Below are 57671 nucleotides of genomic sequence, written 5' to 3' on the forward strand. Positions count from 1 at the left end.
GATGAGGGCGAGAATTTCCGACTGGCGAGGGGTCAGCTTGATCATGGTGGTCTCTGTTCTTTTATACAGTGACTGGGATTATATACAGTGCCTGATGCTTGGCAATCTTTGTTTGGTTGAGAGCTGCGCTGGCTTGGTGCAAGCTCTGGTTGCCTGCGGTTAGGCGCTCGGACACTTTCGTGGTTGACTTGGTGGTGAGTGAAACGTAAGTTTCAAACAAGTGTTTGTCAGTGGGAGGGGGCATGGCGCAGTCGGAAACAGTGGAGCGTATTCTTGATGCAGCGGAACAGCTGTTTGCTGAAAAAGGCTTCGCCGAGACTTCGCTTCGCCTGATCACCAGTAAAGCTGGGGTCAATCTGGCGGCAGTGAATTACCACTTCGGTTCGAAAAAGGCGCTTATCCAAGCAGTTTTCTCTCGTTTCCTTGGGCCATTCTGCGTGAGCCTTGAACGAGAACTGGACAAACGTGAAGCTAAACCCGACAGGAAAGACAGTCTCGAAGAGTTGCTGGAGATTCTGGTCGAGCAGGCGCTTGCAGTGAAGCCGCGCAGTGGCGATGATCTGTCGATTTTCATGCGCCTGCTGGGCCTGTCATTCAGTCAGAGTCAAGGTCACCTGCGCCGCTATCTTGAGGACATGTACGGCAAGGTGTTTCGTCGGTACATGCACCGAGTGCACGAGGCGGCGCCTTCGATTCCGCCCATCGAGCTGTTCTGGCGCGTGCATTTCATGCTCGGTGCCGCGGCGTTCAGCATGTCGGGCATCAAGGCGTTGCGAGCAATCGCTGAGAACGATTTTGGCGCCAGGACATCCATCGAGCAGGTCATGCGCATGATGGTTCCGTTTCTAGCTGCCGGCATGCGTGCCGATTCCGGTGTGGTGGACTCGAGCTTGGCTCAAGCCCATCCCATCGGTCGACGCAACGCTTTGGCGATGCCCGCCAAGGGTTGAGGTACACGGTCAGGGATCGATCAGCTAAGCTAGCCGCCCATGTCTGATCTCGATTTCCTTCATATCTCGATTGCCGACCAGATGCTCTACGGGTTTTCCGATGGCAGGCTGCGCGTCCGGCTGCCCGTGTCTACCGCTCGTAACGGTGTCGGCGAACTCAATGGTTCCGGTTGCACGCCACGTGGTCGCCACCAGGTACGTGCGCGTATCGGTGAAGGGCTACCGTCCGGGGCCGTTTTGCGTGGCCGGCGCTGGACCGGTGAAGTCTGGAATTCGGACCTGGGCGAGCGGTTTCCCGGGCGCGACTGGATTCTCACCCGAATCCTCTGGCTCAGCGGATGCGAGCCCGGACACAACCGGATGGGTGAGGTCGACACCTTTCGTCGTTATATCTATTTGCATGGCACGCCTGACTCAGAACCCATGGGCGTACCGCTTTCTCACGGCTGCATCAGGCTGCGCAATGCCGATTTGCTCGATCTTTTTCCTCTGGTGCCGGCCGGTTGTGCCGTCCATATAGGCGAAACGGCGTGTCCGGATTGGTCGAGCGCAGCGCTGAATTAAGGATCTGCTCATCATGCAAGGCTCATTGATGCTGGACATCGCCGGTACTTGGCTGACCGCCGAGGATCGCCAGTTGCTGCGCCAACCGGAGGTTGGCGGGCTGATTCTGTTCGCTCGCAATATCGAAAATCCTCGCCAGGTACAGGAGCTGTGTTGCGCTATTCGCGCCGTGCGGCCCGATGTTCTGTTGGCTGTCGATCAGGAAGGCGGGCGCGTCCAACGGCTGCGGCGCGATTTTGTTCGCTTGCCGGCGATGCGCGACTTCGCCTCGCGCGCCGATGCGTTGGAGTTGGCAGAAACCTGCGCCTGGGTGATGGCGACCGAAGTGCTGGCGGTTGGGCTGGATTTCAGCTTCGCGCCGGTGCTCGACCTGGATCACCAACGCAGCGCAGTGGTCGGGACCCGCGCGTTCGAGGCTGACCCGCAGCGTGCCACCGAACTTGCCGGAGCGTTCATCAAAGGCATGCGTAGCGCAGGGATGGCAGCCACCGGCAAGCACTTCCCTGGTCACGGCTGGGCCGAGGCTGATTCCCACGTGGCGATTCCGGTCGACGAGCGTAGTCTGGACGCGCTTCGTGTGCATGACCTGATTCCGTTTCAGCAGTTGGCTGGCGAGCTCGATGCGGTGATGCCTGCACATGTGATCTATCCGCAGGTCGACGACAAGCCGGCCGGCTTTTCACGGCATTGGCTGCAGGACATCTTGCGCAAGGAGCTGGGCTTCCGTGGGGTGATCTTCAGTGACGATCTGTCGATGGCTGGTGCGCATGTGGTAGGTGATGCCGCGAGCCGCATCGAAGCGGCACTAACGGCTGGCTGCGACATGGGCTTAGTGTGCAACGACCGTGGCGCTGCCGAGCTAGCCCTGTCGGCGCTGCAGCGTCTCGGTGTGCAGCCATCGCTCGCACTGGCGAAGATGCGCAGCCGTGCGGCGGGTTCGCTGGAGTACAAACAGGATCCTCGTTGGCGCGCATCGATCGCCACCCTCAAAGCAGCCGAACTGATCGCTTGACCAAGGAAACATGATGACTGTCCACGCCATTATTGGCGGCACCGGCCTGACCGAGTTGCCCGGTTTCACCCTACGTGAAGCTATATATATGGAAACCCCCTACGGTCCGCCGTCGGCCGATATTCTGCGCGGCGAGTATGCCGGCAAAGATGTGTTGTTTTTGGCCCGTCACGGACATCCGCACCGCATCCCGCCGCATCAGGTGAACTACCGCGCTAATCTATGGGCGCTAAAAAAAGCTGGGGCGCAGGCGGTGATCGCGGTGAACGCGGTCGGCGGCATTCATTCGGCGATGGGCTCTGGCCATCTGTGCGTACCGCATCAGCTCATCGACTATACCTATGGGCGCGAGCACACCTTCTTCGAGGGCGACATCGAGCATGTCACCCATGTCGATTTCAGCTACCCCTACGACGAAACGCTGCGCCAGCGCCTTATCGCTGGTTTGTCTGCCGAGGGTTATCTGTTCAGCAGCCATGGTGTCTATGGCTGTACTCAAGGGCCGAGGTTGGAGTCGGTTGCCGAAATCGCCAGGATGGAGCGCGATGGCTGCGATATCGTGGGTATGACGGGTATGCCCGAAGCGGTCCTCGCTCGGGAGCTGGAGCTGCCTTATGCCTGCCTGGCCCTAGTCGTCAATCCCGCCGCCGGAAAAACCACCGGCATCATTACCATGGCTGAAATCGAGGCGGCACTGGCGGAGGGGATTTTCAAGACGCGGGCAGTGTTGGCTCGCGCCCTCGCTGGTTAGCCGGGTGGTCCGCAGCTGGCCTAGGGGAGGGCAGCTGCGCCGGTAAGTGCCGCAATGGCTCCGTATGCCGCAACGGTGGTAGCAAAGACGTAGCGGCGGCGTGCTAGCTTCGCCAAAACAACCCATTGCAGCCAATCCGCCGCTTGCTACACTTGGCCGTCCTATGGAGTACCGGAATGCTTTGCCACGCACCTATAAGAAGAATATCGAGAGCAGTGGTTTTGCTGGGTCTGCTATCCAGTCTTGCCGGTTGCTCGACCTGGTTCAGCAGCGATTTCCAAGATCCTAGCGTCCAGCTCACCAAGGTCGAAATCATCAAGGCCAGGTTGCTCGAGCAGCAATTTATGCTGCGCTTTCGCATCGACAATCCCAATGAGCAAAGCCTGCCGGTTCGCGGGCTTATTTACACCGTCCACCTCAATGACATCGAACTGGCCAGCGGCGAATCCAGCGGCTGGGCGACTATTCCCGGTCATGGCTTCGAATACTATGAAGTGCCGGTACATACCAACCTCTGGCGGCACATGAAATACATCGTGCGATTGCTGGAGAAGCCTGACCGGCCTATTGCCTATCGTCTGGATGGTGAGCTGAAAACAGGCTTGTTGCTCGGTCGGGGCGTGCACATCTCCACCAATGGCGAGATAATCCCCGGCAACTTTATCCCAGAGTAGTAACGTCGATGAACCATGAAACCCATGTACACGGTCCCGATTGCAATCACGACCATGACCACGACCATCACGTCCATGGCCCGCATTGCAACCATAGCCATGACCCGGTTCGCAATCCGCTGAAAGATGTCGGCCGCAACGACCCTTGTCCGTGCGGCAGTCAAAAAAAATACAAGAAGTGCCACGGAGCCTGACCCGTCCATGACGCCGCTTGCCATGGCGCTGCTTATCATTGGCTTGCTGCTGATTGCAGCGTTGGCCGCATACGCCGTGCACCTATGGCGCAAGGTTTGGCGCAGGGAGCAACAACTTGCAGAGATGCAAGCGCAGCAGCACGTGGCGCTTGCGGCGGACTTGCGGGTGCTCGCCGGTAGCCTGCTCGACGAGCAGGTGCCGCTGATCGAAGGTGCGATCCGGATCAAGGTGCTGCTGGACAACTACGACGCCAACCTTGGGCAAGATCCTCGCTGCCAAGTGTTCCAAGTGCTTTTCGAGGCGACCGAGCAAGTGCCGACGCATGCCGCCTGGAAGGCTTTGGACAAGACCGAGCGTCGCCGCCACGAAGCCAACTTCAGTGCGCTCGAGTTGCAACACAAAGCGGAGGCGCGGCGGTCTGCTCGCTGGCTGCTCGACGAGGCCTTGCCAAAAAACCGCGAAGCCGCCTGAGCGCGGCGCCGTACCGCAGCACACCATCTATCCTGTCTATTTCCGCATTGCCCGCCCGCGAAGGAGCCGTTGATGTTTCTGCGTCTGCCGTTTGTTCTGGTTCGTCTGACCTTGGGCGCTACATTGGCGGCCGGGGGACTCAGCGGCTGTCAGGCCTATCTGGACAGTCGCTATAGCGACAGCCTGCCCCCTGCGCAAGGTGTCCAGGCGATCACCGGTTTGGACAAGAGCGTGAGCATCCGGCGCAATCCGTTGGGAATGCCATTGATCGAGACGGCCACTTTTCACGACGCGTTGTTCGGCTTGGGTTACGTGCATGCTACCGACCGTCTGAGCCAGATGGTCGGCTTGCGTCTCATGGCCGAAGGCCGTCTGGCGGAGATGGTCGGACCCGGTGTACTAGAGATTGATCGCTTCATGCGCGCTGTAAATCTTCGGCAGAGCGCGGCGGTGCTGTACCAGGACAGCTCGCCGCGGATGAAGAAGTTCTTCGAAGTCTACGCACGGGGTGTCAACGCCTATCTGTTCAGGCATCGCGACAAGCTGCCGATGGATCTGGCCGCCGCGGGTTACACCCCCGAATACTGGAAAGCAGAAGATTCGGTGCTGGTGTTCTGCCTGTTGAACTTCGGTCTGGCGGTCAATCTGCAGGAGGAGATCGCATCGCTGGTCCTGGCGCAAAAGGTCGGCAGCGATAACCTCGCCTGGCTGCTGCCTACCTATCCCGACGAGCCGCTGCCCTTCGATGAAGCCGACAAGCTCAAGGGCCTGAAGCTGAGCGGCGAGATATCAGGACTTGCCGCGCTCGACCGCGCCGCGTCCGAGATCGCTTCGCTGAATATGCTGGGCGTCGCGGCTTCGAACAACTGGGCTATATCGGGCAGCAACACCCGTAGCGGCAAACCGCTGATGGCCAACGACACGCACCTGCCGCTGTCGATGCCCTCGTATTGGAACTTCGTGCAGATCCGCTCGCCGAAATTTCAGGCCGCCGGTGTGACGATCGCAGGGGTACCCGCTGTGGTCGCTGGCTTCAACGGCAAACTGGGCTGGGGTATGACAATGGTCATGGGTGATACCCAAGACCTGTTTCTGGAACAGGTGCGGCGTGAAGGCGGACGCTTGATGTACCTCGCCGATGGCAAGTGGGTGCCGGCGCGTGAGCGTCACGAGACGTTTTTCATCAAGGGCGAGCGCCCAATTCGCGAGACGGTCTACGAGACCCGCAACGGCCCGCTGCTGAACAGCGCGCTGGGCGAGCGCAAGCATCCTTTGCAGCCGCTACAGATGAGCAGCGGTTATGGGCTCGCGCTGAAGACGACGCAGTTCGAGGGCGACCGGTCGTTGGACGCGTTTTTCGACCTGACCCGCGCGCAGTCGCTGGATCAAGCCTTCGAGGCGGCTCGTGAGATCCGCGCTGCAGCACTCAACATTGTTTTCGCCGACGCTCAGGGTACCGGCTGGCAGGTGACCGGGCGCTATCCCAATCGTCGCGAAGGGCTCGGCCTGATGCCATCGCCTGGCTGGGATGGTCGTTACGACTGGGATGGTTTCGCCGATCCCATGCTGCATCCCTATGACCAGGATCCGCAGCAAGGCTGGCTCGCCACTGCCAATCATCGCACCGTGCCCAAAGGCTACGGCATGCAACTGTCCAACTCCTGGTATTACCCTGAGCGCGCCGAGCGTATTGCCGAGCTGCTCGGGCAGGGCAAACAGGACAGCCGCAGCGTGATCGCTATGCAATACGATCAGACGACTACCTTCGCGGCCAAGCTGCAACACATGTTCCAGGCACCTGGGATGGCGGCGCCGCTCAAGACCGCCATCGATGCGCTCGCCGAGCCTGCGCGAGGCAAGGCGCGCGAGGCGTTGTCTCGTCTGCTCCGCTTCGACGGTAAACTCGCCGCAGATTCCGCCGATGCCGCATTGTACGAAGCCTTCCTGATGGAATCGGCACGGCAAACCTTCCTCGACGAGCTGGGACCGGAAACCAGCTCCGCGTGGAGAGCGCTGGTAGAAGCAGCGAACGCGTCCTACTCGGCGCAGGCGGATCACTTGCTCGGGCGCGAGGACAGTCCTTATTGGGATGACTTGTCTACGCCCCAGCAGGAAGACAAACCAGTCATCCTGGCGCGCTCCCTCGCGGCGGCGGTCAGCCGCTTGGAGACGTTGCAGGGCGCGGATCGCAACGCCTGGCGCTGGGGCGATCTGCACACCTACACCTGGCGGACGGGTACTACCCAATTGGCCCCGTACATGCCTGCCAGCCAGCGTAGCGGAATCAATGCCATCAGCGGCTATCTCGACCGCGGTCCATATGCGGCGGGTGGCGATCACAGCACGCTGAACGTCTCTGCCTACCGTTGGGGTGACAATTTCGATACGTGGCTGATTCCGGCGATGCGGATCATCGTCGACTTCGGGCGTGACGAGCCGATGATCGGGCTCAACAGCTCGGGTCAGTCCGGCAACCCGGCCAGCCCGCACTACGCCGATGGCATCGACGCCTGGCTGAACGGGCAATACATGAGCTTCCCGTTCAAGTCCGAAAATCTGGACAAGGTCTACGGCACCCAGCGGTTACTGCTTACTCCGTCGCGCCAGTAGGTTCTGTGCAGCAAGCCGGCCAACGCCAGCTTGCTGTCAATCATTCTCGCGCCGATCGAAATCCAGTTGTCGGGCAGTGGCCTCGGCCAGTTCGTGGCCGATTCGTTCGGCCAGATGCGGGCTCAGGTCGATGCTTACAGAGGTCACGTAGCGGCCTGTTCTACCCAGCGGTAATTCTCGACCACCTTCAGCAGCGGAAACATCGACTTCAGCTCGACGATGTCTTCCCAGCGGGTGGTGGCTTTATGCGGAAAAGGGCGGCGGCATATTCTCACGCAGCGCAACCCGCATGGCGGTGGTAGATATCTCGTAGGGGCCGGCATGTTTAGCGAGCCAGCGGGCTCGCGCCGCTGGGCTGAAAGAATCGCTCGATAACCAGTCCAGGTAGGCTAGCTTGCCGCTCGCAGCACTTCCAGCACAGTGATGGACTGTGGGTCGGGGTAATGCCAGCGAACCTCGACATCCCATAGTCGCGTGCCGTAACGGCGTTCCGGGGCCGGTAATTGATAGGCCGGACGTGGATCCTGCGCCAGACACTGTTCGATCAGCTCAACCAGTGGCTCGCCAAGTCGCAGCGCTTCGCTAGAGGCCTGCTCCAGGCTTGCCTTGGTCCAGTGCACATCTATCGGTGCCGGTGCGGCGTTGGCCAGATCATTACGCGCTCCTGCAATGGCGTCGGCATAGGGAACGTAAGGCTTGATATCCAGCACAGGCGTGCCGTCCAGCAGATCGATCCCCGACAGATGCAGGCGGCCGGGCTCGATCCGCTCAAGTCTGACCACTGACTGCCCGATGCCGTTGGGTCGGTGGGTCGCGCGCGTTGCGAATACGCCAACCATGCGGTTGCCACCCAGGCGCGGCGGGCGTACCCGCAAACGTGGCTCGGCTTCCAACGCCTGATGAAAGAGAAACAGCAGCCAGACATGGCTGACCTGCTCAAGACCGTCCAACGCATGGGACTGATCGAAGGGCGGGACCAGTTCGAGCACACCACGTGCTGCAGGCGCTAGTTGGGGTTGTCGCGGAATCGCGAATTTTTCCTTGAAACAGGAGTGGACAAAGCCAATGGGTGATACGGAATAAGACATGCTATCGGCTGTTACGAAGAGCTGGGGTGGCCATCTTACCTGCTGCGGTGGGGGGCCTTCTGGTCCCATCGCAACGCCCGTCAGTGGATGCAGCGGATTGACGTGTGCGGTCAGCAAAAAGCCCTGCCAGATGGCAGGGCTTCGATGGTTTCAGACAGCTTTGATCAGATCGTCTCGGCCCAGAGATCGTACTCGTCGGCATTGGTTACCCGAACGCGGACCTTGTCACCCGGCTGTAGTGAACGGTCGCTGTCGACGTAGACCATGCCATCGATTTCCGGCGCATCGGCGTAGGAGCGGCCAATCGCGCCGTCTTCATCGACCTCGTCGATCAGCACTTCGATTTCCTGGCCGATCTTGCGCTCCAGGCGAGCAGCGCTGATAGCTTGCTGGTGCGCCATGAAGCGGTCCCAGCGGTCCTGCTTCACTTCATCCGGTACCGGTTCCAGGTCCAGCGTTTCGGCTGGTGCACCCTCGACGGGGGAGTATTGGAAGCAGCCGACACGGTCCAGCTGCGCTTCGGTCAGCCAGTCCAGCAAGTACTGGAAGTCTTCTTCCGTCTCGCCGGGGAACCCTACGATAAAGGTCGAACGGATAGTCAGCTGCGGACAGATCTCGCGCCACTTTTTAATGCGCGCTAGCGTCTTGTCCTCGAAGGCAGGACGCTTCATCGCTTTGAGCACCTTCGGGCTGGCATGCTGGAACGGAATATCCAGGTAGGGCAGCAGCTTGCCTTCGGCCATCAGCGGGATGATGTCGTCGACGTTCGGGTACGGATAGACGTAATGCAGACGCACCCACACGCCCATGCTCGACAGCGCCTGGCAGAGCTCCAGCATGCGCGTCTTGACCGGCTGGCCGTTCCAGAAATCGGTTTTGTACTTTACGTCGACGCCATAAGCGCTGGTGTCCTGGGAAATCACCAGGATTTCCTTCACACCGGCCTTGACCAGGCGCTCGGCTTCACTGAGCACGTCGCCCACCGGACGGCTGACCAGCTTGCCTCGCATGGACGGGATGATGCAGAAGCTGCAAGTGTGGTTGCAGCCCTCGGAAATCTTCAAATAGGCGTAGTGGCGCGGCGTCAGCTTGATGCCCTGCGGCGGAACCAGATCGACGAAGGGATCGTGATCGATGTTCGGCGGCACCACTTCATGCACCGCATTGACCACCTGCTCGTACTGCTGCGGACCGGTGACCGCCAGCACGCTGGGGTGCACATTGCGGATGTTGTCTTCGGCCACACCCATGCAGCCGGTGACGATCACCTTGCCGTTCTCGGCAATGGCTTCGCCGATGGCATCCAGCGACTCGGCTTTGGCGCTGTCGATGAAGCCACAGGTGTTGACCACCACCACGTCGGCGTCCTGATAGGTGGGCACGATCTGATAGCCCTCCATGCGCAGCTGAGTCAGGATGCGCTCGGAGTCCACCGTTGCCTTGGGGCAGCCAAGTGAAACAAATCCGACGGTAGGTGCTTTGCTCATCGCGTAACCTCAGGACACCAGATAAAAAGGCGCGCGAGTATACAGCTATTTATGCTTCTCCGGATTTTCGGATGCCAGGCGGTTTACAGCTTGGATAATGGCAAAACGGTTAGCCGCTGTGCGAGAAATCCTCCGGCGTGCTCTGATCCGTCTCAGCGATTTGCGAGCGATTGCGGCCCTGCTGCTTGGCCTTGTACAGCGCACTATCGGCAAGCTTGAGGACGCCCTCGATGCTGTCGGCGTGCAGCGGCCAGAGCGCGATACCCAGAGAAATAGTGAGGTGGCCCACCTGCGAAATTTCATCTTGTTCGACGCACTGACGCAGCCGCTCGGCAACCAGCACTGCCGATTCGAGATTGGTGTCCGGCAATAGCATCAGAAACTCTTCGCCGCCACTTCGGCATAGCGTGTCGGCGCCCCGCGAGCAGGCAGTCATTATCTGTGCCAAATGCCGAATGACCTGATCCCCCGCGTCGTGGCCGTAACTGTCGTTGATGCGTTTGAAGTGATCGATATCCAGGGCGACGGCGGCGAATGGGCGGCCTTCGGCGCGCAGGACATCCAGGGCAAGCGTGAGGCCGCGCCGGTTATGCAGACCGGTCAACGGATCGGTCTGGGCATCGAGATTGAGTTTGCCGATGCGTTGGTGCAACAAGCGGATGCCCAACTGCATGGCACGTTTGAGTTGTGCGGCCTCGAAATACCAGGAACGGATGTGTTGGATTCGTTCGGCACTGTTTGCTGCGTCCATCTCGCTTGCGCTTTTTGCCAGTTGCCAGAGCGGGTGGGAGATCCATCCTGAAAGCCACCACACGCCAAGAAACGTCAGCAGGGCGAGGGGTGCGGTCTGGCGCAGAACTTTCAACATCAAACCGTCGAGGGGGTGCAGGGTCGCTGCCGTGGGACGTTGTGCAATGATGCCCCAACCGGCTGTTGGCAGAGCCGCGTAGCCGGCCAACATGTCGCTGCCCTGGCTGTTGATCACGCGTTGGCTGCCCGACTCTCCAGCGATTACACGATCAATGACCTCGTTGTCGCCCACTACGGTGCCGAGCCGCTTGGGGTCCGGGTGATAGAGCAGCCGCCGGTTCTGATCCACCGCGTATAGGTAAGAACCATCTTGGTAGTAGTGCGCGCCGAGCAGGCTGTTGAGGATGCTTTCTTCCGTCAGGTAAATGGTGCCGCCCACGTAACCCAGATAACTGCCGTTCTCGCTGAAGATCGGCTGCGATATCACCACTACCAACTTGCCGGTCGCTGCAATGTAGGGCTTGCTGATCACGGGCCGTCGTTCGCGAAGTGCTTCGAATGCTCCCGGCGAAGCGAGTTGCTGACCTAGCAATTGGCTTGCATTGGACGAGGTTGCCCGCACGACGCCTTGTGCGCCGGTTATTACGATCGAGTTGAAGCTGTCCGTCTGTAATCGCAGGCGCCTGGTCTCGTCGCGCAACGCGCCATCGTTGCCGAATCGCTCGGCGATAACCTCTGCGCTGAAGGCCAGCTGTTGTTGAGCCGACCGGAAGAACCGATCGGTACTGTCCGCAAGCTTCGCCGCGTAGGCTCGATTGGCCTCGAGCGTGCTGCTGATCAGCGACTCGCGCTGAACCTGATAGCTTGCATAAAAGCTGATGCCCAGCGTGATCAACCCGCTGAGTATCGCCAGCAGCACAATTAGCCGCCGCAGGTCCACGCGAAACAGAGGGGCAAATGGCATAAATTTGGTTGTTATTAGGCATGAATTCGCCGCGCATGGTAGGTCGTTTAGTCGCCTGGCTCCAGTTCAAGCGATGATGGGCGCAACGGGGCGCTCTAGTTAGGGCAGTCTCGGTCTGGCCGCGGCGAAAGGGGGGCAGATAAAGGCCTGAAAATGGTGATCTGAACGCCTTCGCTGGATGTGCTCTGAACGCACATCCGCGGACGGTGACCAACGTATAGGCAAAGCAACGAATGGTTCAGACCCTTTGCTAGTATGCGCGCACTGACTTGAATGGATAGTTGCTGTGACTGATACCTATACCTCCTCGCAAGCGGGACCGGACCATGTTCCCACCGGTGTGCCGGGGCTGGACGCTGTGCTCAAGGGCGGTCTGCTGCCGCGCGCGGTATATATCGTCCAGGGTGGGCCTGGCCAGGGTAAGACGATTCTGGCCAATCAGATCTGCTACAGCTGGGCGGCTCGTGGAGAGCGCTCGCTGTATGTGACGCTGCTGGCCGAGACTCACCATCGCTTGCTGCGCCATTTGCAAAACATGGCGTTCATGGATAACCAGTACGCGGGCACGTCGGTGGTGTATGAGAGCGCCTTCGATATTCTTCGCATGGACGGACTGGAAGGCATCCTCCGCTACCTGACGCGCAACGGGAAGCGACAGCAGGCGTCGCTTATCGTCATCGACGGTCTGTTCGCGCTGGAAGAAAACGCCGAATCGGAACGGGCGTTCCGAGAGTTCATTAACGACCTATCGATCTATGCTGATGTTGTTGGCTGTACGATATTGCTGTTGACCAACAGCAAGCGCGATTCCGGTAGCCCGGAATTCACCATGGTCGACGGCTGGTTGCATCTGGGCAGCGACGAGGACCAGTTTCGGACCTTCCGCTATCTGCAGGTGTGCAAGTTCCGGGGGAGCGATTTCATTTCCGGCCGGCACATGACGTCTATTACTGGCGCAGGCTTCCGTGTGTTTCCGCGGCTCGAGGCGGTCACCGGAGAGCTGACATCCGCGCCGATGCGTGATCAGCGGCTCAGCACTGGTGCCAGTGGCCTGGATCACATCATTCAAGGCGGTATCCCTTTCTCGTCGACGACACTGCTGGTCGGCCCCACGGGCGTAGGTAAAACGACGTTGGGTCTTAGCTTCATCTGCCAGAGCAGTGAAGCGGAGCCAGGCTTGATTTTTGGTTTCTATGAAGATGCGCATCGCCTGCGACGTCGCGCCACTGCGTTGGGCCTGAACTTGGGCGCGATGATCGACAGCGGTGTTGTCGAGGTTATCCATCACGCGCCGACCGAATTGTTGCAGGACCAGCTAGCAGAAGAAATTCTGAATGCGGTCCGGAGCCGTGGCGTCAGGCGTTTGTTCGTCGACGGCGTCGATGCGTTCAAGCAGGCGGCCATCAATACTCAGCAGCTTGGTCGATTCTTCAGCACGCTGACTGCCATCCTTCGTTGCGAGGGTGTCACCACGGTATTTACCGCCGAATTGGCAGAAATCGTCGGAGGGGAAAATGGCTTGCGGTTCGCCGCGGTGTCGGCGATTGCAGAAAATATCGTGCTGTTGAGATACGCCGAACTCGAATCACGGCTTTATCGGACCCTGGCCATTCTGAAGATGCGTGAGAGTGGCTTCGATCCTTATGTCTTCGAATTCAACTTGGGGGCGGAGGGGTTCATGGTGGGAGAACGCATGGAGCGTACGGAGGGAGTAGTGGCGGGGCACCCGCACCGTCAGCCTTCGTCGGGGCGCGAGGATGTCTGAAGAAGGCCGGGACGGGCTGGCGCCGCTTGTGCTGCTGGTCGAGGATGAGCTCGGGCTTAGCAAACTGATGGTGATGATCCTGGAAGAGGAAGGCTACCGGGTTGCCGAGGCGGCGAACGGGGCGCAGGGTTTGGCCAGGCTCGAGCAGGAGAAGCCGGCCTTGATCATTACCGATTACATGATGCCGGAGCTCAACGGCTTCGAAATGGTTCGAACGATCCGCAGAAATTCGTCTTTCGATGACGTTCCCATTCTGATGATGAGCGCCGCGCTGCCTCAGCAAATTCCTGGGCGCGATCTCGTCGACCAGTTCCTGCCCAAGGGCACAGGACTCGATGTACTGGTGGCAACCATTCGACGCCTTGTTGACGGCGATGCCGAGCCGGGCGCTCAGGATTCATAGGGCAGCCAGCTTGCCGAGCGGTTTGTCAGGGCGCGGGGCTGAGGTCCGTGCGTTGGACACGCTCACGACTGCCGGGTAGATAACGCTTCAGACGCAATGCCGGCGACTCGATCAGATGCCAGGACAGCGCTGCGATGGCGATGCTGGCCGACAAGCTGATCGCCATAAAGGCGGGTAGTGATAGATGCGGGCTGAACCAGTGCATCAACAGCTGTTGAATCGGAAAGCTGAAGATATAGATGCCGTAAGAAAAATCGCCGTATTTGCCGAACCCAGAGAGCCGCGGAATCTTCAGGTGCGCCAGATAGATAGTGAGATAGGGCAGCGTCAGCACATGGAAATACAGCCATAGCTCGGTTTTAGCACTGAGCAGCGACAACACCAGCAACGCCAGCGCGACCTTCCAGTTCCAGGGCAGGCTTTTGCGATACAGGTACAGTGCCGACCCGAAGAAAAAGAACATCCCCAGCCGGGTGGATTTGCGCAGGATGTCGTTTTCCAGTCCCAGGCTCGGCGCTAGATGGAAATGGATCAATATGAGCACTATGGGCACTGCCAATATGGCGATTCGTCCGAACAGCTTGAGCAAGCCCATCAGCATCAACGAGGCGTACATCAGCACTTCATAGGGCAATGTCCAGACCGACCCATTGACCGTGTCCGGAAACGGATTGTCGGCAAATACCCCCGGCAGATGAAACTGGGTCACCAACGCCATGTTCAACAGATATCGCATCGTCTGGCTGCTAAGCAAATATTCCTTCAGCGGCAACCCGGTCGCCAGGGGGCCGACAACCAGTACGGTGAACAATACCGATACGCATAAAGCCGGAAAAATCCGTAGCGCCCGTTTGGCGGCGAAATCCAGCGCGCTGCGGCTGTTGATCCATGAAGCAGCGATCAGAAAGCCGCTCATTACGAAAAACAGATTCACGGCAATATCCGCGGTATCCATCGATCCGGTGAACAGCCGCACCGGCTCCGCATGGCCAATCCCGGACAGCCAGTAGCAGTGTCCGATGACCACGGCCGATGCGGCGAAGAAACGCAAGAAGTCGAAGTTGTTTCCTTCTCGCTGAACCGCTGTGATGCCCATAACAATGTCCTCTGTGCCAACGCTACGGCTGGTCAACGCAACGGAAAGGTCTTGCTCATGCCTAAGGCACCGTTTTCGCCGTCATGGATGGCCTGCTCGATGAGCGTCAGGCGCTCACGGGTATTGCGCAGTCTCGCGACCAGGCGCAGCAGGGTGAGAAATATCGCGCGGTTCAGGCGATGCAGCCGGGGCGACGCGGCCCAGATGTTCTTGTCGAACCAGGCCTGGTTGCGCGCAGCGTAGTAGGCGCGGAAATCCGAATTGCCGAGCAGGAAGGTCTCGTAGATGTTCCGCGTGTGTTCCTTGATATTCCAGGATTGCTCGAGCTCGTCGATCACCGCGTCGGTAAACAAGAACAGCCGACCGCCGCTGGCGGTGATGCGGCGTGTGTATTCGGTGTCATCGACGTACAGCACCAGTTCCTTCAAAGGCACGCCGATGCGTTGATACAGGCTGCGGTGCGCCAGCATGCCGCCATAGGGAGCGAAGGGCAGGCTGATACTCGCCGGTCGCTTGCCGGGCCGCTTGGTCCAGGGCAGGCGGCGCCAGAGTTTGTAAGGCAATTGGGCGATGTGAAAACCGAAGTAGCTGGAGCGTGGCTGAAGGATGTAGCGGGTCGGTACCCCCTGGGCGATATCTGCCTGCTGCGTCGCGCGATAGCCCAGCACCGCTACCCGGTCCGGGCCAAGCAGACCGATGAGACGCGCAAGTTCACGATGCAGGATCGACACCGCTGCTGCAGTGGGAGCGTTGTCATCGTCCATCATCCAGATGTAATCGGCCCCGCCTGCCAGTGCTGCCTCGATCGCCACAGCGTAACCATTCGCCGAGCCGGTATTGTGCTGTAACTGAATCAGCCTGACCTGTCCCGGCCAACGCTCCAGCAGTTGTTCCAGCGGCGCGAGTGCGGCATTGCTCACCACAATCACCTCGCTGATTTCGGTAAAAGCCAGTACACGCTCGACCAGCAGCTGCAAGTAGGCCAGCCGGTCGCCATAGGTCACGGTCACCACGGTGGTTTTGGGAGTCATGAATTGTCTCGGCGTGAATCGTGGGCGTGGTCGCCACGTCAGGGGAAATTCCCTGACGAAACGTTAGCCGGGCTGCAGGAGGAAACGCGGGGTGTGTTGCGTGTTAGGACTAGCTGGGCAGTCAAACGTCCTTGGCGGCCAGCTCGATCGCTTCGGCGGGCGCCGCTTCGGTCTGGCTGGCTTCGAGAATGTCAGTGTCGTGGTCATCGGTGAAAAACGCATGGAAGACCGTGATCAACCGATTGCTGCTCGGCATTCCCGGCGTTTCGGGCGCCTGGAATATTTCGGTGTAGGAATACCCATCGGCGAATACCAGCGACTGCGTGTTTTTGTCTGCATTGTTCATGGTTGCCTCCGAAGGTCGCTGGATTCAAAACGAATAACGGATGCTGTCGCCAGACCTGATGTACTGGCGGCCCGAAAGCGGTCGCGCCAGGCGCACGGGCGGTGTGACCGTCACGGACGTATTGGCATCGGCGCAGGGCGTTGCGGTCTGGCGAGCGCCACCGAAAATGATGACTCGGGGGTCCTGGCTGCTGTCACAGCTAGGGGTGCCCACTGCAAAGCTTTCGTAGCCCTGGCGATACACCTCGCCACCAGGCTGTTCGAACCCTTGGTTGGCGCTCGTGGTCCCGCTGATCAGCAGAGCGATGCTCAGTGCGCAGGTGGTTTGGATACGTTGAGTTGTAGCTGCTGTGTTCATCCTTGAAACCTCGCAATTGATGGGGCCCTGATCAGGCGTGCTTCATCGGAACCGCCGCTGGGTAAACCGGTGCGATGTTCACCGGCGTTACGATTGGCCGATGCAGTAGCGCGTCCTGCCCTTGGAGCGAAGTAACTTCGCGAACCCTAGTATCGACAAAAGACTTAATCTCCTGCCTGAATCGTTCGGTTGAAAAGCGCTCTGCACTTGCACGGCATGTCTCAGACCGGATGTGATGCGCTTCCGATTCAAACTCGCTGACCGCGGCAATCAGCGACTCCGGCGTCTGCTCGAAGTAGAACACGCCCGTCGGTTCGGGGTGATCAAGGCCGCGCACGGTTTCCAGCACGCCACCCCTTCCATAAGCAATGACCGGCGTCCCACAGGCCTGAGCTTCGATGGGCGCAATGCCGAAATCTTCCTCTGCAGCGAACACGAACGCGCGGGCGCGTTGCATGTGATGCAACAGCACCGCGAAGCTCTGATAGCCCATCAGCGTCACGTTCGGCGTTGCGAGTTCCTTCGCCTTTTCCATCTCGGGCCCGGTGCCGATGACGATGAGCTTCTTGTCGGGCATTCGGGAAAATGCTTCGACGATCATCGGGATGCGTTTGTAAGGCACCATGCGCGACGCCGTCAGATAGAAGTCCTCCTTCTCTGTGTGCAACGTGAACTGTCGGGTATCGACCGGCGGATAGATCACGGTTGACTCGCGCCGATAACTTTTGTTGATGCGCCGGCCGATGAAATGCGAGTTGGCGACGAACTCGTCCACACCGCTGGCCGTGCGCTGATCCCACATGCGCATGTAGTGCAAGAGCATGCGCGCCAGCTTGGCCTTGAAACCCCGGTCCAGGCTGGCCTCGTGCAGGTACTGATGTTGCAGATCCCAGGCGTAGCGGATCGGTGAATGCACGTAGCTGATATGCAGCTGGTTGGGCCCGGTGAGTACACCCTTGGCCACGGCGTGGCTGCTGGAGATCACCAGGTCGTAGGCGGACATGTCGAGCTGCTCGATGGCCAGCGGCATCAACGGCAGGTATTTCTGGTAGTGCGTCTTCGCCTTGGGCAGTTGTTGGATGAAGGTCGTGGTGGCACGTTTGCCACCGAGGCTGGCGCGATCTTCGTCGGAGAGGAAATCGATCACTGCATGCAGATCGGCGTCCGGCCAAGTTTCGAGCAGCCCGGCGAGTACCCGCTCGGCTCCGGCGTAGGTCACTAGCCAGTCATGAACAATGGCAATTTTCATACGAAGGCCTTTTATGGATTTGTGGCGTGGCAGCGGAATCAGCCGGCAGGTATGGCGACTGAAAATGGGTACGGCGGCGGCCATCGCGGCGCGTGCTCACGCTCCGCGTAGTTCGGCTGGTGAGTTTGCTATCTGGCGAGCGGCTAGCTTTCTGGCGGGCTGAACGGCAACTGCTGAAGGTCGCTATCACCGATATACGGCACCCCGGTGAAGGCCTGATCGATCAGGCGAGAAACCTGCCGGGCCGATGAGATCCAGCAGAAGCGCGCGACGTTTGCCTTGCCACGGCGACGCAGATCATTGCGTAGCGACTCGTCCTGTAGAACTCGTTTCATGCAGCCAGCGATATCCCGTACGTCCAGCGGATCGAAGTACAGCGCGCTATCGCCTAGCACCTCTGGAATCGAGGCTGCACGTGCGGCGATCACTGGGCAGCCACATGCCTGCGCCTCGAGCGGTGGAATACCGAAGCCTTCATAGACCGAAGGAAACACGAAGGCCGTCGCGCCCTGATAGGCTTCCACCAATTCCTCGTCGGTGAGCCGGCCAAGCATCCGGATGCGTCGGCTGCCGCCGACATCATGAAGGCTGCCTGAAAAGATCCGGTTCGAGTCGCCGATGATGCGCAGCTCCACCTCGTCGAGGCCCTCCATCCTAAGAAAGGCCGCCACCATCCGGGCGAAGTTCTTGTGTGCGCTAGGCGATGACACCGCCAGCAGATAGGGCGTCGATCTACCGTGGCATTGCTCTGCGCAGAACGGCTGAAAACGCGAATCCACGGCGTTGGGCACCACACAGATCTGGTGCGCCGGGTAGCCGTAGAAGCGAGCTATTTCTTTTCGGGAAAATTCACTCACGGTAATCAAGGCCTTGATTCGCTTGAGCAATACGGGCGTCAGGCGGCGATAGGTGACTCGGAAAGCTTTCGAGTAGCTCTCCGGATGTCTGACGTAGGTAATGTCGTGATGGGTCGCGATTTGGTTGCTGTATGCAAGCGGTGCGGTATTGCACAGCGAGACCAGCGGCGGGCTGCCGTTTCTAGCCAGCCACAACGGGAGGTCCAGCTGTTCCCAGAGATGCCCTCTCTGCCGGCCTATCCGCTGCACCTGTAACTGCTCGGCACTGTCGTGCAGGTGTATGTCGTGCGGGGCGACGAATACCAAATCGTCGCGCAGTCCTTTGAGTTGCAAACAGATCTGCTCCGCGAAGCGCTGCACGCCGCGTATTTCCTGAGTAAGAAAGCGACCATTGATCACAATCATCTGGAAATTCTCCCTGCAAAAACCTGTTCATAAACTGCGATCCGTTAGTGGGTTGGAACGAGCTGCCTGCCGAGGCTGATTATCTTCGGGAACCCGTCGAGCTCGATGCTGGCGGTACAGTTTTCCGCGGTCGTCGGGCATTCCCATGTCACACCATCTGCGATACGTCCCTGGTCAGGGCGCGCGGTGTCGATCAGCTCCAGCTTGCCGGTTGTTTTGCCTATGGATTCGATGCTGACCGAGCGCGCCTTGTTGGTGCTCCAAGCGATCAGGAGCTGTTCTTCGGCGTTGCCGAAACGCAACAGAACGGCGTCTTTCCCGGATTCGCTCGCATCCTCAAGAAATTGGTAGTTGTGGACGATCGGGCTGATCGCTTTGAGCACTCGATACGCTGGCTTCAAGGTGTAGTCCTGGCGCAGCAGGCCGAAGTTGTGCTCTCGCTCGCGCCTGTCGGTGCCGTCGTTTCTGAAGTCGTACCACCAGTAACCGCGCACGTTGGGCAGTGTCCTGACGAGAAAGAAACTGCGTGCCAGATAGGCCGCTTGCAGGCTTTCATCGATGCCGCAGGAGCCCTGGTAAGCAGGCCAGGACATTTCCGTGAGATACAGCGGCACTGGCTGTCCTGCGGCGCGGGACAGCTCCATATCCACCTCGGCGAGCCATTCGATCCAGGCTTCGGGCGTGTTCTTTCCACGGCCGCGGCAATGCACATATGGATGCAGCGAGAGTCCGTCGATCGATTGCATCACCCCGGCCTCGACCAGGCGCAGGGCAAAGCCGGACTCGATTCCTTTTGTGGTCACCGCGCCCGCTAAAACCTTGGCGGCCGGATCATGCTGGCGAATGATCCCCGCCGCGTCGGTGATTAGCCGGGCGTAATCCTCGGTGAACTGCGGGTCGGTCGGGTTTTCGACGTCCCACTCGTTCCAGACTTCGTAGTGTTTGATTCGACCGCGAAACTGCTGTGCAACGAAGGCAACATAGCGATTGAATGCCGCGCGTACCGGTTCGCTGCGCGGCTTTTCGCCAGCGCCGTGAAAGCTGTTGCCATAACCGAGAATGAACAGGCTATCCAGTCCCTGCGCTTCAGTCCCGGCCAGATAGGGGTGCCAGTGCGGCTCTACCTTGAGTTGGTTGCGGTTGCGTTCGAGGAACGCCCAATGCGCGTCGGTTCGTACCGACTCGATACCCGCATCACGCATTAGCTGGTTGCCCTGGCTGCGGCTATCGCGCAGATGCAGATCGTGCGAGCAGACACCGACGATGAAAGGATCTTCCTGCTGCTGTGCCGGCGCATGCAGCGCCAGGCCGGACATGACGGCGATCAGCGTCAGATGGCGAAAATGAAGGCGGGTGCTCATGGCAGCTCGTCCGTTACTGAGGGCGAAGGTTGTTCAAGGCAGAGTGGGTTGGTCCTGTTTCGATCTGGCTATAGCGCGTGCCTTGTGAGGCATCCCGTGGGGTCAGGGCATGGGCAATGGCCATGCCGATGAATAGGGTGGCGGTGACTACCTCCAGCACATCGGTGGCCCAGCCGATCAGGCAAATGCAGAAGACGATGCCCAGCAATGCATCGCGAATGCGCGAGCCGCGGTCGTGCAGGCGCAGCAGCAATGGGAACAACAGCAGATACAGCAGCACGCCGAACATCCCGAGCATTCCCCAAAGATAGAGCGCCGTGTTGTCGGCGACGCTCAGCAGCTCCAGCCAGGCCAGCGGAAAGGCGGCGGCAGCACTGCCTACCGCGCCGACGCCTGCGCCCCACCATCCCCAGCCCTCGTTGACGATTACCTCGATGAAATTGGGCCAGCTGTTGATCAATCGGTCGTTGAACGATGACAAGAGGCTCTCGCTGTAGGCTTCGCTCTGCGGGATGTTCAACAACAAGCTGATGACCGGCAACGCCAGCCCCACCATCACCGCAATGAAGAATGCCGTGGCGCTGGGCATGCGATAGCCAGCGAGAAACAGCATCATCAGCGTTAGCAGGTAGGCCGCCGCCGTGGATTTATTGGTGGTGAGGAAGATCGCACCGAAGGCCAGCGGGTAGAGCATCATTCGTAGCAGCCGCGATTGCAGAAATGCCGCGAGAAACAGGCTGTACAGCGCGATCATCACGGCCAGGTTGGTCGACATCCGGGCGAACCCGGCGAGACGATCGATGCTGCCGACGGCCCAGGACCTGTTCCCGCTCAATTCGACATCACCCATCATGTAGCTGTAGCCCTTCCATGGCACGCTGGTGTACATGTCGAGTGCGATGCCGATCAGCGAGGCGACCAGGCATAGCCCGATGACCCATCCGAGCAGCCCAATCCTGCGTTCCACATAACTGCCGCAAACCAGCCCGAACAACAACGGAATGTAGATGAATACGCTGAAGCCGACGTTGCTCGGCGAGGCCCCGTGAAGCAGCGCCAGCAGGGCCGAAACCACCAATGCGAAAAGCACCAGCCAGACGCCGGCTTTGATTCGAGCGCGTGGCAATTCCAGCGCCACCGCTGCCACGCAGGCGAGTTTCGGCAGGTAGAGCAGGGCGGAGACACCGGCTATGTCCAAGTAATAGCGCAGCGCTCCGGCAAAGGTTTCGCTGACCAGCAGCGAGGCTGCAATCAGTGTCAGCACCGTCGGTTTGTCAATCGCCAGCGGGCTCGATCTGGGTTGCGGAGTAATCAGCAAACTCGGAATCATCATGGGCTCTCCGGCCGTGAAGCGTGGCGTGCAGGATCGACAGGTACTGATCGAGCATCCGTTCCATATTCAGAAAAGGGGCGACGCTGGTACGCGCCTGCCTGGACAGGCGCTGACGCAGGCTGCTGTCCAGGTACAGCCTTAGCATCGTCCGGCCGAGCGAGTCGGGATCATGCGGCGAGCAGAGCAGCCCATTGACGCCGTCCTGAATGATTTCCGGCAAACCGCCCGTATTCGTCGCGATGACAGGCAGATGCTCGGCGCAGGCTTCGATGGCGACCAGCCCGAAGGGCTCGGCCCAGATCGATGGCACCACCAGCACATCGATGTTGCGCATGAAGGTTTCCGGGTTCTGGTAGCCGACGAACCTGACTTTGCCCGGATCGACCATGGCCTTGATCTTCGCTTCGTAGTCCAGCTTGCCGCGGCCGGCGATTTCCAGCGTCGCGTCGATGGAAAGCGCCTGAAACTGCTCGATCAACCAGCCCACGCCCTTGTTTTCCGAAAGCGTACCGATGTAGCCGAAACGCAGCAGGCCGCTGTGCCTCGGGCGCGGCGCAGGCAGCGAACTGTCGGTCAGCGTGGTGCTGTTGTGTACCACGTGGCGGCTGGCCTGGCCGAAGTAGCCGTGGCCAGTCACGCGATTCAGGACGAAACGGCTGACGCCGATCACCGCTGCGACCTGGGCCGACGCTGCGGCATGATGCTGGCGGAAGGCCGAGCACGTGCCGCACTGGCGCTCGCAACTGCGCCCTTTGCTGAACATCGTGTCTTTGGGGCACAGCAGGTACAGGTCGTGCAGCACTTGAATGATCGGCAGACCGGCCGCGCTGATCTCGTCCCATGCCGACACCGACCAACCGGTCAGGTTGTTGCAGACCACCAGATCGGGTCGTTCCCGTGCAATCACCTCGCGAACATGCTGGCGCATGCTGCGGTTGTAGCGATCTCGATAATGCCAGCCAAGGCGCAGCAGTCGGTTGGGCCGGGTCTGGGTGAAATGCCAATAGAAGTTATGCAGGCCGGCGCGGTAGACCCGCACACCATCGTGCGTGTCCTCGTGCAACCCGGACTCAGGCCCGGTGGCCAGTACCGCGACATCGCAACCCCGTCCCTGCAGCCCTTCGGCCAACTGGCGTACGACGATTTCCGCGCCACCGCCGATATGGGGCGCATACAGGCTATGCAGCAGGAGAACCTTCATCTCGGCATTCCTCCAGTTTATCAATCGGCGGTCCAGGCTGTGGCGAACATGGCTTGCGACGTGCAACCGTTGAGATAACTCGTGGGCACGCGGACCTTCTGTTCGCGTTGTAACAGGTTCAGCAGGATTACCGAGCGCTGTTCACCGTCAGCGCTGATGAAGATTGCCTCGATGTCTTGGAAACTGCCGCCATTGAGTTGCACCCGCTCACCGGGCTTGAACCGTGGGGCTTCCGGTTGCGGCTGTTCGACTGCAAGGCGCTGGCGTAGCTGTTCGATCAATTCGTCTTTGACCGGTGTCGGTTCTCCGCCGAAGGAGACCACACGAGCAACGCCTCGGGTCGAGCGGATGGGATACCAGTTATCCATTTGCCGATCGAGACGGATGAACAGGTAACCCGGGAAAAGTGGTTCCTCTGCCTTGCCGTGGAGTGATCCGCGCTGCTTTTGCGGTCGGTAGCACTCGAATTGCTGACGTCGGAGGTTCTCTTCGGCCCGGGCTTCCTGGCGTGGTTTGGTCTGGATCAGGTACCAGCGTGGGTTGCTGCTTAGCGCTGCCATGTGCTTGCCTTCCGTAGTGAGTGGTGCCGGTGTCCGTTTCTGCGGGCGTGGCGGCTATGCCCGTTGGAGCATGGCCGGCTGCTCGATGCCTTCCACCAGGGAAAAACGTTTGAGGAGGGCCTGCGCGTCGCTTTGGCTGTTGAACATCAGTACGTCGATGATCGAAAGCGACGGCACGAAGGGCTGGTGGAGTTGCGGGTAGCTCAGGTCGGCCATACGCAGAAAGCGCAACACCACGCCGTGCGCTCTGAAAAACGCGGGGCAGTAAAGCTCCATGCCGCCGATGGGATTGATATACAGCTCGGCGTCCAGCTTCCGCGCGATGCTGACGACCCGCTCCTGCTTGTCCATGCGTGCCGGTAGCCCCAGTTCGGAACCGATGCGGATCGGTGTCTGGATCTGCAAATACGCGCAGATTCGGCGAATGGAGTGCTCGGTGAATCGCGCCAGATTGCGCTCCGGGTACGTCAGGATTTGCCGTATCAACTCGATCACTGCGACCTTGTACGGGGCGCGGGCATAGGCGCGCTCCAGTGTTTTCAGCAGCTTGTCCGTGTGCCGCGAAAAGTCGTCGCACAGCCAGCGCTGGTTGATCCGATCGCCTTGATTGCCCTTGCGCAATGGAAAAGTGATCAGCATCGGTTGCCCGTTCACCAGTATCCGGTTGCGGTTTATCCAGGAACTTTTGACGTACTGGAGGTCATCGCCCAGCACGAAGGCATCACTGCGAGCGATCAGCTGAAAGTAGCCAAGGTAGGGGAACAGGTAGGGTTGCATCATGGCGGCGGTTCTGAGCATGGCGTGTCCCTCGCTTTACAAACCGTGTGAAAAACTACTGCGCTCGCTACGTTTTCACACGGTTTGTGTCAGGCTTTCTGAGAATAGCTGTAATAACCGTATGCACCGGTTTCATAGGCAGTGCTGGATGCCTTGCGTTTTACACCGTTGAGAATGGTGCCCTTGAGGAGCACTCCGTTCTGCGCCAGACGCCGTTTGGACGCTTCGATCTGGCTTGCGGTGCTCAGGCCATAACGGGCCACCAGCAGGCTGGTACCAGCCAGTTGCGCGACCAGTACCGCATCGGTGACGGCGAGAACCGGTGGCGTATCGATGATGATGAAGTCGTATTCCCGCTCCGCCTCCTTTAACAGCCTGGCGAAGTTGTCGTGCATCAGCAGCTCGGACGGGTTCGGCGCGGAAAATCCCCGGGCAATGAAATGCAGGTTGGTCTGATCGGTCTTGTTGGTCACCGCAGCGAGGCGCAGACCGCTGGCCAATGCATCGGAAAGGCCGTTGCGCGGCGCCATGCCGAACATGCTGGCGATATAGCCGCGACGCATGTCTGCATCGATCAGCAACACGCGCTGGCCCGCTTGAGCGATGACCGACGCCAGATTGCTTGCAACGAAGGATTTACCCACCGAGGGCGTCGGGCTGGTAATCACCAATACCGGGTTGCGCGTTTCGAGCATGGCGAATTTCAGGCTGGTGCGTAGGCTGCGCAGGGACTCGATGGCCAGATCCGCCGGATCGGCACCACCCAGCAACTTGCTTCTGCCGTCGCGAATCTTGCGCAGCCGGTGCAAGTGTTCCTGTTTCGCCGAATAGGGCAGCGCGGCATACACCGGAATGCCCAGATGTTCGATTGCCTCCGGGCTTTCGACGCCGCGATAGAACACTTGGCGCAGCAGGATCACCATTGCCGAAACCAGCAGTCCGACGAAAATCGCGACCAGCACCACCAGCGGCTTGATCGGTTTGGCCGGCTTCTCCACCACCGAATAGGCGCTGTCGATGATGCGCACGTTACCGATAGTGCCGGCGCGCAGGATGTCCTGTTCCTGAGCCTTGTCCAGCAGCAGGGTATAAGTGCGTGTCGTGACCTCCATGTCGCGGTTCAGGCGCAGCAGTTCCTGTTGAGTCATCGGTAGCGTGTCGATTTCGGCCATCAAAGCGGCCTTTCGCGCCTCCAACTGGTCGATCTTCTTCATCAGGGTCTGGTAGGTCGGGTGCTCCGGCGTATACAGCTGGTTGTATTCGGTGCGCTTGAGGTTGTGCTCGGAAATCTGCGATTCCAACGCGACGATCTGATCCAGTACGCCTTTGGTCTCGATGCTGATATCCACCGACTGCGCGCTGGTCTGATAGTCGTTGAGCGCCGCCTCGGCCTTTTCCAGCTCCTTGCGTACCAGGGGCACCTGTGAACGCAGGAACTCCAGGCGCTGTGCGGCTTCGGCGGAGCTGCGCTCGATGTTCTGACGCACATAGAGGCGGCTGATCTGGTCAAGTACGTGGTTGGCCTTGTCCGGGTCCGGGTCTTCAAGGGTGAGGTAGATGATTCCTGAATCTTTGCCGGCTTCGCCCACCTTGAGGCGCTTCTGGTAATCCAGCGCAGTGGTTTGCGGGCGGCTTCGCACGAGTGAAAATTCCGTACCGGGACGTGCCTTTAGTTCGGCGATCTGGATTCGGAAGCCTTCGTGTTGCACCGCTTCATTAGTCTTGCCGCGCAGCAGCAGTTGCTCGTCCTTGTCATACAGACTGAAGGCGCCTGCGTTGCCTGCGCGCAATATCAGCTTTTCGCCCAGGTAGGCTTCGGGTACATCCAGCTGAAATACATCTAGTTTCTCACCGCCCCAGGCGTAGCTATCCATGCCCAGCATAGGTGCGGCGAATTCCCCGTCCTCCTCTGGATCGTGCATGCGCGCCAGATAACCGCCGAGAAGCGGTAGGTACTTGGGACGGGCCGTGATGTAGAGCTTCAAGGCGTTGACCGTGCGCCCAAGAACCGAACGTGACTTGATCAGTTCTATCTCGGTCACGGCCTGGGAAACCGAGTTGGGCTTGGAGATCGCTTCTGGAACGCCAGTGATACCGGTCTTCTTCGGCTCGATCTGGATCATCGCGCTGGCTTCGTAAATCGGCGTCGCGACAATTGCATAGGCGACGCCGAGCAGGGCGAAGAAGGCTGTAATAGTGAATATAAGTGCCTTGTGATCAAACGCCACGCGCAGGATACGCGCCAGGTCGATGCGGTTGTCCGCATCGTATTCCAGCGAAGAGCGAGTCATGGCAGTCATTGCGGATCCTTCCTTGAATGTTGCGCTATCGATGCGGCGGCGTTGCCATCCGCTAGTCAGGCGCCTGGGTTAAGCCTGCGTAACAGGTTGACGCTGATGTTCTGGAATATCTGGCCCAGCGCCTGCAGCTTGCTGAGTGGAGAAATCAATGCCAGCACATGGGAAAACACCTGAATCAGGAAATACTCGTAGAGCGCTTGATCGCCGATCCGCTGGTAATAGCGGGCGAGGCTGTAATAGGCGTGCATGCTCATCTGGATGCGCTGTTTGCTGCTGCGCATGGAGAAGATTCCGCCCTCATGCACGCGGTAGGCGGCGGGTTTGATTTCTTCGATGAACTTGCCTTTGCCGTAAGCTCCCAGCAGTGACCACCAGCAGATATCCAGCACCTCGACGCCGTGCAGTTCTGGCGGCAACTCCTGCAGCAGGTTGCGAAAACACACCGTCAGCGTCGACATCGGACGCGCCTGCATCAACTCTCGGGCGCTGGCGTCCTGCCGGTACTTGCCCTGCATGTCCGGATTGCGGACTACGCCCTGGCTGTTGAACATGAATGCATCGTGATAGGTGATCACGTAGTCGCGGTTCTGCTCGAGAAAGTCGACTTGGAGCTGCAGCTTGCGCGGGTCGGTCCAGTAGTCATCCCCTTCGCAATAGGCGATGTACTTGCCACGTGCTCGGGCGAACAGCCGTGTGCTGAACGGCACGCCCTGGCGGTACTGGTTTTCGCGCTGATAGATCGGCTTGATCACGTTTGGATAGCGCGCGGCATATTCGCAAATGATCGCCGCAGTGGAGTCGGTCGAGGCGTCGTCATGAACGATCACCTCGAAGGGAAAGTCCGTTTCCTGCCGGAGGAATCCCTCCAGCGTTTCCCTTATGAAAGAGGCATGGTTGTAGGCCAGACAGACGATGCTCAGCAAGGGTTCGCGTCTGTCGCCCCAGGTTGCCATCAAGGCTTGTTCGCTTTTCAGTTGCGTGTCCATCAGGTGCTCGACTTTGTCATCAGTACGTACAGGCGGAGTACGACGGGTTTGGAGGTAAAGGTGACCAGCGTCAGGCAGATCAATCCGCTGATCGCTAGCCCTAGAAGCGTGTCGAAGCGGTTGTCACTGGCGATGGCCGCGAACACCGGTTCGCCGATCAACAGGCCCAGGCCGGTCATGGCGGTAATGCGCAGCAAGTCCTGCAGCCATTGCCGATGCAGGCCGGGAGCGAAGCGTTTGTGGACCATCGACGGCCAGATCAGAAGGGTCAGCATGCGCAGCCCGAACCAGGCCAGTGCTGCGCCATAGACGCCATGTTCCAGCGTCGCATATGTCACCAGCGGAATGCTTAGCGCGGCGGAGACCAGGCTGAACCACACATGTAGGCGCAACTGCCCGTGGGCGTACTGCAGATAAAATTGGAAGGCGGTGACGGCCATGATCGCGCTGCCCAGTACATACCAGGGCAGAACCGATCGGCTCCATTGCGCGGCTTCCAAATCACCGGTCCAGGCGAATATCAGCTCGGCGGAATGAAAGGCGATCACCCCGGCAAGGGGAAACAGCAGGCTGCAGACGAAGCGGGAGGCGTTCAGGTAAAGCGCCTGCATCTCGGCGATCCGGTCTTCGGCGACGAGCATGGTCATGCGTGGTAGCAGCGTCTGCACCAGCGGATTGGTAAGCGTCATGATGCCGGTCGAAATCAGCGCTACCAGCGAGAAGTAGCCGTACTCCTTGAGCAGCAGCACGTTGGACAGCAAGACCTTGTCCAACTGCGTCAGGATGATCCACAACACCGAGGTAAGCGACATGCCCGCCGCAAAAGGCAGCACCGGCCTGACTACTGCCCAATCGAAGCCGGTCAGCAGCTTTGGGTTGGGCATCAGTGCATAAGCCTTGGCGGCGAATATCAGCGTTTCGATCAGTGCTACCGCTGCCTGAAACAGAAAGAAGTCCAGCGGGTCCTGACTCACATAAGCCACCAGAAACAGGCCGCCGAAATAGCGCAGCGTGGCGACGAGGATGTTTGCGCCGTTCAGCCAGGCATGCAGTTCGAGTCCTTGCAGGCCGCTCTTGTATAAAGTTGCGTACAACCTCAGGCCGATCATCAAGCCCATCAGGCTGATGCAGTGAATGATGGTCGCAGTACTCAACTCCTGCGCCTGCAACCACTGGTGAGCAATCCACCCGCTGGAGAAGTGAATGGTCAGCACCGTCAGCGCCGCCAGCGGCAAGAAGATGATTTCGAACGAACGCAGCAACTGCCCGGGCTCGTAGCGTTGCGCCGCAGCGACCGGGCGGCCACGTAAATGAGCGATCTGGCGAACCAGCGACGGCGACAGGCCTGCATCCAGCAATTGCAGCCAAGCCTGTAGCACCGCGAAGAACCCGATCAGACCATAGGCTTCCGCCCCCAGATGCCCGAGATAGAAGGGCAAGATGAGAATGCCGACCAGCAAGGCGTACGCCTGACCTGCGTAGCTCAGGCCGGTGTTGCGAATCATGGAAAGCTTTCGGGAATCGGACATCGATCAATCGCCGCGAGTGAATCAGGAAATACGCTTGCACTCTGGATCGAGCAGGCTGAGCCGGTGTTCGTTCAGCAGCCCGACAGAGCCGGCCTGCGGCCAGTATTGTTCCGCGCGCGATCGGGTGCGCCGCACCGATTCGGTCAGCAGCGTCTGGACCACAGTGTTCTGGATGTGTCGCGGCAGGCCCGGATAAATCGGCAAGCACAGCACGCGGCGGCTTAAGGTCCGCGACTGTATCTGCGGCATCTGTGGCTGCAGGTGGCCGAGGGTATCCAGCGAGGGGTAGAAGTAACGCCTGGGATTGATACCTTGTGCATTCAACGCACTGCGACTGCGTAGCAGCTGTTCTTCATTGGCCAGGGCTATCGGAAAGTAGCTATGGTTTCGAGCGGAGTGAGGCTGCTGGTGCTGAAGGTCGAAGTGATCGCCCAGTTGCTGTTCGTAGCGCCGGGCGATCTCCGCCCGTTGCTCCAGAATCAGCGGCATGTCATCAAGGATGCACAGGCCCATCGCAGCCGCGAATTCGTTGAGTTTGGCGTTGATACCGATACCGTTGATGATGTCGGTGTCGACGATGCCGAAGTTGCACAGCAAGCGAATCCTGGCTGCCAGCGCATCGTCATTGGTAACGATGGCGCCCCCTTCGATGGTGTGAAAGAGCTTGGTGGCATGGAAGCTGAGCGTGCTGACATCGCCCCAGTTGAACACTGACTGATCCTTGTAGCGCACGCTGAACGCATGAGCTCCGTCGTAGATCACCTTCAAACGATGACGGTTGGCGATCTGCGCGATGGTCTCGACATCACAGGCGTTGCCAAAGACATGGGTGGCGACGATTGCCTGGGTGTCGCCGTCAATCCTCGCCTCGATGGTGTGCGGGTCGAGGTTCCAGGTGGCCTTATCGATATCGGCGAATATCGGCCGTATGCCTTCCCATTGCAGCGAGCTGGTGGTGGCGACAAAGCTGAACGGGGTGGTGATAGCGCTGCCGGACAGATCCAGCGCTCGATAGGCAATCTGCAACGCGAGGGTCCCGTTGTTGGTGAGGATGATATTCCTGACCCCTAGATAATCACGCAGGCGTTCCTCCAGCTCTGTGACAAGCGGCCCGTGATTCGTCAGCCAGCCGGACGCATAGATGCTGTCCACGTAATTAAGAAACTTGGCCTTGTTGCCCAGATACGATTTGGTGACATTGATCATCTCGACGTCCTTATCGGTAGCCATGGCGAAAGGTGCGAAGCGGAAAAATAGGTTGGTGCTACGTCGGTTCAGGCGGCCGGATGCGCCCCGGCCGCAGTCGCGCGGCGGGCGCGACGCTGGTTCAGCTTGAGGATCAACCGGGTTGCGAGGCTGCCCGCGTGCGGATCGCCATAGTGAAAGATGGCGGTTGCCCGGCGGCTGGCGGGATCGCAAGGCTCGTTTGCATGCAGTGTCCGGTAGCCCCAGAACAGATAGAGATTGCCGGGAACCAACTTCAGCTTTTTTGGCTTTAGCAGATTGCGGCGAATGGCGGCGCTGATCAGCTTTCGGCTCAGCGCGTTCTGCAGCAAGGTTTTTTCCAACACATTGAACAGAACGTTCGAACGTACACGGCGGAGGTTAGGAAAAACGATCAGGTCACCGCAGTCGGCACCATGTTGAGGAATCTCAATGGGTAACAGTACCGTCAGAAGGCTTGCATCGTAATGAAAGCAATTTGACTCTCGGCGGCCTGAATCGCCCTGTACGCAACGCAGTACCTGAAATATCGCGTCGCTAAACGAGGCTTTTCCCGCACCTGCCTGATGAATACCTGCAAGCATTTCACGAAACTCCGGCGCAGCGCCTAGCACGCCCAATAGAGAGTTCGCGATCGCATCTCCGCCATGGTGCGCGAAATAATGGCCCTTATGTTTTTCAGCGTCGGCCCGGATCTGATCTTGCAATGACTTTAATTGATCCTGGGTTAGGAAGTTGGCGACGCAGGAATATCCTGTGTTGTTCATCTCCCGAACAATTAATTGATGCATTTCTGCATCTACGCTACGAAATACATTACTCACGGTTAGCTCCAAATCGGAATAACGCAAGATACGGGTGTGCAAGTGGCGAGTAGAAACTGCGAGAAGAATTAAGTCGAACTTTAAGATCACGGACGGCTATTATTTTTTTATGGAGATCAGAGCCATTCCATAGACTTACATTGTTCTGTGGGTGATTTGTTTTGTTGGCAATTTTTCATCAGACAATGCTACCGCCATCGGCGGTCATGGCCGCTTTTTACGTGCTTGCTGCAGAACTGCAGTTCGCCTGTGAATCCCGTTTTGTGCGGGCTACAGCCAATTAGGCAAAGCTACCGCACTCGGCTGGGATACGAGATAAGCATCAGGCAATAAAGAAAAAATATTTAGCGCTCAGGCTTAAGGCGCTTTGTAAAACGATGCTATCCCTAAATTACTTGCGGTAGCCAAACTTGACCATTTTGGTTGGTCTGGCTTGCCGTTTCGTTGAGCATCCTGCCGCTGCTTTATGTGACGTAGTTATCATCCATAACAGGGCGGCAGTCAAGATAAACGAGCCGAAATCCTATAAAAAACTGGGCGATATCCGCTTGGTTGCCGTAAGTTGTTGATAATGATGAGGTGCCGCTTCTGGCTGTTATTGGTGTTCTTGCGGGTTGGCTGTATCTCAAATAAGACAACCATCTTTCAAAATAAGCCGTTCGGGCTAGTAAAATTGTGCGGTGAAGGAAATGGCACATAACCAGAGAGTGTTAATGCCAAAACGGATTAACGAAGAAGAATGCCAGGAGATTGCAGCGTGAGAAGGGCAGCGATTTCGTGACACAACGAAAAAAGGCCACTCGCATGAGTGGCCTTTTTCGTATTTGGTTGCGGGAGCCGGATTTGAACCGACGACCTTCGGGTTATGAGCCCGACGAGCTACCAGACTGCTCCATCCCGCGTCTGTGAGCCGGCATTCTACAGGCTGCCGCGTCTCTGTCAACCGCTCGCGTCGAAAAGAGTTTTCTTTTCAAATGTTTAGCCAATTGGTTAGGCATCGGTGCTGGCAAGCAGCAGCTTATTGCTCCCTTGCTGCACAAACGAAAAAGGCCACTCAAGAGTGGCCTTTTTCGTATTTGGTTGCGGGAGCCGGATTTGAACCGACGACCTTCGGGTTATGAGCCCGACGAGCTACCAGACTGCTCCATCCCGCGTCTGTGGAGCGGCATTCTACAGCTTTCGGTCGTGCTGTCACGGCTTTTATCGAAGATAAGCTCGTTTCTTCAAACGCTTAGCGAAACAGCAGTACCGTGCCGCGTGGCTATGGCTGACCGGGACTGCGGCGCTTCAGTGCCTCGCTTGTGGTGGTAGCGAGCGATCCGCAGCATGCCCCAAAGCATGGCGAATGCGGCTCCGCTCCAGCCGATGATCATCAAGAGAATTACCAGTGCAGGTGTGATCATTGTTGGATTCCTTTCTAAGTTTGCCATCAACTGCTCTCTGAAGATGGACCCCGAATCGATGCGGACGGTTCCAACTGCCGTTGGTCAGCGATGCTCGCCGGTGATGCACGGTTGGTTCGCTAAGCTGCCTAAACGTTGTCGTGACTTGGTAGGAGGATTTATGCGGACCTATCTGAGAATTGCGCTTGGAGCCGTAGTTGGGCTTTCCGCTGTAACGGCTGCTCTTGCCGCCTCGCTTGAGCGTGCAGCGCCCAGCGCTAGTCAGTTGGCGCAGAACACCGGGGCCGTCGACCGCACCCTCGGCAACAGTTCCATGGGCGTTGGCGAAGGTATCGAACGACTACCCGAACGATCCGAAACGGATTTCGATCCGGATGATGGGCAACGAACACGAAAGACTTCCGACGAATCGCGCCACGGTGATAACGACACCGATATGGAGCATCACCCACGCCGGACTCTCGGTGATCACGAGGACGACCGATGATCCAGGCGAAGCAGCCGGCACGTTCCTAACGAGCGGCCCACTCCGTACAATGCGGTCCTTTTTTCGATTGGGCCGTACAACATGCAGATCGCCTTGGCGCCCATGGAAGGGTTGGTCGACGAGATTCTCCGTGACGTGCTGACGCGTGTCGGTGGTGTCGACTGGTGTGTTACCGAATTCATCCGTGTATCGGACCGTTTGTTGCCGCCGTCCAGCTTCCGCAAGCTCGCTCCGGAGCTTGATGGCGGTGCAGTGACACGGGCAGGAACGCCGCTGCGAGTGCAATTACTGGGTTCCGATCCGCTTTGCTTGGCCGACAATGCCGCCTTCGCCTGCAGCCTCGGGGCGCCCGCTATCGACCTGAATTTCGGTTGCCCGGCCAAGACGGTTAACAAGTCCCGGGGCGGTGCCGTGCTGCTCAAGGAACCCGAGCTGCTTCATTCGATTCTGTACCAAGTGCGCAAAGCAGTGCCGGCGCATATCCCGGTTACCGCCAAGATGCGGCTGGGTTTCGACAGTCCGGACGGTGCGCTCGATTGCGCCAGTGCGCTGGTCGATGGCGGCGCCGAGCAGCTGGTAGTGCATGCGCGAACCAAGCTCGACGGCTACAAGCCACCTGCGCATTGGGAATGGGTCGCCAAGGTTCAAGATGTGGTCGCCGTGCCGGTTTTCGCCAACGGTGATATCTGGTCGCTGGAGGACTGGCGCCGCTGCCGTGAAATCAGCGGCGTGGACGACATCATGCTTGGGCGCGGGTTGGTCTGCCGGCCGGATCTGGCTCGTCAGATTAATGCTGCGAAGAAGGGCGCAACGGTCGAGCCGATGGGCTGGGAAGACCTGCAGCCATTGCTCGCCGACTTCTGGCTACAGGCGCGACGCAAAATTTCTCCGCGCTACGCACCGGGTCGGCTCAAGCAATGGATATCCATGCTCACCCGCAGCTACCCGGAAGCAGTAGCACTGTTCGCCCAGCTGCGACGGGAAAACGATTGTGAGCGACTCGACACCCTGCTGGGTATCGACAGCAACGTGTCGGGTTTCGAAGCTGCCGTTTAGCAGGTAGTTTCAACGGCCTGTTAACGCCCGCCGCTGACATCCAGCAGGGCACCGCTGGTGTAGCTGGCCTTATCGCTGGCCAGCCAGACAATCGCCTCTGCCACTTCTTCAGCATGCCCGCCACGGCCCATAGGCACGCTGGCTTTGACGCGCTCGACCCGTCCAGGCTCGCCGCCGCTGGCGTGAATCTCGGTGTCGATCACGCCCGGCCGCACGGCATTGACGCGAATACCTTCTGCTGCGACCTCCTTGGCCAAGCCAAGAGTCATGCTGTCGACCGCGCCCTTGGCGGCTGCGTAATCGATATATTCATTGGGCGCGCCGAGTTTCGCTGCGATCGAGGATACGTTGATGATGGCGCCGCCATTGCCTCCGTAGCGGGTCGACATGCGCTTCACCGCGTGGCTCGCGCAGAGAAAGCTGCCGGTTACATTAACGGCGAATACCCGTGCCAGCCGTGCGGCGTCCATCTCGTCCAGACGCATCTGGCGCTCCAGCATGCCGGCGTTGTTGACCAGGACGTCGAGCCTGCCGAACTCATCGTCGACTGCGGCGAACAGTCTGGCCACTTGAGCCTCGTCGGCCACATCGGCTGCCACCGCTATGGCCCGGACGCCGGCGTTTTTAAGCTCGTCAAGCAGGCTCTGCACGGCGTCCTGGCGATGGTGAAAGTTAAGGCACAGCGCATAGCCTTCGGCAGCTGCGAGCCTGGCAGTGGCGGCGCCTATTCCTCGGCTGGCCCCTGTGATCAGCATGACTTTGGACATAAATAACTCCGACGAACGGCCTTGAAAAGCAGCGGGCAATTCCTATTTAGGGCATCACAGGATGCCGAATTCGGGTCCTGTAAAAACCACTCGCTGCATATCAGGAGATAGCAAAATGACTAGCTTTTCGATGGCTCCACTGTTCCGCCAATCCATTGGCTTCGATCGTTTCAATGATCTGTTCGAGTCTGCCTTGCGCAACGACGCGAGCAGCTCGTTCCCACCGTACAACGTGGAAAAACACGGTGATGATCAATACCGCATCATCGTAGCAGCTGCTGGTTTCCAGGAGTCCGATCTGGATCTGCAAGTTGAACGCGGGGTACTGACCGTCAGCGGCGGCAAGCGTGAGAACGGCGGGGAAAACATCACCTATTTGCACCAAGGCATCGCCCAGCGGGCATTTAAGCTGTCGTTCCGCCTGGCCGACCATATAGAGGTCAAAGGTGCTGCGCTCAACAATGGCTTGTTGAACGTCCAGCTCGAGCGCGTCGTGCCGGAAGAGGCTAAGCCCAAGCGTATCCCGATCAACGGTGAGCGCCTGGCACTGGAAGAGGCCTGACCTTGAGAAGGGCGTCGCGAGACGCCCGTTTTTCTGCTTGTAGATCAGGCTGTCAAATTCGTTGCCAATAACTCGCTGAACTCGGCAAACGGCAGCGGGCGGCTGAACAGGTAGCCCTGATACAGATGGCACCCTTGCAGCTGCAGCAACTCGAGCTGCGCCTGCTGTTCGACCCCCTCGGCAATCACTTCCAGCCTCAGGCTCCTGGCCATCGCGACGATAGCGCGGATGATTTCGGCGTCGTTGCCGTCATCCAGTGCGTCGCGAACGAAGGACTGGTCGATTTTCAACAGATCCACCGGAAGCCGTTTGAGATAGGTGAGCGAGGAGTAGCCGGTACCGAAATCATCCATCGCAAAGCTCACCCCGTGCCGACGTAGGCGCCGCATTTTGGCAATGGTGTCGTCCAGGTTCTGGATCACGATGCCTTCGGTGATTTCCAGCTTGATCATCTGGTGTGGCAGTCCGGTGGTTTTCAGCGCTTCGACGACGCGTTCGACGAATTCGTTCTGGCGGAACTGGCGTGGGCTGATGTTGACGCAGAGGCTGAAGTCGTCGGGCCGTACCAGGTCGTTGGCCAACAATAGAGCACCGATTCGGCAGGCTTCCTTTATTACCCAGCCGCCGACTTCGATGATCAGTCCGCTTTCTTCCAATACATTGATGAACTGGGCGGGCGAGCGTGCGCCATGCTCCGGATGATGCCATCGCAACAGGACCTCGGCACCGACCACCACGCCGGATCGCGCATCTACCTGAGGTTGAAGATATAGCTCGAATTCATTGCGCTGAAGTGCCAGGCGCAGCTCGTTTTCCAGCTGCAAGCGGGCGCTCGCGGCTTCCTGCATGGTCGCTCGAAACAGTTGAATGGCATTGCGTCCGGCATCTTTGGCCCGGTATAGGGCGATGTCGGCGCGCTTCAGCAGGTCGGCAGGAGTGTCGCCGTGATCCGGCATCAGCGCAATGCCGATACTCGGCGTAACCTGCAGTCGATTACCTTCGAAGACCATGGGCTCCGCAAGTAGAGTGCGCAGTTTTTCCGCAACCTGCCGAACTTGGCGGGTCACATCTGAGCGTTTGCCGGTCAGGCCGGTCAGCAGCACGACGAACTCATCGCCACCAAGGCGGGCAACGGTATCTTCCTGACGGATGCTGGCTTCGAGGCGTGCGGTGATCATTTTCAGTACGCCATCGCCGACCGGATGTCCGAGCGAATCGTTGATGTGCTTGAAGTGGTCAAGATCGAGGAACAGCAGCGCGCCCCGTAGATTGTGCCGTTTATGCAACGCGGCCTGCTGGGTCAGACGATCCATGAGCAGGGCGCGATTGGGCAGGTTGGTCAGCGGGTCATGGTAAGCCAGATGATGGATCTGTGCGTGGGCGGCTTTCAGCTGGCTAATGTCGCGGGCTGACAACAGCAGGCATTCGGTGTCGTTGAGCTCGATAGGCTCTACCGAGACCTCGATGTTCATTGGTCTGCCGTAACGATCCTGGCCGATCATTTCCCAATTGGTCACGCGACCGTCACGCTCTAGCAGCTCGAGAATTTCGTTGCGTTGCGTGACAGACCAGATGCCTAACTCTGCAGAGGTGCGACCGATGGCTTCCTCCGGACGATAACCAGAGAGGCGGTAGAAACCGTCGTTGACCTCAATGAATCGCCCGGTACTGCGCTCGCTGATGATGATCGCGTCGGGGCTTGAGTGAAACGCCGTGGCGAACTTGGCCTCGCTGACCTTCAGCGCCGCCTCGGCTCGCTGCCGCTTTGTGATGTCCCGGAACGTAGTAACAATGCATAGGCGCCGGTCGATACGGATGAAGCGGCTGGAAACAACGCAGGTGATGTACTGGTCTGCCTTGGTTCGAAATTGCGCTTCGGCATTCTCCAGACGCTGGTCGCGAGTCAGCTGCTGATAGAGTTCCAGTCGTTGATTCTCGTCGCGCCAGAAGCGTATTTCCGGAGCCGAACGTCCCACGATATCGCTGCTCTCCCAACCGAATACAGCGCTGAAGCTCGGGTTGATCCCAATGAACTTACCATCACGAATGCGTGACAGAGAAATCGGATCTGGACTGCCTTGGAACAGCGCGGAAAATTTGGCTTCGGAGGCGGCTAGATGCTGCTCGCGCAGAACACGCTCGGTGACGTCGATAATAATGCCGGCCATTCGTAGTGGCGCGTCGTGCTCATCACGATAGAGCTTGGCGGTGCTTTCCAGGTGACGAATCGTGCCATCGGCATGTTCCGCCTGGTAAACGGTTTGGTAGGTCTTACGTCGCCCAGCGAGCAGATCGCTGTAAGCGTCGCGCATGGCTTGTCGGTCTTTTGCCGCGACGCTGCGGAAAAACTCCCGAAACGATCCATCGAATGGACCTTCGACGATGCCCTGCAATTCAGAAGCCCGAGCCGAGGCATACAGCTTGTCGCTCGGGATGTGCCATTCCCAGTTGCCAAGCTCTGCCGAGGCCAACGCCAGCTCCAGGCGTTCCTGACTGTCTTCGAGAGCCTGGGCCTGGATGTGCTGGTCGGTGATGTCGCGGACGATGCCCACCAGCATCGACTGGTCCGTGCTGCCAGCTTTTTGCTGGCCGTCGATTTCCAGCCAGCGCACAGACCCATCTACCCAAAGCACTCGGTGGCGAAAACTGAAGCGTGGCTCGTTGCCCTTCCGTGCTGAGCGAATGAATGCGTCGATGCGGGATCGGTCTTGCTCGAAGATCAGCTTGAGATAGTCGGCCTGTGAGATCTCGCCACGCGGCTCCGTGAGACCAAAAAGCCTGCTGGTACCGAGCGACCAATGCACGACGCCACGCTGTAAATCCCAGGACCAGACGCCCAACCCAGCACCGTCGAGTACCGACAGTAGGCGAGCTGCGTCCTGCCAAGGAGTTGCTGCTTCGTTTGGAATGGCGTTGCCTGCGGGCTCAGTGGGCAACATGAACGGCCTCGCCCGGGCAAATCGGGAAGTGGCGAATCGGTGGTAAACAAACAATGCTCATGGGCGCTTCTGGGTATCTTGTAGTTATGCTCCGAACTTATCCGTAGCTAATGGCAAAGTGCAAGTGCGGTTAGTCGGTATCCAGCAATGCCATGAAGGCTTTCGCCGCATTCGACAGGGTGCGCTCGGTATGGATGATGTAGCCGAGCTGCCTCGATAGTTGAACGCCAGGGAGCGGCAAACGCACCACTTGTTCATCGAGCATGGTTCGCGGCAGCACGCTCCAGGCGATGCCAATGGAAACCATCATTTTGATTGTCTCCATATAGTTGGTACTCATCGCGATGTTCGGGGCCAGGCCTTCACGCTCGAACAACCGCTGGGCGATATGGTGAGTGAAGGTGTTGCCGCCGGGAAACACGGCGGGGAAGGCGGCGATATCGGTCAATGTGATGTCCGGTTTCTGAGCCAGCGGATGCTCCGGTGCGACGACGAAGTCCAGTGGATCGTCCCAGACCTTGCTGGCGAGAACCGGTGCCGCGGTATTCGGAGCCAGCGTGATCACGGCAAGCTCAGCGCGCCCGTGCAGGATTTCCTCGTAGGCGATTTCCGAATCCAGGAAACGGATGTCCAGGTTCACATTCGGATAGGCGCGGGTGAAGGCCCTGAGCAGTGGCGGCAGGCGGTGCAGGCCGATGTGGTGGCTGGTCGCCAAGCACAATCGGCCGCTGACATCCCCGTTCAGATTGGTCAGTGCGCGGCGCGTGTCGTCCAGCACGTTGAGGATCTGATAGGCGCTCGGCAGCAGTGCTCTGCCGGCTTCGGTCAGCCCGATTTCCCGTCCGAGTCGGTCGAATAGCCGTACGTTCAGTTGTGACTCCAGCGCTGCCAGCCGCTTGCTTACCGCTGGCTGGGTCAGGTGCAGGCGTTCTCCAGCCAAGGAAAAGCTACCGGTCTCGGCGATGGCAATAAAGGCATTGAGGTTGGCGAGGTCCATCGGTTCGCTCCGGCGAAAAATTAGAGGCCAGGTTCAACTCGATAAACGAGTAGCTTATAGCTATTCCCTTAAGGAATGCATTGAATGAAAAATATGAATTTGAGTAATTCTATGCAACCCCATAGCATCAACCTCATAAGCAAAAGGGCTATTGCCCAAGAAACTGATGAGGAACGTCTGATGGCTGGCAAAACGCTCTACGACAAGCTCTGGGAAATGCACGAAGTCAAACGTCGCGATGATGGCTCGTCGCTGATCTACATCGACCGTCATATCCTCCACGAAGTAACCTCGCCACAGGCCTTCGAAGGCCTGCGTCTGGCTGCTCGCAAGCCATGGCGCATCGACGCCAATATCGCTACGCCCGATCACAACGTGCCGACCACCAAGGGCGAGCGCCAGGGCGGCCTGGAAGCCATCGCCGATGAGGTCTCGCGTATTCAGGTACAGACTCTGGATGAGAACTGCGATGACTTCGGCATCCTCGAATTCAAGATGAACGACATCCGTCAAGGTATCGTCCACGTAATCGGCCCGGAGCAGGGCGCGACGCTGCCGGGTATGACCGTTGTGTGCGGCGACTCTCATACCTCGACCCATGGCGCGTTCGGCGCGTTGGCCCACGGCATCGGTACCTCGGAAGTCGAGCATGTGCTCGCCACCCAGTGTCTGGTCGCCAAAAAAATGAAAAACATGCAGGTGCGCGTCGAGGGCAAGCTGCCTTTCGGTGTGACCGCCAAGGACATCGTGTTGGCAGTGATCGGCAAGATTGGCACTGCTGGCGGTAACGGCCATGCGTTGGAATTTGCCGGCAGCGCCATTCGGGATCTGTCGATGGAAGGCCGCATGACCATCTGCAACATGTCCATCGAGGCCGGTGCCCGCGTGGGGATGGTGGCTGCGGACGAGAAGACCATCGCCTATGTCGAGGGTCGTCCATACGCGCCCAAGGGTGCCGACTGGGAACGTGCAGTTGCAGCCTGGAAGGATCTCGTCTCCGACGAAGATGCGGTATTCGATACCGTGATCGAGTTGAAAGCCGAAGAGATCAAGCCGCAGGTGAGCTGGGGTACCTCCCCGGAAATGGTTTTGGCGGTCGACCAGAGCGTGCCTGACCCGGCAGTAGAAGCCGACCCGGTCAAACGCGATTCCATTACCCGTGCGCTGAAATACATGGGGCTGCGCGCCAACCAGCCGATCACCGAGATCCAACTGGATCGCGTATTTATCGGCTCCTGCACTAACTCTCGCATCGAAGATTTGCGCGCTGCCGCCGAAGTAGCCAAGGGCCGCAAGGTGGCCGCTACGGTCAAGCAGGCGATGGTCGTGCCGGGTTCCGGACTGGTCAAGCAACAAGCCGAGGCGGAAGGGCTAGACAAAGTCTTCCTTGAAGCCGGCTTCGAATGGCGTGAGCCAGGCTGTTCCATGTGTCTGGCTATGAACCCGGACAAACTTGGCAGCGGCGAGCATTGCGCCTCCACCTCCAACCGTAACTTCGAAGGGCGCCAGGGCGCTGGTGGCCGAACTCATCTGGTCAGCCCGGCCATGGCTGCCGCCGCCGCGGTGACCGGCCGCTTCGTCGATGTTCGCGAATTGATCCAGGCCTGAGGAGACCGACATGAAAGCATTCACCCAGCATACCGGTCTGGTCGCGCCGCTCGATCGAGCCAACGTCGATACCGACCAGATCATCCCCAAGCAGTTTCTCAAGTCGATCAAGCGCACCGGCTTTGGCCAGAACCTGTTCGATGAGTGGCGTTACCTGGATGTCGGTCAGCCTAATCAGGATTGCTCGAATCGCCCGGTGAACAACGAGTTCGTGCTGAATTTTCCGCGTTATCAGGGCGCCAGTGTCCTGCTCGCACGTGAGAATTTCGGCTGCGGCTCGTCCCGCGAGCATGCCCCGTGGGCGCTGGACGAGTACGGCTTCCGTGCCATCATCGCGCCGAGCTTTGCTGACATTTTCTACAACAACAGCTTCAAGAACGGCCTGTTGCCGATCGTGCTGAAGGAAGCGGAAGTCGACGAGCTTTTCGAACAAGCCGAAGCCACCGAAGGATATCAGCTCACCGTGGATCTGGCCGCGCAAACCGTTACTCGTCCGGACGGCAAACACTACAGCTTCGAGGTCGATGCCTTCCGCAAGCATTGCTTGCTTAACGGCCTTGACGACATCGGGCTGACGCTGCAAGACGCGGATGCGATCAAGGTGTTCGAAGCCCGCCATCAGCAGAGCCAGCCCTGGTTGTTCGGTGCAATCAAATAAGTTCGAGCTGGACCTGTTGTGTAGGGTGGCTTCAGCCCGCCTGAGAGTAAATGGCAAACGATGGGCTGGAGCGGAACATGCCCGGCCCACTCTTACGGCGTATCAATTTCAAGGAACAGCAAATGTCTAAACAGATTCTGGTATTGCCCGGCGACGGTATCGGCCCGGAAATCATGGCCGAGGCGGTCAAGGTGCTGACGCTGGCCAACGACAAGTTTCAACTCGACTTCCAGCTCAACTACGACGAGCTAGGTGGCGCTGCGGTCGATAAGTACGGCGTGCCGCTGGCCGACGAAACCCTGTCACGTGCCCGCGCGGCCGACGCCATCCTGCTCGGTGCGGTCGGTGGCCCTAAGTGGGATACGATCGATCCGGCGATCCGCCCCGAGCGTGGCTTGCTGAAGATCCGCTCGCAGCTGGGCCTGTTCGGCAATCTGCGTCCTGCTCTGCTTTATCCGCAGTTGGCCGAGGCCTCCAGTTTGAAGCCGGAGATTGTTGCCGGCCTGGATATCCTGATCGTTCGCGAGCTGACTGGCGGTATCTATTTCGGCCAGCCGCGCGAGAGCAAGGTGCTGGAAAATGGAGAACGCATGGCCTATGACACTCTACCGTACAGCGAGAGCGAAATCCGCCGAATCGCCAAGGTCGGTTTTGACATGGCACGCGTCCGCGGTAAGAAGCTCTGCTCGGTGGACAAGGCCAACGTGCTGGCGTCCAGCCAATTGTGGCGTGCTGTGGTGGAGGAGGTCGGCAAGGATTATCCGGACGTCGAACTCAGCCACATGTATGTCGATAATGCGGCGATGCAGCTGGTGCGTGCGCCGAAGCAGTTCGATGTGATCGTCACAGACAACATGTTCGGTGACATCCTGTCGGACGAGGCTTCCATGTTGACCGGTTCGATTGGCATGCTGCCGTCCGCTTCCCTTGATTCGAACAACAAGGGTATGTTCGAGCCGTGCCATGGTTCAGCGCCGGATATCGCTGGCAAAGGCATTGCGAATCCGCTGGCAACCATTCTCTCTGTGTCGATGATGTTGCGTTACAGCTTCAACCAGGTTGCGGCTGCGGATGCAATCGAGCAAGCGGTCAGCGACGTGCTCGACCAGGGGCTGCGCACTGGCGATATCTGGTCCAACGGCTGTCAGAAGGTCAATACCCAGGCGATGGGCGACGCAGTAGTCGCGGCGCTCGCGAAGTTGTAATCTCTCGGGTCCCATTGCACCGCCCGTTGATAGAGCTTGCGGGCGACGGCTAGGCGGTAACGCCAAGCGATGGCGGGGCGCGTTGTTCAGCACAGGCTAGATATAGTGCCCTCGCTTTCCACCCGAAAGCACAGTCTGTTACGGCCTGCCAGATGGGCCACTTTATATATAGGTGTTGTTTGCGATGAAACGTGTAGGTCTGATCGGTTGGCGCGGTATGGTAGGTTCCGTGCTTATGCAGCGGATGCTGGAGGAGCGGGACTTCGACCTGATCGAGCCAGTGTTCTTTACCACTTCCAACGTAGGCGGTCAGGGGCCTTCCATTGGCAAAGATACTGCGCCGCTGAAGGACGCCTACAGTATCGAGGAGCTGAAAACCCTCGACGTGATTCTTACTTGCCAGGGCGGCGACTACACCAGCGAAGTATTCCCCAAGCTGCGCGAAGCGGGCTGGAATGGCTACTGGATCGACGCGGCGTCAACCCTGCGCATGCATGACGATGCGGTCATCGTGCTGGATCCGGTCAACCGCAAGGTGATCGATCACCAGCTGGACGCCGGCACCCGCAACTACATCGGCGGTAACTGCACCGTCAGCCTAATGCTGATGGGGCTTGGCGGCTTGTTTGAGAACGGCCTGGTCGAGTGGATGAGCGCCATGACTTATCAGGCTGCATCAGGTGCCGGCGCACAGAACATGCGTGAGCTGATCAAGCAAATGGGCAGCATTAATGCCTCGGTTGCGGATGAGCTTGCCAATCCGGCCAGCGCCATTCTTGAAATTGATCGCAAGGTCGCCGAGTGTCAGCGCTCAGAAGCATTTCCGGTGGACAATTTTGGCGTTCCGCTGGCCGGTAGCCTGATTCCGTACATCGATAAGGAACTGCCGAATGGGCAGAGCCGTGAGGAGTGGAAGGCGCAGGCGGAAACCAACAAGATTCTGGGCCGTTTCAAAAGCCCCATCCCGGTAGATGGCATCTGCGTGCGGATCGGCGCGATGCGCTGTCACAGCCAGGCGTTGACTATCAAGCTGAACAAGGATGTGCCGATCTCGGACATCGAAGGCATGATCAGTCAGCACAACCCCTGGGTGAAGCTCGTTCCGAATCATCGTGACGCGAGCATGCAGGAGCTCAGTCCCACCTCGGTAACCGGTACCTTGAGTGTTCCGGTTGGCCGTCTGCGCAAGCTCAATATGGGTTCGCATTACCTGGGCGCTTTCACCGTTGGTGATCAGCTGCTTTGGGGAGCGGCCGAGCCGCTGCGCCGCATGCTGCGGATCCTTCTGGAGCGATAAGCCAGAATGGGCTAACAAAAAAGCGCCCCGGCTGTGCCGCGGCGCTTTTTTTATGCGAAAGGGTGTCCTTCTTCCTATCTGCCGCCGCAATGAGACCAGCGGACAGTAACCCTAACGCTGAAAGCAGATCCAATCACGCAGAGCGTCCTGGATGCTGGCGGTCGCATTGCGGCCTGCCTGCTGTACGCGAACACAATTTGTGGATTGTGTCTGATAACGTACCAAAAGGCGCGGCGCTCAATGCCGTGCGGTCTGGTGAGTTGTTGATAAAACACTATCTGTAAAAGATACTTACCGGAAATTCGAAGAACTATTCTAGCTAACAACGCTGTTTAGGCTTATCGCTGACGGGGAGCCGCCACTAGGCGGGCGCAGGCAGTGACTATAAGACCCTCTCGACGATCCGAGAAAAGTTAAAACAAGGGATTTACATAATGGTTCGGGTTCGCAATCTGGTACTGGCAATCGCGGCTGCTACCGCGCTGACTTCCGAAATGGCTTATGCGCTGGGGCTGGGGGAGGTCACGCTGAAGTCGGCGCTTAACCAACCGCTGGTCGCTGAAATCGAACTGCTGGATGCGAAAACGTTGGCCCCGGGTGAGGTGGTTCCGGTTCTAGCTTCTGCCGAGGATTTCAATCGGGCTGGAGTTGATCGCCAATATTTTCTGACGGACCTGACCTTTACCCCTGTTTTGCGTCCTGACGGCAAGAGCGTCATTCGAATTTCATCGACAAAACCGGTTCGCGAACCCTATCTGAATTTCCTCGTCGAAGTTCTCTGGCCGAGTGGCCGTCTTCTGCGCGAATACACCTTGCTGCTGGACCCACCGCTTTATTCTCCGGAAATCGCTGCTGCCGTCGCGCCCCAGCTGCCGATTGCCGCTCCCGTTTCTCGCCCGAGCTCGGCGTCGCGAGCGACAACCCGATCTGCACCTCTGAGCGCTCCCGCTAGTACCTCTTCGCTGCAGGGTGATCAGTACAAGGTCACCCCGAATGACACGCTTTGGGAAGTCGCCGAGCGCGCGCGTCAGGGCGGAACCGTGCATCAGACCATGCTGGCCATTCAAGACCTGAATCCAGACGCTTTCATTGGCGGCAACATTAATCGAATGAAGAACGGGCAGGTGCTTCGGCTGCCCAGCGCCGAGCAAATTGGCAGCCGCTCGCAGGCGGAAGCGATTCAGCAAGTTGCGCAACAGAACGCCAGCTGGCGCCAGGGCGCGGGTTCGGTTGCTGCAGGTACTCGTCAGCTCGACGCCACTCAGCGTAGCTCGGCCGGGGCTGCACCATCTCGCAGCGAGCAGGGCGATAATCTGCGACTGGTTGCACCGGAAACAGGCACTTCCACGACGGGCAGCGATAGCGGTACCGGCGAAGACACCAAAGCTCTGCGCGACAGGCTCGCCACTACCGAGGAAAGCCTCGATTCAAGCCGGCGTGAGAATCTGGATCTCAACGATCGCCTCAGCGATCTCCAAGGCCAACTGGACAAGCTGCAACGTTTAATGCAGCTCAAAGACGATCAGCTTGCCAAACTACAGGCCCAGCTGGCGACCGGAGCAGAGCCAGGGACTGATGCGGCGGTATCGGTAAATCCTCCGGTCGATCCAAGCGCTGCTGTTGCGCCAGAATCCGGCGAGCCCGCACCTGAGGCAAATGCCGAGCCCGGAATTGTCCCTGAAACCTCGGCGCCCCAAGCGCCTCAGAAACAGCCAGTAGCGACCTCTGAGTCTGCCGAACAGGCGCCCGCTGCCGCACCGGCTACAGCTGCTGAAGAGCCGAAGGAAGATAGCTACGTCGACGAACTGATGGCCAATCCTGTTCTGCTCGGCGTGCTGGGCGGTAGTGCTCTATTGCTACTGCTTGTCGGCTTGATGGCGTTGTCTCGTCGTAATGCCATGAAAGAGGCTGAACTGCAGGAAAGCCTGTTAGCCGATAGCGCACCGGACAATCTCTACGTAGCTGAGCGGGGGCTCGATTCATCTGATATCGAAGCGGCCGATCAGGGCGCTGCGGTAGATTTCGACAACAGTTCCTCCGACTCGCTTGCTGGCGCCAGCAACGACCCGCTTGCCGAAGCCGATATTTACATCGCCTATGGTCGTTTCAACCAGGCTGTTGATCTTCTGCAAAATGCGCTGAACGATGAGCCGCAGCGCAGCGATTTGCGTCTGAAGTTGATGGAGGTTTACGCTGAACTCGGTGATCGCGATGGTTTCGCGCGGCAAGAGGCGGAGCTTCGTGACATCGGAGGCGCTTCGGCCGGTATCGACCAGATGAAGAACAGATACCCTGCGATGGTTGCCGCAGCCGCTACTGGCACCGCAGCAGTCGCCGCAAGTGATGAGGGTTTCGACAGTTTCAGCCTGGATGATCTCGAGCTCGACGAGCCTGCCCCTACCTCCGTTGCAGAGCAAGGCACCGACGAAGCCTTCGATCTTAATTTTGACGATCTTGAACTGGACGAGGGCCTGTCGGAGACTGCAGTCGCGCCGACTAGCGACGCCGCTCCAGAACTAGATGAACTCAGCTTTGACGAACTTGGTCTTGATGCAGCGACGCAAGAGCAAGCCATGGATGATTTCTCTTTCGATGTGGAAAAATCGTCGAAGCCGAATGATGTATCCCTTGAGGATGAGCTCGCAGGCTTCTCGCTTGATCTCGATGATGATCAGCCGGCAACACCGGCTAATGAAGAGTTGATGCTGAGTCTCGATGACGCACCGTCAGCACCTGCGTCGCTCGAGCCTGCCGCAGATGAGTTCGATTTCGAACTTTCCGATTCGGCACAGCCCGCTGACATGCCGGATGAGTTCGACCTGTCGCTAGGTGACGAGCCCGCCGAAGAAGCGACGCCGGATACTTTCACCTCCGAACTGAATGAGGTCGAAGCTGAGCTGGACGACCTGTCGAATGATTTGGGAGAGCCGCTCGACCAGCCTGAGGTAGCCTCGGCTCCTGCGCCTGTTGAGTCGGGATCGGAGTCGCTTGACGATGATTTCGATTTCTTCTCCGATACAGACGAAACCACTACCAAGCTGGACCTCGCTCGCGCCTACATCGATATGGGTGATGCTGAAGGTGCGCGCGATATCCTCGATGAGGTCATGAGCGAAGGTAGCGACAATCAGCAGCAAGAGGCGCGCGAGATGCTCGCCAAACTAGCCTGACCATGATCGAAGCAGTACCTGAAGCGGCAGCCACATCGGCTGCCGCTGACGTTTTCAGAATTGCTCTTGGCGTCGAATATAAAGGTTCGCGGTATCGGGGTTTTCAGCGCCAGCGCGATGGTGTGCCGTCTATCCAGCTATCGCTGGAAAACGCATTAAGCAAGGTTGCCGGCGGCCATCCGGTAGTGCTGAGTTGTGCTGGGCGTACGGACGCTCTTGTTCACGCCTGCGCCCAGGTCGTGCACTTCGATACGCCAGTGACACGTTCCATGCACGCCTGGGTAATGGGCGCGAACATGAACTTGCCAGGTGACATTAGCGTGGCTTGGGCCAAGGAAATGCCCAAGCGTTTCGATGCACGTTTCAGCGCCATGGCACGTCGTTATCGCTATGTCATCTACAACGACCAGATTCGACCGGCGCACCTCGCCGAAGAGGTGACCTGGAACCATCGTCCGCTGGATGTCGCGCGCATGCGCGAAGCGGCCCGAGCATTCGTGGGTACACACGACTTCAGTGCCTTCCGGGCGCGTCAATGCCAGGCGAAATCGCCAATCAAAACCATTCATCACCTGGAGTTGCTCGAGTACGGCCGGCTTATCGTGATCGATGTTCGTGCCAACGCTTTTTTACATCATATGGTGCGTAACTTTGCCGGTGTGCTGATGACCATTGGCGCGGGCGAGCGTCCTGTGGAATGGGCGCGAGAAGTACTCGAATCGCGAATACGGCGAACCGGTGGGGTCACTGCGCATCCCTACGGTCTGTATCTCGTTCAGGTGGATTACCCCGAGGAGTTCGAATTGCCTGAACGCTATCTCGGGCCGCACTTTCTGTCGGGCTTGCCGGACGTGCGAACGTATCCGAGATAGCTGGGATTGTCGGAAGCGTTCATGAAAAGCGGAGTCGCTCTTAGCGCGAAGCAGGTTGCAGCCTGTGGCGCTTTTGTTACCATCCGAGGTCTTTTTATCGCAGGTAGCTGCCGTTGGCCATCGTCCGTAGCAAGATATGTGGAATCACCAGCGTTGAGGACGCGCTTGTTGCTGCCGAAGCGGGAGCCGATGCGATTGGCCTGGTGTTCTATGCCAAGAGCCCGCGAGCGGTAAGTATTCAACAGGCGCGCGCGATCATTGCCGCGCTACCTCCTTTTGTTACCACGGTTGGCTTGTTCGTCAACGCGTCGCGCTGCGAACTCAACGAAACGCTCGATGCGGTATCGCTGGATATGTTGCAATTTCACGGGGATGAAACACCTGCCGACTGTGAAGGCTTCCACCGGCCTTGGTACAAGGCGCTTCGGGTCAGGGCTGGTGATGACATTCGCGGCCAGACGGCTCGCTATGCGGGCGCCAGCGCGGTTCTGCTAGACACCTTTGTTTCTGGCATTCCAGGCGGGACAGGGGTTGTGTTTGATTGGTCCCTGATTCCTGCTGATCTACCCAAGCCTCTTATCCTTGCTGGCGGGCTTACCCCGCAGAATGTGCAACAGGCCATTGCCCAGGTGCGACCATTCGCGGTCGACGTCAGTGGTGGGGTAGAGCTGCGCAAAGGCGTCAAGAATGCTGAGAGCGTACGTGAATTTGTTCGGCGGGTTAGAGCGGCAATGTGACGAACCAAGGGTCCTTGCCGTCCAGTTACCATTCGCTGGATTGGCGAGCCCGCAGTCGATCTCGACATTGAATAGGGATCGAGTTCAGCGGTAGGGCCCTCCGGTCCATCGCCAACGTGACGCAGTGAGCTCCGATTGGAGACCGGTCGCAACGATAAATTTGCCTAGTGCGTGCAGTCGATACGTGCGGGACTGAAAAGCTGTGGAGAACAAAAGCATGAGCAACTGGCTGGTAGACAAGCTGATCCCTTCGATCATGCGCTCGGAAACGCAGAAAAGCTCAGTGCCTGAAGGCTTATGGCACAAGTGTCCATCATGCGAGGCGGTGCTGTATCGCCCAGAGCTGGAAAAAACGCTGGATGTCTGCCCCAAGTGCCAGCATCACATGCGTATCGATGCGCGTACGCGCCTAGATATATTTCTCGATAAAGAGGGACGCGAGGAACTCGGTTCCGATCTGGAGCCTGTCGACCGTCTGAAGTTTCGTGATAGCAAGAAATACAAGGATCGCCTCTCCGCTGCCCAGAAGCAGACCGGTGAAAAGGACGCCCTGATCGCTATGCGCGGAACGCTGTCTAGCATGCCGGTCGTAGCCTGTGCGTTCGAGTTCTCCTTCATGGGCGGCTCCATGGGAGCGATCGTTGGCGAGCGCTTCGTTCGTGCGGCGAATGCAGCGCTCGAGCAGCGATGCCCATTGGTCTGCTTCGCTGCCTCCGGCGGCGCACGGATGCAGGAAGCCCTGATCTCGCTAATGCAAATGGCCAAGACCTCCGCAGTATTAGCCCGTATGCGTGAAGAGGGACTGCCATTCATTTCTGTGCTTACCGACCCGGTTTACGGCGGCGTATCGGCTAGTCTGGCAATGCTCGGCGACGTCATCGTTGCAGAGCCTAAGGCGCTGATCGGCTTTGCCGGGCCGCGAGTCATCGAGCAGACAGTTCGCGAGAAACTGCCGGAAGGGTTCCAGCGCAGCGAATTCCTCCTTGATCACGGTGCCATTGATCTAATCATCCCGCGCGCCGAACTGCGTGCTCGTCTATCCCGTCTCCTCGCTCAGATGCAACAGCTGCCGACACCGGCCGAACCTGCATTGGTGACGGCTGGCGCATGATCCAGCGGAGTCTGCAGGATTGGCTCGATTACCTCGAGCGGCTGCACCCTACCGCCATCGATATGGGCCTTGACCGTTGCCGTGAGGTAGCGACGAGGCTCGGGCTGACGCGTCCGGCTCCGCAAGTCGTCACTGTTACCGGTACTAATGGCAAGGGCTCGACCTGCGCCTTCATCGCCCAAATGTTGGCAGGGCAAGACAAGAAGGTCGGCGTTTACAGCTCACCGCATCTGCTGCGTTACAACGAACGTGTGCGTATCAACGGTGCCGATGCCAGCGACACAGCACTGTGCGAAGCATTTGAAGCGGTTGAGCGCGCGCGCGGCTCCGTTTCTCTGACCTATTTCGAAATGGGTACGCTGGCCGCTTTTTGGCTTTTTGAACGCGGGGTGCTAGATGCCGTGGTTCTGGAGGTCGGGCTCGGTGGCCGCCTCGACGCGGTAAACCTGGTTGATGCCGACGTGGCGGTCGTCACCAATATCGGGCTGGATCATGCCGAATGGCTGGGGAACACACGCGAAAGCGTTGCGCTCGAGAAAGCAGGGATATTCCGTTGCGCAAAGCCTGCCGTATGCGGTGATCCTGCCCCGCCAGAATCATTGCTTGAAAGCGCCGCCCGGTCCGCTGTGCCGTTGCTGGTGCGCGGGCGTGATTTCGATCTGGTAAGGGAAGCGGGGTGCTGGCATTGGCGTGGTCAGGATGGCGCAGGCAACCTGCTGGAGCTGCGAAATCTGCCGATACTTGCGCTGCCGCTGGAAAATGCAGCTTTGGCGTTGCAGGCGTTTGCGTTGCTTGAGCCTTCTTGGCAGCCGGAGCGGCTGACTGAATCGCTACAGAATGCACGCGTTACCGGACGCCTGGACCGTCGAGCGATCCGTTGGCAAGGCCGCGACCTGTCGATACTGCTCGATGTTGGACACAACCCACACGCGGCTGCTTACTTGGCCCAGCAGCTCCAGGCGCAGCCAAAACGCGGACGGCGGCTTGCGGTTTTCGGTCTGCTGGCCGACAAGGATCTGGCCGGCGTGATCGATGCGTTGATGCCTGTTGTCGACAGCTGGGCCGTTGCGCCCCTCGCGTCATCTCGCTCTCGTCCCGCTGCCGAGCTAAGTGAGACATTGATGGAACGAGGCGCCTCCGTCAGTATCTACCCAGGTGTGTCTCAGGCGCTCGAAGGGCAGTGCGATCAGGCCTCCGAGAAAGACGAGATTCTACTGTTCGGATCTTTTTATTGCGTGGCTGAGGCGCTGGACTGGCTCGATCGGCACGCAGCGAATGGAGGGCAAAGCATTGGTGGATAAAGGATTGCTGCAACGTATCGTCGGTGCGTTGGTGCTGGTTGCGCTGGCGGTGATATTCGTGCCGATGCTGTTCAATCGTGAAGACGATGGCCGTCAGGTCGCTGTGGATGCGCCGGAGATGCCAGAGGCGCCTGCTACGCCTGTGATCGAGACGCAACCCGTTGAGGTGCCGGAACCGGAAGCCGAGCCTTTCCCGGAAGAGTTCGAGATCGTCGAAGAGGGACCGACAGCCGAATCGAAAGTGCCGGCAGCTCCCATCAGTCAGGTTCCGGTGCCTTCCACGGAGACGGAACCGACACCAGCCGAGCCTGAGTCAGCGACCACTCAAACGCCGGCAGCTCCAGCGGAAGAGCCGCGGCTGGATACGGCCAATCTACCGGTCAGCTGGTCGGTGCAGTTGGCCAGCCTGTCGAGTCGCGAGAACGCCGATAAGCTGCAGAAGACGCTTCGCTCCCAAGGCTACAACGCCTATATACGTACGGCAGACGGGATGAATCGCGTATTCGTCGGGCCGCTTGTCGAGCGGGCGGAAGCCAATCGCTTGCGTGATCAGCTGCAGCGTCAGCAGAAGCTCGACGGTTTCGTCGTGCGCTTCAAACCTGAGCAGGGCTGAAGCCTGGATTGAGAGTCATCTGCTGCAGGCGGAACCGCTGGAGCTGGGCTTTGCAGTGTCAGTGTTCCGGCCAGCAGAAGGGGGATCGCGGCGCTTACTCCTTGGCAGGTGCTCTGCTAAAATACGCCGCCTTTCTTCTTTGTGGGAAACCCCGTGACGTTCACCTGGGTCGATTGGGCGTTTATCGCCGTTGTGGTCATCTCCAGCCTGATCAGTTTGAAACGCGGTTTCGTCAAGGAAGCGCTTTCTCTGCTCACCTGGATCATCGCTGGTGTGGTTGCCTGGATGTTCGGTGGCGCGCTTTCTCACCATCTCGCCGAGTTTATTAGCACTCCGTCCTTTCAGATCATCGCGGCATGCGCGATTCTGTTCGTGGTGACGCTGCTCGTAGGCGCGCTGGTCAACTTTCTTATAGGGGAACTGGTTCGGGTTACCGGCCTGTCCGGTACGGATCGCTTTCTTGGAATGGTCTTCGGTGCAGCTCGAGGCGGGCTGCTGATCGTGGTGCTGGTTGGCTTGCTCAGCCTTGCACCTGTGCAGCAGGATCCTTGGTGGCGTGAGTCAACTTTGCTGCCACATTTCTTGTTGGTCGCTGATTGGTCGAAGAATCTGATACTTGGGTTTGGGAGCCAATGGGTAGCTGGCTCGCTCGATGCTTCCGGCTGAGACGAGCATTTTTACAACGAGCGTGCCGTGGGCTTTCGAGCCGGTGTCACGTCCGGATCAGTCTGTAACAACTGAGAGGTTCCTTGCATGTGTGGCATTGTCGGCATCGTCGGTAAGTCGAACGTCAACCAGGCGTTGTATGACGCACTTACCGTACTGCAACACCGTGGGCAGGATGCAGCCGGAATCGTGACCAGTGACGGTGGCAAGCTGTTTCTTCGCAAGGACAATGGGCTGGTTCGCGATGTCTTCCAGCAGCGTCATATGCAGCGCCTGGTTGGCAACATGGGCATCGGGCACGTCCGTTATCCCACCGCCGGCAGCTCTAGCTCAGCGGAGGCGCAGCCGTTTTATGTCAACTCGCCTTATGGCATTACGCTGGCGCATAACGGCAATCTGACCAACGTCGATCAGCTGACCAAGGAAATCTACGAATCCGACCTTCGGCATGTGAACACCAATTCCGACTCGGAAGTGCTACTCAACGTATTTGCCCACGAGCTGGCCGTGCGCGGCAAGCTGCAGCCCACCGAGGAGGACGTCTTCGCTGCAGTGGCCAAGGTGCACGAGCGCTGTGTCGGTGGTTACGCGGTGGTGGCGATGGTGACCGGTTATGGCATTGTCGGCTTCCGCGATCCCCACGCCATTCGCCCGATCGTGTTCGGTCAACGCCACACTGACCAGGGCGTCGAATACATGATCGCCTCCGAAAGCGTCGCGCTGGACGTGCTGGGCTTCTCACTGATCCGTGATCTGGCGCCAGGCGAGGCGGTTTACATTACGTCGGACGGCAAGCTGCATACCCGTCAGTGCGCGCCGAACCCTCACTATGCGCCCTGCATCTTCGAGCATGTCTACCTGGCGCGCTCGGACTCCCTGATGGATGGCGTTTCGGTATACAAGGCGCGCCTACGGATGGGTGAGAAGCTGGCCGACAAGATTCTTCGCGAGCGCCCCGATCACGATATTGATGTGGTGATTCCTATCCCCGACACCAGCCGCACTGCAGCTTTGGAGCTGGCCAATCGCCTGGGCGTGAAATTCCGCGAAGGCTTCGTCAAGAATCGCTATATCGGCCGTACCTTCATCATGCCGGGCCAAGCTGCACGCAAGAAGTCGGTGCGGCAGAAGCTCAATGCCATCGATCTGGAGTTCCGCGGCAAAAACGTCATGTTGGTAGACGACTCCATCGTGCGGGGCACCACCTGCAAACAGATCATCCAGATGGCCCGCGAAGCGGGAGCGAAGAACGTCTATTTCTGTTCCGCCGCGCCTGCCGTTCGTTTCCCGAACGTTTACGGGATCGACATGCCCAGCGCCCACGAGCTGATTGCGCATAACCGTAGCACTGAAGAAGTCGCTGAGCTGATTGGCGCCGACTGGCTGATCTATCAAGATCTGGCTGATCTGATCGACGCGGTCGGTGGCGGCAAGGTGAAAATCGAGAACTTCGATTGCGCAGTATTCGACGGCAAATATGTCACCGGCGACATCGACGAGGTTTACTTGCACAAGATCGAGCAGGCGCGTAATGACCTGAGCAAGACCCAGGTCAATATGGGTAGCGCCATTATCGACCTCTATAACAACTGATCGACAAAATGGCGGCGATGCCGCCTCGGTTCAGGGTGGAAACGACTATGACAATCGACTGGGACGCTGGCCGGCTGGACAGTGATCTGTCTGGCGCACGCATGGATACGCTGGCCGTTCGTGCCGGCCAACATCGCTCTCCCGAAGGCGAGCACGGTGAACCGCTGTTCTTTACCTCCAGCTACGTTTTTCGTAGCGCCGCCGATGCCGCTGCGCGTTTTGCTGGCGAAGTGCCGGGAAATGTCTATTCGCGTTATACCAACCCGACTGTACGCGCGTTCGAGGAGCGCATCGCCGCCATGGAAGGGGCCGAGCAGGCCGTGGCGACCGCGTCCGGCATGGCTGCGATCCTGGCGACGGTGATGAGCCTGTGTTCCGCTGGCGATCATGTGCTGGTTTCGCGTAGCGTCTTCGGCGCGACGGTTTCGTTGTTTGAGAAATACCTCAAGCGCTTCGGACTCGAGGTCGATTACGTGCCGCTCACGGATGTGGGCGTCTGGGAGCCGGCTTTCAAGACCAACACCAAGCTGGTTTTCGTTGAGTCTCCTTCGAACCCTCTGGCTGAGCTGGTAGATATCGAGGCGCTGGCCAAGCTTTGTCACGCCAAGGGCGCCATGCTGGCGGTGGATAACTGCTTCTGTACGCCGGTATTGCAGCAGCCTTTGTCGCTCGGGGCCGATATTGTCATCCATTCCGCGACCAAGTACATCGATGGGCAGGGGCGCTGCTTGGGTGGTGTGGTTGCTGGGCGCGCCGAGCAGATGAAAGAAGTGGTGGGCTTTTTGCGCACGGCTGGCCCGACATTAAGCCCTTTCAATGCGTGGGTATTCCTCAAGGGCTTGGAAACCCTGCGGCTGCGTATGCAGGCCCATTGCGCCAGCGCTCAGGTGCTCGCCGAGTGGCTCGAGCAGCAACCGGGTGTGGAGAAGGTGTATTACGCCGGTTTGCCAAGCCACCCGCAACATGCTTTGGCCAAGCGCCAGCAGAAAGGCTTCGGTGCGGTATTGAGTTTCGAGGTGGCGGGGGGCAAGGAGGGCGCGTGGCGTTTCATCGACGCGACCCGGTTGATTTCCATCACCGCCAATCTGGGTGACAGCAAGACCACCATCACCCATCCGGGATCGACCACGCATGGCCGGCTTTCCGCCGAAGACCGCGCGACCGCTGGGATTCGCGACAGCCTGATCCGTGTGGCGGTGGGTCTGGAAGACGTGGCTGACTTGAAGGTCGATCTGGCTCGCGGGTTGGCGGCGCTCTGATGCGAGTGCGGCCCGCAAGGGCTGCATTGACCGTCCATCAATCGCTGGCAGGTTCGAAATTCACCACGAAGCCATCCAGGCGCTGTTCTTCAGATAGTTGCTCGCGGAGCCGATTGGCTTCCTGGCGCTGATCTACCGGCCCGACGAAGACGCGATGCGTACGTCCTGTCGTTCTGATGTAAGCATCAAATCCTTCAGCGAGCAGCTTTTCCCGTAGCGCCGTCGCGCTATTGCGGTTTTGCAGGCTTGCCAGCTGTATGGACCAGCCCGAACGCACCGACGACTGTTCCTGGAGTTGGGGCTGCGGCGTAAAGGTCTCCGGTGCTCGTTGCGTCGCCGGTGCGCTAGGCACAGCGCTGCGTTGCGCCGGCTCGTTGGAACGAAGATCGATTGCCGGGGCAGGTTGCCCCTGGCCATCGAACAGCCGCTCAGGCGTGGCGGGCAGAATGCTCGGGCTGTCCGAATCGGTCTCGATGATCCGGATGTCGCTGTATTTCTTGCCGGACAGCGCCGCCAGCCCCGCGCGATCGCGGACGACCGTTGGCCGCAAAAATACCATCAGGTTGCGCTTGACGTGAGTTTCCTGAGTGGAACGAAACAGCGCGCCTAGGAATGGGATGTCCCCAAGCAGCGGGACCTTAGAATCGGTGAGGGTTACATCATCCTGAATGAGACCGCCAAGCACGATTACCTGACCGTCCTCGGCAAGAATGGTGCTTTTGATCGAACGCTTGTTCGTCACCAAGTCCACGGCCTGGGCCGAAATTGATGCCGACGGCGCAATCGAAGAGATTTCCTGCTCGATTTCCAGGCGCAGCGTAGCGCCGTCGTTGATGTGCGGCACCACCTTCAGTGTCACACCCACGTCCTCTCGCTCGATGGTGGTAAACGGATTGTTTGCACCAGCTGAGTCCGTCGTATAACTACCGGTCTGAAAGGGCACGTTCTGCCCGACGAGAATCTCGGCCTCCTGATTGTCCAGCGTCAGCAGACTAGGTGTGGAGAGCAGATTGCTCTTACTGTTGGCTGACAGCGCAGTGATCAACGCACCGAAACTGCGCGTGCCCAAACCAATAATCGCGCCGTCGGGAAGGTCGCTAGGGATCTCGCCCTCATCGATCGCGTTGAGCACGCTGCCGATCGATATCCCGGTATTGCCGAAGCTGACACCGCCGACGCCGCCTGTGCTGCCACGGGCGTCTACCGCCCACTGAACGCCGAGCGCGTCGGTGATATCGCCGGATACCTCGACGATGGCCGCTTCGACCATGACCTGCGCGCGCGGGACGTCGAGCTGTCGAACAATCGACTCCAATGTGCCGATCAGCTCGGGCTCGGCGAGCATCACCAGCGCGTTGAGGCTTTCGTCGGCGCGAATCAGGATATCCTGTGGCCTTCCACCTTGAGCTTCGCCGTCAGTAGGCGTGGCGAGCCCCTCCGAAATATCGCCGAGCATCTCTGCCAGCGCTTTTGCGTCGTTGTGGCGCAGGCGGATGACCCGTGTATTTGCGGATCGGGTGCTGGGCGTGTCGAGCGTTTTCGCCAGGTTGGCGAGCTTCTGCCGCGCTTGTTCCGGGCCGGTGAAAATGAGGCGATTGGTGCGTGAATCGGCGATGATCTGAGCGCCGGCGGTGTCTCTGGCTTCGCCGCGAGCCAGCGTGTTGCGAAGCACCTCGGCGATATCCACGGCCCAGCCATACTGCAGGTCCACCACACTGTGGTCGCCGGTTTGGGCGCGGTCGAGTTGACGAACCAAATCCTCGATGCGTGCAATATTCGCGCTGCGGTCGCTGATGATCAGCGCGTTGGCAGAGGCGACCGCGGCGAGGTGGCCGTATTGCGGAACCAGTGGTCGAATCAGTGGAATCAACTCGGTGGCAGATGTGTGTTGGACTTGAATGACCCGGGTTTCCAGCAAGTCGCCGCCGGTCGGCCCGCCGCCAGCTTCCGATTTCGCTTCGGCGTTTGGCACAATTCGTGCGACCTCGCCTTGGGTGAGGACACTGTAGCCGTGAGTCGCCATTACTGAAAGAAATAGCTGATAGACCTCGGACAATGAGAGCGTGGTCGACGACACCACGCTGACCTGCCCTTTTACTCGTGGGTCGACGATGAACGTCTGGCCGGTCAATTGGCTGATTTGATCGACGAAGGCACGGATATCCGCGTCCTTGAGATTGATCGTCCAGCCGTCCTGTTGAGTTTCGCTCGGCTCTATTCCCGGATCAGCTGCCAGCAGCGGCAGGGGAG

51 protein-coding genes, 2 tRNA genes and 1 pseudogene (2 of these 54 only partly in view) are annotated in these 57671 nt (G+C 58.9%); 27 read left to right on the top strand and 27 right to left on the bottom strand.

Annotated elements, in window-relative coordinates; genetic code table 11:
• On the bottom strand, positions 1–45 hold the beginning of the coding sequence (gene lexA, locus D7241_RS04230; protein WP_408100431.1) for a transcriptional repressor LexA. The gene continues 564 nt to the left of window position 1, outside the view; only the first 45 of its 609 coding nucleotides appear in the window; its start codon is at positions 43–45; its stop codon lies off the left edge, out of view.
• 197 nt (positions 46–242) lie between these two features.
• Between lexA and D7241_RS04235 the strand changes: the two genes are divergently transcribed.
• The 8 genes from D7241_RS04235 to D7241_RS04270 all read left to right on the top strand — a co-directional run bounded on the left by D7241_RS04235 (position 243) and on the right by D7241_RS04270 (position 7227).
• Positions 243–950, top strand: coding sequence for a TetR/AcrR family transcriptional regulator (locus D7241_RS04235; protein ID WP_255982078.1), 708 nt, complete (start codon positions 243–245; stop codon positions 948–950).
• A 39-nt stretch (positions 951–989) separates the two neighbouring features.
• Positions 990–1514, top strand: coding sequence for a L,D-transpeptidase family protein (locus tag D7241_RS04240; protein WP_408100432.1), 525 nt, complete (start codon positions 990–992; stop codon positions 1512–1514).
• Positions 1515–1527: 13 nt separating this feature from the next.
• Positions 1528–2526 carry a beta-N-acetylhexosaminidase gene (gene nagZ, locus D7241_RS04245; RefSeq protein WP_408100433.1) on the top strand — a complete coding sequence of 333 codons (999 nt, stop codon included), beginning with the start codon at positions 1528–1530 and terminating at the stop codon, positions 2524–2526.
• 13 nt (positions 2527–2539) lie between these two features.
• Positions 2540–3277, top strand: coding sequence for an S-methyl-5'-thioinosine phosphorylase (locus tag D7241_RS04250; RefSeq protein WP_255982072.1), 738 nt, complete (start codon positions 2540–2542; stop codon positions 3275–3277).
• Between the two features lie 176 nt (positions 3278–3453).
• Positions 3454–3951, top strand: coding sequence for an LEA type 2 family protein (locus D7241_RS04255; RefSeq protein WP_408100434.1), 498 nt, complete (start codon positions 3454–3456; stop codon positions 3949–3951).
• An 8-nt stretch (positions 3952–3959) separates the two neighbouring features.
• Entirely contained in the window at positions 3960–4145 is a 186-nt protein-coding gene (locus tag D7241_RS04260) for an SEC-C metal-binding domain-containing protein (RefSeq protein ID WP_255982068.1), read from the top strand.
• Between the two features lie 7 nt (positions 4146–4152).
• Positions 4153–4617 carry a DUF2489 domain-containing protein gene (locus D7241_RS04265; protein ID WP_255982066.1) on the top strand — a complete coding sequence of 155 codons (465 nt, stop codon included), beginning with the start codon at positions 4153–4155 and terminating at the stop codon, positions 4615–4617.
• Between the two features lie 72 nt (positions 4618–4689).
• Positions 4690–7227: a penicillin acylase family protein gene (locus D7241_RS04270; RefSeq protein WP_408100435.1), complete on the top strand. Its 2538-nt coding sequence runs from the start codon at positions 4690–4692 to the stop codon at positions 7225–7227.
• Positions 7228–7370: 143 nt separating this feature from the next.
• Here D7241_RS04270 and D7241_RS04275 read toward each other — a convergent pair whose 3' ends face one another.
• The 4 genes from D7241_RS04275 to D7241_RS04290 all read right to left on the bottom strand — a co-directional run bounded on the left by D7241_RS04275 (position 7371) and on the right by D7241_RS04290 (position 11516).
• On the bottom strand, positions 7371–7502 hold the full coding sequence (locus D7241_RS04275) for a hypothetical protein (protein ID WP_408100436.1): 132 nt from the start codon (positions 7500–7502) through the stop codon (positions 7371–7373).
• Positions 7503–7616: 114 nt separating this feature from the next.
• Positions 7617–8315: a tRNA (N6-threonylcarbamoyladenosine(37)-N6)-methyltransferase TrmO gene (gene tsaA, locus D7241_RS04280; RefSeq protein ID WP_408100437.1), complete on the bottom strand. Its 699-nt coding sequence runs from the start codon at positions 8313–8315 to the stop codon at positions 7617–7619.
• Positions 8316–8479: 164 nt separating this feature from the next.
• Positions 8480–9802 (bottom strand): 30S ribosomal protein S12 methylthiotransferase RimO, encoded by a 1323-nt coding sequence (rimO, locus tag D7241_RS04285; protein ID WP_408100438.1) that lies wholly within the window; start codon positions 9800–9802, stop codon positions 8480–8482.
• 109 nt (positions 9803–9911) lie between these two features.
• On the bottom strand, positions 9912–11516 hold the full coding sequence (locus tag D7241_RS04290) for a sensor domain-containing diguanylate cyclase (protein ID WP_408100439.1): 1605 nt from the start codon (positions 11514–11516) through the stop codon (positions 9912–9914).
• A gap of 286 nt (positions 11517–11802) precedes the next feature.
• Between D7241_RS04290 and D7241_RS04295 the strand changes: the two genes are divergently transcribed.
• Together D7241_RS04295 and D7241_RS04300 are read left to right on the top strand one after the other, a co-directional pair.
• A complete protein-coding gene (locus D7241_RS04295) occupies positions 11803–13281 on the top strand; it encodes an RAD55 family ATPase (RefSeq protein ID WP_408100440.1) in 1479 nt (492 codons plus the stop codon).
• Positions 13274–13684 (top strand): response regulator transcription factor, encoded by a 411-nt coding sequence (locus D7241_RS04300; protein ID WP_408100441.1) that lies wholly within the window; start codon positions 13274–13276, stop codon positions 13682–13684. The genes D7241_RS04295 and D7241_RS04300 overlap by 8 nt, the downstream gene beginning before the upstream one ends.
• A 25-nt stretch (positions 13685–13709) precedes the next feature.
• Here D7241_RS04300 and D7241_RS04305 read toward each other — a convergent pair whose 3' ends face one another.
• The 18 genes from D7241_RS04305 to D7241_RS04390 all read right to left on the bottom strand — a co-directional run bounded on the left by D7241_RS04305 (position 13710) and on the right by D7241_RS04390 (position 32274).
• Entirely contained in the window at positions 13710–14780 is a 1071-nt protein-coding gene (locus tag D7241_RS04305) for an acyltransferase family protein (RefSeq protein WP_408100442.1), read from the bottom strand.
• A 32-nt stretch (positions 14781–14812) separates the two neighbouring features.
• Entirely contained in the window at positions 14813–15811 is a 999-nt protein-coding gene (locus tag D7241_RS04310; protein ID WP_408100443.1) for a glycosyltransferase, read from the bottom strand.
• Between the two features lie 121 nt (positions 15812–15932).
• The gene (locus tag D7241_RS04315; protein WP_408100444.1) at positions 15933–16157 is read right to left on the bottom strand and encodes a hypothetical protein; all 225 of its coding nucleotides are present in this window, start codon (positions 16155–16157) and stop codon (positions 15933–15935) included.
• Positions 16158–16181: 24 nt separating this feature from the next.
• On the bottom strand, positions 16182–16514 hold the full coding sequence (locus tag D7241_RS04320) for a hypothetical protein (RefSeq protein ID WP_408100445.1): 333 nt from the start codon (positions 16512–16514) through the stop codon (positions 16182–16184).
• A 31-nt stretch (positions 16515–16545) separates the two neighbouring features.
• A complete protein-coding gene (locus tag D7241_RS04325) occupies positions 16546–17763 on the bottom strand; it encodes a glycosyltransferase family 4 protein (RefSeq protein ID WP_408100446.1) in 1218 nt (405 codons plus the stop codon).
• A gap of 143 nt (positions 17764–17906) precedes the next feature.
• Entirely contained in the window at positions 17907–19025 is a 1119-nt protein-coding gene (locus tag D7241_RS04330; RefSeq protein ID WP_408100447.1) for a glycosyltransferase family 4 protein, read from the bottom strand.
• 44 nt (positions 19026–19069) lie between these two features.
• Positions 19070–20386 (bottom strand): hypothetical protein, encoded by a 1317-nt coding sequence (locus D7241_RS04335; RefSeq protein WP_408100448.1) that lies wholly within the window; start codon positions 20384–20386, stop codon positions 19070–19072.
• A 13-nt stretch (positions 20387–20399) separates the two neighbouring features.
• On the bottom strand, positions 20400–21716 hold the full coding sequence (locus D7241_RS04340; RefSeq protein ID WP_408101187.1) for a hypothetical protein: 1317 nt from the start codon (positions 21714–21716) through the stop codon (positions 20400–20402).
• Positions 21661–22920 carry a glycosyltransferase family 4 protein gene (locus D7241_RS04345; RefSeq protein WP_408100449.1) on the bottom strand — a complete coding sequence of 420 codons (1260 nt, stop codon included), beginning with the start codon at positions 22918–22920 and terminating at the stop codon, positions 21661–21663. Before D7241_RS04345 ends, D7241_RS04340 begins: the two co-directional genes overlap by 56 nt.
• Before the next feature lie 20 nt (positions 22921–22940).
• Positions 22941–23480 (bottom strand): transcription/translation regulatory transformer protein RfaH, encoded by a 540-nt coding sequence (rfaH, locus tag D7241_RS04350; RefSeq protein ID WP_408100450.1) that lies wholly within the window; start codon positions 23478–23480, stop codon positions 22941–22943.
• A 54-nt stretch (positions 23481–23534) separates the two neighbouring features.
• On the bottom strand, positions 23535–24278 hold the full coding sequence (locus D7241_RS04355; RefSeq protein WP_408100451.1) for a WbqC family protein: 744 nt from the start codon (positions 24276–24278) through the stop codon (positions 23535–23537).
• A gap of 68 nt (positions 24279–24346) precedes the next feature.
• Complete coding sequence (locus tag D7241_RS04360; RefSeq protein ID WP_408100452.1) at positions 24347–26557, bottom strand: polysaccharide biosynthesis tyrosine autokinase; 2211 nt, start codon at positions 26555–26557, stop codon at positions 24347–24349.
• A gap of 56 nt (positions 26558–26613) precedes the next feature.
• Positions 26614–27543, bottom strand: coding sequence for a glycosyltransferase family 2 protein (locus D7241_RS04365; protein WP_408100453.1), 930 nt, complete (start codon positions 27541–27543; stop codon positions 26614–26616).
• Positions 27543–29072 (bottom strand): polysaccharide biosynthesis protein, encoded by a 1530-nt coding sequence (locus D7241_RS04370; RefSeq protein WP_408100454.1) that lies wholly within the window; start codon positions 29070–29072, stop codon positions 27543–27545. The genes D7241_RS04365 and D7241_RS04370 overlap by 1 nt, the downstream gene beginning before the upstream one ends.
• A gap of 21 nt (positions 29073–29093) precedes the next feature.
• Positions 29094–30278: a DegT/DnrJ/EryC1/StrS family aminotransferase gene (locus D7241_RS04375; protein WP_408100455.1), complete on the bottom strand. Its 1185-nt coding sequence runs from the start codon at positions 30276–30278 to the stop codon at positions 29094–29096.
• A 68-nt stretch (positions 30279–30346) separates the two neighbouring features.
• Positions 30347–31120 carry a hypothetical protein gene (locus tag D7241_RS04380; RefSeq protein ID WP_408100456.1) on the bottom strand — a complete coding sequence of 258 codons (774 nt, stop codon included), beginning with the start codon at positions 31118–31120 and terminating at the stop codon, positions 30347–30349.
• 825 nt (positions 31121–31945) lie between these two features.
• Positions 31946–32022, bottom strand: a tRNA-Met gene (locus tag D7241_RS04385).
• A 175-nt stretch (positions 32023–32197) separates the two neighbouring features.
• A tRNA-Met gene (locus tag D7241_RS04390) sits at positions 32198–32274 on the bottom strand.
• A 172-nt stretch (positions 32275–32446) separates the two neighbouring features.
• On the opposite strand from D7241_RS04390, the gene D7241_RS04395 reads away from it, so the two are divergent.
• Both D7241_RS04395 and D7241_RS04400 read left to right on the top strand, forming a co-directional pair.
• On the top strand, positions 32447–33010 hold the full coding sequence (locus D7241_RS04395) for a hypothetical protein (RefSeq protein WP_408100457.1): 564 nt from the start codon (positions 32447–32449) through the stop codon (positions 33008–33010).
• Between the two features lie 81 nt (positions 33011–33091).
• Positions 33092–34066 (top strand): tRNA dihydrouridine synthase, encoded by a 975-nt coding sequence (locus D7241_RS04400; RefSeq protein WP_408100458.1) that lies wholly within the window; start codon positions 33092–33094, stop codon positions 34064–34066.
• 20 nt (positions 34067–34086) lie between these two features.
• Here the strand turns inward: D7241_RS04400 and D7241_RS04405 are convergent, their stop codons facing one another.
• The gene (locus D7241_RS04405; protein WP_408100459.1) at positions 34087–34833 is read right to left on the bottom strand and encodes an SDR family oxidoreductase; all 747 of its coding nucleotides are present in this window, start codon (positions 34831–34833) and stop codon (positions 34087–34089) included.
• Between the two features lie 115 nt (positions 34834–34948).
• Here D7241_RS04405 and D7241_RS04410 point away from each other — a divergent pair, with 115 nt between their 5' ends.
• Positions 34949–35395, top strand: coding sequence for an Hsp20 family protein (locus D7241_RS04410; protein ID WP_408100460.1), 447 nt, complete (start codon positions 34949–34951; stop codon positions 35393–35395).
• Between the two features lie 44 nt (positions 35396–35439).
• Here D7241_RS04410 and D7241_RS04415 read toward each other — a convergent pair whose 3' ends face one another.
• Complete coding sequence (locus D7241_RS04415; protein WP_408100461.1) at positions 35440–38334, bottom strand: EAL domain-containing protein; 2895 nt, start codon at positions 38332–38334, stop codon at positions 35440–35442.
• Between the two features lie 130 nt (positions 38335–38464).
• Positions 38465–39331, bottom strand: a complete 867-nt coding sequence (locus D7241_RS04420) for a LysR family transcriptional regulator (RefSeq protein WP_408100462.1) — start codon at positions 39329–39331, stop codon at positions 38465–38467.
• A gap of 180 nt (positions 39332–39511) precedes the next feature.
• On the opposite strand from D7241_RS04420, the gene leuC reads away from it, so the two are divergent.
• From leuC to D7241_RS04490, 14 genes and pseudogenes are all read left to right on the top strand, one after another.
• Positions 39512–40939, top strand: a complete 1428-nt coding sequence (gene leuC / locus D7241_RS04425; RefSeq protein ID WP_408100463.1) for a 3-isopropylmalate dehydratase large subunit — start codon at positions 39512–39514, stop codon at positions 40937–40939.
• Positions 40940–40949: 10 nt separating this feature from the next.
• Positions 40950–41597 carry a 3-isopropylmalate dehydratase small subunit gene (leuD, locus tag D7241_RS04430; RefSeq protein ID WP_408100464.1) on the top strand — a complete coding sequence of 216 codons (648 nt, stop codon included), beginning with the start codon at positions 40950–40952 and terminating at the stop codon, positions 41595–41597.
• A 122-nt stretch (positions 41598–41719) separates the two neighbouring features.
• Positions 41720–42802, top strand: a complete 1083-nt coding sequence (gene leuB, locus D7241_RS04435) for a 3-isopropylmalate dehydrogenase (RefSeq protein WP_408100465.1) — start codon at positions 41720–41722, stop codon at positions 42800–42802.
• Positions 42803–42986: 184 nt separating this feature from the next.
• Positions 42987–44099 (top strand): aspartate-semialdehyde dehydrogenase, encoded by a 1113-nt coding sequence (asd, locus tag D7241_RS04440; protein ID WP_255981946.1) that lies wholly within the window; start codon positions 42987–42989, stop codon positions 44097–44099.
• A gap of 194 nt (positions 44100–44293) precedes the next feature.
• A pseudogene (locus D7241_RS04445) lies at positions 44294–44383 on the top strand (aspartate-semialdehyde dehydrogenase); the annotation flags it as partial.
• Positions 44384–44533: 150 nt separating this feature from the next.
• Positions 44534–47269 carry a FimV/HubP family polar landmark protein gene (locus D7241_RS04450; RefSeq protein WP_408100466.1) on the top strand — a complete coding sequence of 912 codons (2736 nt, stop codon included), beginning with the start codon at positions 44534–44536 and terminating at the stop codon, positions 47267–47269.
• A gap of 2 nt (positions 47270–47271) precedes the next feature.
• Entirely contained in the window at positions 47272–48141 is an 870-nt protein-coding gene (truA, locus tag D7241_RS04455) for a tRNA pseudouridine(38-40) synthase TruA (protein WP_408100467.1), read from the top strand.
• Positions 48142–48254: 113 nt separating this feature from the next.
• A complete protein-coding gene (locus D7241_RS04460) occupies positions 48255–48878 on the top strand; it encodes a phosphoribosylanthranilate isomerase (RefSeq protein WP_408100468.1) in 624 nt (207 codons plus the stop codon).
• 217 nt (positions 48879–49095) lie between these two features.
• On the top strand, positions 49096–49989 hold the full coding sequence (gene accD, locus D7241_RS04465) for an acetyl-CoA carboxylase, carboxyltransferase subunit beta (RefSeq protein WP_408100469.1): 894 nt from the start codon (positions 49096–49098) through the stop codon (positions 49987–49989).
• Positions 49986–51290, top strand: coding sequence for a bifunctional tetrahydrofolate synthase/dihydrofolate synthase (folC, locus tag D7241_RS04470; RefSeq protein ID WP_408100470.1), 1305 nt, complete (start codon positions 49986–49988; stop codon positions 51288–51290). The genes accD and folC overlap by 4 nt, the downstream gene beginning before the upstream one ends.
• The gene (locus D7241_RS04475; RefSeq protein ID WP_408100471.1) at positions 51265–51903 is read left to right on the top strand and encodes an SPOR domain-containing protein; all 639 of its coding nucleotides are present in this window, start codon (positions 51265–51267) and stop codon (positions 51901–51903) included. The genes folC and D7241_RS04475 overlap by 26 nt, the downstream gene beginning before the upstream one ends.
• A 153-nt stretch (positions 51904–52056) precedes the next feature.
• A complete protein-coding gene (locus tag D7241_RS04480; RefSeq protein WP_255981931.1) occupies positions 52057–52569 on the top strand; it encodes a CvpA family protein in 513 nt (170 codons plus the stop codon).
• 87 nt (positions 52570–52656) lie between these two features.
• Positions 52657–54162 (top strand): amidophosphoribosyltransferase, encoded by a 1506-nt coding sequence (gene purF / locus D7241_RS04485; protein ID WP_255981929.1) that lies wholly within the window; start codon positions 52657–52659, stop codon positions 54160–54162.
• Positions 54163–54209: 47 nt separating this feature from the next.
• A complete protein-coding gene (locus D7241_RS04490) occupies positions 54210–55421 on the top strand; it encodes an O-succinylhomoserine sulfhydrylase (RefSeq protein ID WP_255981927.1) in 1212 nt (403 codons plus the stop codon).
• 37 nt (positions 55422–55458) lie between these two features.
• Here D7241_RS04490 and gspD read toward each other — a convergent pair whose 3' ends face one another.
• A protein-coding gene (gene gspD, locus D7241_RS04495; RefSeq protein ID WP_408100472.1) for a type II secretion system secretin GspD crosses the window boundary here: on the bottom strand, positions 55459–57671 show its 3' portion. 58 nt of this gene lie beyond the right edge of the window; only the last 2213 of its 2271 coding nucleotides appear in the window; the start codon falls outside the window, past its right edge — the gene reads right to left on this strand; its stop codon occupies positions 55459–55461.

This window comes from Stutzerimonas sp. VN223-3 (assembly GCF_045999685.1).
Taxonomy (GTDB): domain Bacteria; phylum Pseudomonadota; class Gammaproteobacteria; order Pseudomonadales; family Pseudomonadaceae; genus Stutzerimonas; species Stutzerimonas stutzeri_AR.

What these genes read in the sequence shown, in the direction of transcription:
- D7241_RS04235 (WP_255982078.1), top strand. Translation starts at nt 243, where the DNA reads ATGGCGCAGTCGGAAACAGTGGAGCGTATTCTTGATGCAGCGGAACAG.
- D7241_RS04240 (WP_408100432.1), top strand. Translation starts at nt 990, where the DNA reads ATGTCTGATCTCGATTTCCTTCATATCTCGATTGCCGACCAGATGCTC.
- nagZ (WP_408100433.1), top strand. Translation starts at nt 1,528, where the DNA reads ATGCAAGGCTCATTGATGCTGGACATCGCCGGTACTTGGCTGACCGCC.
- D7241_RS04250 (WP_255982072.1), top strand. Translation starts at nt 2,540, where the DNA reads ATGACTGTCCACGCCATTATTGGCGGCACCGGCCTGACCGAGTTGCCC.
- D7241_RS04255 (WP_408100434.1), top strand. Translation starts at nt 3,454, where the DNA reads ATGCTTTGCCACGCACCTATAAGAAGAATATCGAGAGCAGTGGTTTTG.
- D7241_RS04260 (WP_255982068.1), top strand. Translation starts at nt 3,960, where the DNA reads ATGAACCATGAAACCCATGTACACGGTCCCGATTGCAATCACGACCAT.
- D7241_RS04265 (WP_255982066.1), top strand. Translation starts at nt 4,153, where the DNA reads ATGACGCCGCTTGCCATGGCGCTGCTTATCATTGGCTTGCTGCTGATT.
- D7241_RS04270 (WP_408100435.1), top strand. Translation starts at nt 4,690, where the DNA reads ATGTTTCTGCGTCTGCCGTTTGTTCTGGTTCGTCTGACCTTGGGCGCT.
- tsaA (WP_408100437.1), bottom strand. Translation starts at nt 8,315, where the DNA reads ATGTCTTATTCCGTATCACCCATTGGCTTTGTCCACTCCTGTTTCAAG.
- rimO (WP_408100438.1), bottom strand. Translation starts at nt 9,802, where the DNA reads ATGAGCAAAGCACCTACCGTCGGATTTGTTTCACTTGGCTGCCCCAAG.
- D7241_RS04290 (WP_408100439.1), bottom strand. Translation starts at nt 11,516, where the DNA reads ATGCCATTTGCCCCTCTGTTTCGCGTGGACCTGCGGCGGCTAATTGTG.
- D7241_RS04300 (WP_408100441.1), top strand. Translation starts at nt 13,274, where the DNA reads ATGTCTGAAGAAGGCCGGGACGGGCTGGCGCCGCTTGTGCTGCTGGTC.
- D7241_RS04305 (WP_408100442.1), bottom strand. Translation starts at nt 14,780, where the DNA reads ATGGGCATCACAGCGGTTCAGCGAGAAGGAAACAACTTCGACTTCTTG.
- D7241_RS04310 (WP_408100443.1), bottom strand. Translation starts at nt 15,811, where the DNA reads ATGACTCCCAAAACCACCGTGGTGACCGTGACCTATGGCGACCGGCTG.
- D7241_RS04315 (WP_408100444.1), bottom strand. Translation starts at nt 16,157, where the DNA reads ATGAACAATGCAGACAAAAACACGCAGTCGCTGGTATTCGCCGATGGG.
- D7241_RS04320 (WP_408100445.1), bottom strand. Translation starts at nt 16,514, where the DNA reads ATGAACACAGCAGCTACAACTCAACGTATCCAAACCACCTGCGCACTG.
- D7241_RS04325 (WP_408100446.1), bottom strand. Translation starts at nt 17,763, where the DNA reads ATGAAAATTGCCATTGTTCATGACTGGCTAGTGACCTACGCCGGAGCC.
- D7241_RS04330 (WP_408100447.1), bottom strand. Translation starts at nt 19,025, where the DNA reads ATGATTGTGATCAATGGTCGCTTTCTTACTCAGGAAATACGCGGCGTG.
- D7241_RS04335 (WP_408100448.1), bottom strand. Translation starts at nt 20,386, where the DNA reads ATGAGCACCCGCCTTCATTTTCGCCATCTGACGCTGATCGCCGTCATG.
- D7241_RS04340 (WP_408101187.1), bottom strand. Translation starts at nt 21,716, where the DNA reads ATGATTCCGAGTTTGCTGATTACTCCGCAACCCAGATCGAGCCCGCTG.
- D7241_RS04345 (WP_408100449.1), bottom strand. Translation starts at nt 22,920, where the DNA reads ATGAAGGTTCTCCTGCTGCATAGCCTGTATGCGCCCCATATCGGCGGT.
- rfaH (WP_408100450.1), bottom strand. Translation starts at nt 23,480, where the DNA reads ATGGCAGCGCTAAGCAGCAACCCACGCTGGTACCTGATCCAGACCAAA.
- D7241_RS04355 (WP_408100451.1), bottom strand. Translation starts at nt 24,278, where the DNA reads ATGCTCAGAACCGCCGCCATGATGCAACCCTACCTGTTCCCCTACCTT.
- D7241_RS04360 (WP_408100452.1), bottom strand. Translation starts at nt 26,557, where the DNA reads ATGACTGCCATGACTCGCTCTTCGCTGGAATACGATGCGGACAACCGC.
- D7241_RS04365 (WP_408100453.1), bottom strand. Translation starts at nt 27,543, where the DNA reads ATGGACACGCAACTGAAAAGCGAACAAGCCTTGATGGCAACCTGGGGC.
- D7241_RS04370 (WP_408100454.1), bottom strand. Translation starts at nt 29,072, where the DNA reads ATGTCCGATTCCCGAAAGCTTTCCATGATTCGCAACACCGGCCTGAGC.
- D7241_RS04375 (WP_408100455.1), bottom strand. Translation starts at nt 30,278, where the DNA reads ATGATCAATGTCACCAAATCGTATCTGGGCAACAAGGCCAAGTTTCTT.
- D7241_RS04395 (WP_408100457.1), top strand. Translation starts at nt 32,447, where the DNA reads ATGCCCCAAAGCATGGCGAATGCGGCTCCGCTCCAGCCGATGATCATC.
- D7241_RS04400 (WP_408100458.1), top strand. Translation starts at nt 33,092, where the DNA reads ATGCAGATCGCCTTGGCGCCCATGGAAGGGTTGGTCGACGAGATTCTC.
- D7241_RS04405 (WP_408100459.1), bottom strand. Translation starts at nt 34,833, where the DNA reads ATGTCCAAAGTCATGCTGATCACAGGGGCCAGCCGAGGAATAGGCGCC.
- D7241_RS04410 (WP_408100460.1), top strand. Translation starts at nt 34,949, where the DNA reads ATGACTAGCTTTTCGATGGCTCCACTGTTCCGCCAATCCATTGGCTTC.
- D7241_RS04415 (WP_408100461.1), bottom strand. Translation starts at nt 38,334, where the DNA reads ATGTTGCCCACTGAGCCCGCAGGCAACGCCATTCCAAACGAAGCAGCA.
- D7241_RS04420 (WP_408100462.1), bottom strand. Translation starts at nt 39,331, where the DNA reads ATGGACCTCGCCAACCTCAATGCCTTTATTGCCATCGCCGAGACCGGT.
- leuC (WP_408100463.1), top strand. Translation starts at nt 39,512, where the DNA reads ATGGCTGGCAAAACGCTCTACGACAAGCTCTGGGAAATGCACGAAGTC.
- leuD (WP_408100464.1), top strand. Translation starts at nt 40,950, where the DNA reads ATGAAAGCATTCACCCAGCATACCGGTCTGGTCGCGCCGCTCGATCGA.
- leuB (WP_408100465.1), top strand. Translation starts at nt 41,720, where the DNA reads ATGTCTAAACAGATTCTGGTATTGCCCGGCGACGGTATCGGCCCGGAA.
- asd (WP_255981946.1), top strand. Translation starts at nt 42,987, where the DNA reads ATGAAACGTGTAGGTCTGATCGGTTGGCGCGGTATGGTAGGTTCCGTG.
- D7241_RS04450 (WP_408100466.1), top strand. Translation starts at nt 44,534, where the DNA reads ATGGTTCGGGTTCGCAATCTGGTACTGGCAATCGCGGCTGCTACCGCG.
- truA (WP_408100467.1), top strand. Translation starts at nt 47,272, where the DNA reads ATGATCGAAGCAGTACCTGAAGCGGCAGCCACATCGGCTGCCGCTGAC.
- accD (WP_408100469.1), top strand. Translation starts at nt 49,096, where the DNA reads ATGAGCAACTGGCTGGTAGACAAGCTGATCCCTTCGATCATGCGCTCG.
- folC (WP_408100470.1), top strand. Translation starts at nt 49,986, where the DNA reads ATGATCCAGCGGAGTCTGCAGGATTGGCTCGATTACCTCGAGCGGCTG.
- D7241_RS04475 (WP_408100471.1), top strand. Translation starts at nt 51,265, where the DNA reads ATGGAGGGCAAAGCATTGGTGGATAAAGGATTGCTGCAACGTATCGTC.
- purF (WP_255981929.1), top strand. Translation starts at nt 52,657, where the DNA reads ATGTGTGGCATTGTCGGCATCGTCGGTAAGTCGAACGTCAACCAGGCG.
- D7241_RS04490 (WP_255981927.1), top strand. Translation starts at nt 54,210, where the DNA reads ATGACAATCGACTGGGACGCTGGCCGGCTGGACAGTGATCTGTCTGGC.